The 57671-nt window shown below is 69.4% G+C and carries 46 protein-coding genes, 1 tRNA gene and 2 pseudogenes (2 of these 49 running past the window's edge); 23 read left to right on the forward strand and 26 right to left on the reverse strand.

Annotated features, from left to right (window positions below; genetic code table 11):
* The 7 genes from L1O03_RS08790 to L1O03_RS08820 form a co-directional block, all read right to left on the reverse strand.
* Positions 1–724, reverse strand: partial view of an FUSC family protein gene (locus L1O03_RS08790; RefSeq protein ID WP_236119409.1) — the 5' portion only. Its footprint begins 458 nt before the window's first position; 724 of the gene's 1182 nt are visible here — the first part of the coding sequence; its start codon is at positions 722–724; its stop codon lies beyond the left edge, outside the window.
* 23 nt (positions 725–747) lie between these two features.
* Entirely contained in the window at positions 748–1782 is a 1035-nt protein-coding gene (gene fbaA / locus L1O03_RS08795; protein ID WP_236119410.1) for a class II fructose-bisphosphate aldolase, read from the reverse strand.
* A 180-nt stretch (positions 1783–1962) separates the two neighbouring features.
* Positions 1963–3165, reverse strand: a complete 1203-nt coding sequence (locus tag L1O03_RS08800; RefSeq protein WP_236119411.1) for a glycoside hydrolase family 76 protein — start codon at positions 3163–3165, stop codon at positions 1963–1965.
* Positions 3166–3246: 81 nt separating this feature from the next.
* Positions 3247–3963, reverse strand: coding sequence for a TrmH family RNA methyltransferase (locus tag L1O03_RS08805; RefSeq protein WP_420830324.1), 717 nt, complete (start codon positions 3961–3963; stop codon positions 3247–3249).
* On the reverse strand, positions 3908–4447 hold the full coding sequence (gene pyrE / locus L1O03_RS08810; protein ID WP_236119413.1) for an orotate phosphoribosyltransferase: 540 nt from the start codon (positions 4445–4447) through the stop codon (positions 3908–3910). The genes L1O03_RS08805 and pyrE overlap by 56 nt, the downstream gene beginning before the upstream one ends.
* 5 nt (positions 4448–4452) lie before the next feature.
* A complete protein-coding gene (locus L1O03_RS08815; protein WP_236119414.1) occupies positions 4453–5712 on the reverse strand; it encodes a hypothetical protein in 1260 nt (419 codons plus the stop codon).
* Positions 5709–6557, reverse strand: coding sequence for a sulfurtransferase (locus tag L1O03_RS08820; RefSeq protein ID WP_236119415.1), 849 nt, complete (start codon positions 6555–6557; stop codon positions 5709–5711). The genes L1O03_RS08815 and L1O03_RS08820 overlap by 4 nt, the downstream gene beginning before the upstream one ends.
* A gap of 182 nt (positions 6558–6739) precedes the next feature.
* On the opposite strand from L1O03_RS08820, the gene L1O03_RS08825 reads away from it, so the two are divergent.
* Positions 6740–7189, forward strand: a complete 450-nt coding sequence (locus L1O03_RS08825; RefSeq protein ID WP_236119416.1) for a DoxX family protein — start codon at positions 6740–6742, stop codon at positions 7187–7189.
* 75 nt (positions 7190–7264) lie between these two features.
* Here the strand turns inward: L1O03_RS08825 and clpB are convergent, their stop codons facing one another.
* From clpB to L1O03_RS08840, 3 genes are all read right to left on the reverse strand, one after another.
* Positions 7265–9835 (reverse strand): ATP-dependent chaperone ClpB, encoded by a 2571-nt coding sequence (gene clpB / locus L1O03_RS08830; protein ID WP_236119417.1) that lies wholly within the window; start codon positions 9833–9835, stop codon positions 7265–7267.
* Between the two features lie 160 nt (positions 9836–9995).
* Complete coding sequence (locus tag L1O03_RS08835) at positions 9996–11942, reverse strand: solute carrier family 23 protein (RefSeq protein WP_420830325.1); 1947 nt, start codon at positions 11940–11942, stop codon at positions 9996–9998.
* Between the two features lie 44 nt (positions 11943–11986).
* Positions 11987–13327 carry a sodium/glutamate symporter gene (locus L1O03_RS08840; RefSeq protein ID WP_236119419.1) on the reverse strand — a complete coding sequence of 447 codons (1341 nt, stop codon included), beginning with the start codon at positions 13325–13327 and terminating at the stop codon, positions 11987–11989.
* A 108-nt stretch (positions 13328–13435) separates the two neighbouring features.
* On the opposite strand from L1O03_RS08840, the gene L1O03_RS08845 reads away from it, so the two are divergent.
* Positions 13436–14692: a hypothetical protein gene (locus L1O03_RS08845; RefSeq protein WP_236119420.1), complete on the forward strand. Its 1257-nt coding sequence runs from the start codon at positions 13436–13438 to the stop codon at positions 14690–14692.
* Here L1O03_RS08845 and L1O03_RS08850 read toward each other — a convergent pair.
* Positions 14673–15497 (reverse strand): carbon-nitrogen hydrolase family protein, encoded by an 825-nt coding sequence (locus L1O03_RS08850; RefSeq protein ID WP_236119421.1) that lies wholly within the window; start codon positions 15495–15497, stop codon positions 14673–14675. The genes L1O03_RS08845 and L1O03_RS08850 overlap by 20 nt on opposite strands.
* 92 nt (positions 15498–15589) lie before the next feature.
* On the opposite strand from L1O03_RS08850, the gene L1O03_RS08855 reads away from it, so the two are divergent.
* Positions 15590–15880, forward strand: a complete 291-nt coding sequence (locus L1O03_RS08855; RefSeq protein WP_236119422.1) for a hypothetical protein — start codon at positions 15590–15592, stop codon at positions 15878–15880.
* Positions 15877–17052 (forward strand): alpha/beta hydrolase, encoded by a 1176-nt coding sequence (locus tag L1O03_RS08860; RefSeq protein ID WP_236119423.1) that lies wholly within the window; start codon positions 15877–15879, stop codon positions 17050–17052. Before L1O03_RS08855 ends, L1O03_RS08860 begins: the two co-directional genes overlap by 4 nt.
* A gap of 27 nt (positions 17053–17079) precedes the next feature.
* On the opposite strand, the gene exaC is transcribed toward L1O03_RS08860, so the two are convergent.
* The 5 genes from exaC to dnaK form a co-directional block, all read right to left on the reverse strand.
* On the reverse strand, positions 17080–18600 hold the full coding sequence (exaC, locus tag L1O03_RS08865) for an acetaldehyde dehydrogenase ExaC (protein WP_236119424.1): 1521 nt from the start codon (positions 18598–18600) through the stop codon (positions 17080–17082).
* Positions 18601–18674: 74 nt separating this feature from the next.
* A complete protein-coding gene (locus L1O03_RS08870) occupies positions 18675–19109 on the reverse strand; it encodes a heat shock protein transcriptional repressor HspR (protein WP_236119425.1) in 435 nt (144 codons plus the stop codon).
* 64 nt (positions 19110–19173) lie between these two features.
* Positions 19174–20373: a molecular chaperone DnaJ gene (dnaJ, locus tag L1O03_RS08875; protein WP_236119426.1), complete on the reverse strand. Its 1200-nt coding sequence runs from the start codon at positions 20371–20373 to the stop codon at positions 19174–19176.
* A 91-nt stretch (positions 20374–20464) separates the two neighbouring features.
* Positions 20465–21112: a nucleotide exchange factor GrpE gene (grpE, locus tag L1O03_RS08880; protein WP_236119427.1), complete on the reverse strand. Its 648-nt coding sequence runs from the start codon at positions 21110–21112 to the stop codon at positions 20465–20467.
* Entirely contained in the window at positions 21109–22947 is a 1839-nt protein-coding gene (gene dnaK, locus L1O03_RS08885; RefSeq protein WP_236119428.1) for a molecular chaperone DnaK, read from the reverse strand. The genes grpE and dnaK overlap by 4 nt, the downstream gene beginning before the upstream one ends.
* Before the next feature lie 252 nt (positions 22948–23199).
* Between dnaK and L1O03_RS08890 the strand changes: the two genes are divergently transcribed.
* A complete protein-coding gene (locus L1O03_RS08890; RefSeq protein ID WP_236119429.1) occupies positions 23200–24087 on the forward strand; it encodes a fructose bisphosphate aldolase in 888 nt (295 codons plus the stop codon).
* A 94-nt stretch (positions 24088–24181) separates the two neighbouring features.
* Here L1O03_RS08890 and L1O03_RS08895 read toward each other — a convergent pair whose 3' ends face one another.
* The 4 genes from L1O03_RS08895 to L1O03_RS08910 all read right to left on the reverse strand — a co-directional run bounded on the left by L1O03_RS08895 (position 24182) and on the right by L1O03_RS08910 (position 28525).
* Positions 24182–25144 carry a lactate/malate family dehydrogenase gene (locus L1O03_RS08895; RefSeq protein WP_236119430.1) on the reverse strand — a complete coding sequence of 321 codons (963 nt, stop codon included), beginning with the start codon at positions 25142–25144 and terminating at the stop codon, positions 24182–24184.
* Between the two features lie 122 nt (positions 25145–25266).
* A complete protein-coding gene (locus tag L1O03_RS08900; RefSeq protein WP_236119431.1) occupies positions 25267–26892 on the reverse strand; it encodes a thiamine pyrophosphate-binding protein in 1626 nt (541 codons plus the stop codon).
* Entirely contained in the window at positions 26885–27883 is a 999-nt protein-coding gene (speB, locus tag L1O03_RS08905; protein WP_236119432.1) for an agmatinase, read from the reverse strand. The genes L1O03_RS08900 and speB overlap by 8 nt, the downstream gene beginning before the upstream one ends.
* A 30-nt stretch (positions 27884–27913) precedes the next feature.
* Positions 27914–28525 (reverse strand): helix-turn-helix domain-containing protein, encoded by a 612-nt coding sequence (locus L1O03_RS08910; protein WP_236119433.1) that lies wholly within the window; start codon positions 28523–28525, stop codon positions 27914–27916.
* A gap of 95 nt (positions 28526–28620) precedes the next feature.
* Between L1O03_RS08910 and L1O03_RS08915 the strand changes: the two genes are divergently transcribed.
* The 7 genes from L1O03_RS08915 (at position 28621) to L1O03_RS08950 (ending at position 41348) form a co-directional block, all read left to right on the forward strand.
* Positions 28621–30144, forward strand: a complete 1524-nt coding sequence (locus L1O03_RS08915; RefSeq protein ID WP_236119434.1) for a sodium:solute symporter family transporter — start codon at positions 28621–28623, stop codon at positions 30142–30144.
* A 211-nt stretch (positions 30145–30355) separates the two neighbouring features.
* Positions 30356–33811, forward strand: a complete 3456-nt coding sequence (locus tag L1O03_RS08920) for a proline dehydrogenase family protein (protein WP_236119435.1) — start codon at positions 30356–30358, stop codon at positions 33809–33811.
* Positions 33812–33816: 5 nt separating this feature from the next.
* Entirely contained in the window at positions 33817–35139 is a 1323-nt protein-coding gene (locus L1O03_RS08925; RefSeq protein ID WP_236119436.1) for an AI-2E family transporter, read from the forward strand.
* A 173-nt stretch (positions 35140–35312) separates the two neighbouring features.
* On the forward strand, positions 35313–38141 hold the full coding sequence (locus L1O03_RS08930; RefSeq protein ID WP_236119437.1) for a heterodisulfide reductase-related iron-sulfur binding cluster: 2829 nt from the start codon (positions 35313–35315) through the stop codon (positions 38139–38141).
* A gap of 31 nt (positions 38142–38172) precedes the next feature.
* Positions 38173–38802, forward strand: coding sequence for a DUF1707 SHOCT-like domain-containing protein (locus L1O03_RS11545; protein ID WP_268914229.1), 630 nt, complete (start codon positions 38173–38175; stop codon positions 38800–38802).
* A 105-nt stretch (positions 38803–38907) separates the two neighbouring features.
* Positions 38908–40098 (forward strand): pyridoxal phosphate-dependent aminotransferase, encoded by a 1191-nt coding sequence (locus tag L1O03_RS08945; protein WP_236119540.1) that lies wholly within the window; start codon positions 38908–38910, stop codon positions 40096–40098.
* A complete protein-coding gene (locus L1O03_RS08950) occupies positions 40098–41348 on the forward strand; it encodes a YibE/F family protein (RefSeq protein ID WP_236119438.1) in 1251 nt (416 codons plus the stop codon). The genes L1O03_RS08945 and L1O03_RS08950 overlap by 1 nt, the downstream gene beginning before the upstream one ends.
* On the opposite strand, the gene L1O03_RS08955 is transcribed toward L1O03_RS08950, so the two are convergent.
* Both L1O03_RS08955 and dcd read right to left on the reverse strand, forming a co-directional pair.
* On the reverse strand, positions 41272–42555 hold the full coding sequence (locus tag L1O03_RS08955; protein ID WP_236119439.1) for a UDP-glucose dehydrogenase family protein: 1284 nt from the start codon (positions 42553–42555) through the stop codon (positions 41272–41274). The two genes, L1O03_RS08950 and L1O03_RS08955, sit on opposite strands and share 77 nt — an antisense overlap.
* A gap of 46 nt (positions 42556–42601) precedes the next feature.
* Complete coding sequence (gene dcd / locus L1O03_RS08960) at positions 42602–43168, reverse strand: dCTP deaminase (protein ID WP_236119440.1); 567 nt, start codon at positions 43166–43168, stop codon at positions 42602–42604.
* A 109-nt stretch (positions 43169–43277) separates the two neighbouring features.
* On the opposite strand from dcd, the gene L1O03_RS08965 reads away from it, so the two are divergent.
* Both L1O03_RS08965 and L1O03_RS08970 read left to right on the forward strand, forming a co-directional pair.
* A tRNA-Gly gene (locus L1O03_RS08965) sits at positions 43278–43351 on the forward strand.
* A gap of 121 nt (positions 43352–43472) precedes the next feature.
* The gene (locus L1O03_RS08970; protein WP_236119441.1) at positions 43473–43832 is read left to right on the forward strand and encodes a DCC1-like thiol-disulfide oxidoreductase family protein; all 360 of its coding nucleotides are present in this window, start codon (positions 43473–43475) and stop codon (positions 43830–43832) included.
* On the opposite strand, the gene L1O03_RS08975 is transcribed toward L1O03_RS08970, so the two are convergent.
* Positions 43829–44431 (reverse strand): DJ-1/PfpI family protein, encoded by a 603-nt coding sequence (locus L1O03_RS08975; protein WP_236119442.1) that lies wholly within the window; start codon positions 44429–44431, stop codon positions 43829–43831. The two genes, L1O03_RS08970 and L1O03_RS08975, sit on opposite strands and share 4 nt — an antisense overlap.
* A gap of 157 nt (positions 44432–44588) precedes the next feature.
* Between L1O03_RS08975 and L1O03_RS08980 the strand changes: the two genes are divergently transcribed.
* From L1O03_RS08980 to L1O03_RS11565, 6 genes and pseudogenes are all read left to right on the forward strand, one after another.
* The gene (locus L1O03_RS08980; RefSeq protein WP_236119443.1) at positions 44589–44912 is read left to right on the forward strand and encodes a LacI family DNA-binding transcriptional regulator; all 324 of its coding nucleotides are present in this window, start codon (positions 44589–44591) and stop codon (positions 44910–44912) included.
* Positions 44909–45697, forward strand: a complete 789-nt coding sequence (locus L1O03_RS08985; protein WP_236119444.1) for a substrate-binding domain-containing protein — start codon at positions 44909–44911, stop codon at positions 45695–45697. Before L1O03_RS08980 ends, L1O03_RS08985 begins: the two co-directional genes overlap by 4 nt.
* Positions 45694–47241, forward strand: a complete 1548-nt coding sequence (locus L1O03_RS08990; protein ID WP_236119445.1) for a sugar ABC transporter ATP-binding protein — start codon at positions 45694–45696, stop codon at positions 47239–47241. Before L1O03_RS08985 ends, L1O03_RS08990 begins: the two co-directional genes overlap by 4 nt.
* Positions 47238–48200: an ABC transporter permease gene (locus L1O03_RS08995; protein ID WP_236119446.1), complete on the forward strand. Its 963-nt coding sequence runs from the start codon at positions 47238–47240 to the stop codon at positions 48198–48200. Before L1O03_RS08990 ends, L1O03_RS08995 begins: the two co-directional genes overlap by 4 nt.
* A gap of 24 nt (positions 48201–48224) precedes the next feature.
* Positions 48225–49160 carry a substrate-binding domain-containing protein gene (locus tag L1O03_RS09000; RefSeq protein ID WP_236119447.1) on the forward strand — a complete coding sequence of 312 codons (936 nt, stop codon included), beginning with the start codon at positions 48225–48227 and terminating at the stop codon, positions 49158–49160.
* 1057 nt (positions 49161–50217) lie between these two features.
* Positions 50218–50355: pseudogene (locus L1O03_RS11565) on the forward strand (HNH endonuclease signature motif containing protein); the annotation flags it as partial.
* A gap of 14 nt (positions 50356–50369) precedes the next feature.
* Here the strand turns inward: L1O03_RS11565 and L1O03_RS09010 are convergent.
* The gene (locus tag L1O03_RS09010; RefSeq protein ID WP_338026147.1) at positions 50370–51551 is read right to left on the reverse strand and encodes an acyltransferase family protein; all 1182 of its coding nucleotides are present in this window, start codon (positions 51549–51551) and stop codon (positions 50370–50372) included.
* Between the two features lie 80 nt (positions 51552–51631).
* On the opposite strand from L1O03_RS09010, the gene L1O03_RS09015 reads away from it, so the two are divergent.
* Both L1O03_RS09015 and L1O03_RS11680 read left to right on the forward strand, forming a co-directional pair.
* Positions 51632–52774: a porin PorA family protein gene (locus L1O03_RS09015; protein ID WP_236119449.1), complete on the forward strand. Its 1143-nt coding sequence runs from the start codon at positions 51632–51634 to the stop codon at positions 52772–52774.
* A pseudogene (locus L1O03_RS11680) lies at positions 52771–54084 on the forward strand (MmpA family trehalose lipid delivery protein); the annotation flags it as partial. The gene L1O03_RS09015 and the pseudogene L1O03_RS11680, both read left to right, overlap by 4 nt.
* A 46-nt stretch (positions 54085–54130) precedes the next feature.
* On the opposite strand, the gene L1O03_RS09020 reads toward L1O03_RS11680, so the two are convergent.
* Positions 54131–55258, reverse strand: a complete 1128-nt coding sequence (locus L1O03_RS09020; RefSeq protein ID WP_236119450.1) for a glycosyltransferase family 4 protein — start codon at positions 55256–55258, stop codon at positions 54131–54133.
* 27 nt (positions 55259–55285) lie between these two features.
* On the opposite strand from L1O03_RS09020, the gene L1O03_RS09025 reads away from it, so the two are divergent.
* Complete coding sequence (locus L1O03_RS09025; RefSeq protein WP_236119451.1) at positions 55286–56026, forward strand: class I SAM-dependent methyltransferase; 741 nt, start codon at positions 55286–55288, stop codon at positions 56024–56026.
* Positions 56027–56060: 34 nt separating this feature from the next.
* Here the strand turns inward: L1O03_RS09025 and L1O03_RS09030 are convergent, their stop codons facing one another.
* Positions 56061–57671, reverse strand: partial view of a glycoside hydrolase family 13 protein gene (locus L1O03_RS09030; RefSeq protein ID WP_236119452.1) — the 3' portion only. 165 nt of this gene lie beyond the right edge of the window; the window shows 1611 of its 1776 coding nt (coding positions 166–1776); its start codon lies off the right edge, out of view; its stop codon occupies positions 56061–56063.

Raw genomic sequence — 57671 nt, forward strand, 5'->3', positions numbered from 1 at the left:
GCGTCGTGTTCTCGCGGGCGGTCTTCGCGGCGTCGAGGAGGGCGTTGATGTTGCCTTGGGTGCCGCGCACGGCCTTGAGGGCGCTATCCAGGGCCTGGTAGTCGGACTTCGGGAGGGCCACCGCGACGTCGTGGAGGACGGAGGAGGCGATGCTGAGGATCGTCGTCACCTCCTGGCGGCCGTTGCTCAAGGGGGAGGCGGGGATGATCGCGAAGACGAGGATGGCCACCACCCCGCCGATAATCGCGTCCACGGGGCGCTCGTAGCCGGCCGCGGTGCCGGGCGGCATGATCGTTGAGATGAGGATCGAACCGATGGCGATTTGGTTGGTGACCAGCGGTGATTTCGAGATGAACGACGCCGCCAGCAGCGAGGCCCCCACGGCGACGGTGATCTGCCAGGATCCGGGCCCAATCTGGGCGATGATGACGTCACCAATGGCCACGCCCGCCGAGCACCCGATGGACATCTCCACCGCCCGGCGCAGGCGCCCCGCCCCGCCGGCCAGGCCGAGAATGATGATCGAGGCGATCGGCGCGAAGAAGGCCTGCTCGTGGCCGAAGAGGTGGGTGGCTACCCAGTAGCTGCCCCCGGCGGCGATCGTCGCCTGCACGATCGCCCACAGACGGGAGCGCACCCGCAGAGCCCTGGATTTCAGCGAGGAATCGAGGGCGCGGATGCGCTCAATAGTGCCGACGCGACGCCGGCGGTGCTGGTCATCCATAGGGACCAGCCTAATGCCTCTGTCTACTTGGACAGGGTGGTTCCCACGGAGTGGAGATCCTGGCAGGCCTCGACGATACGATCCGCCATGCCCTGCTCAGCGGCCTTAAGGTAGGAGCGGGGATCGTAGAACTTCTTGTTGCCGACCTCCCCGTCGATCTTCAGCACGCCGTCGTAGTTGCTGAACATGTGGCTGACGATCGGGCGGGTGAAGGCGTACTGGGTGTCCGTGTCGACGTTCATCTTCACGACGCCATAGCCCAGCGCCTCCTCAATCTTCTCCTTCTCGGAGCCGGAGCCGCCGTGGAAGACGAAGTCGAAGAACTTCTCCTCCGCGCCCAGGCCGAGCTTCTCGCGGGCAACATCCTGGCCCTGCTTGAGGACCTCGGGGCGCAGCTTCACGTTGCCGGGCTTGTACACGCCGTGGACGTTGCCGAAGGTGGCGGCCAGCAGGTAGCGGCCCTTCTCCCCGGTGCCGAGGGCGTCGATGGTCTTCGCGAAGTCCTCCGGGCTGGTGTAGAGGTTGGCGCCGGCCTTCGCCTGGACACCGTCCTCCTCGCCACCGACGACGCCGATCTCCACCTCGAGGATGATGTTCGCGGCCTTCGCCTTGGCGAGCAGCTCCTGGGCGATCTCCAGGTTCTCGTCGATCGGGATGGCGGAGCCGTCCCACATGTGGGACTGGAAGAGGGGGAGCTCGCCGCGGTCGACGCGCTCCTGGGAGATGGCGATGAGCGGGCGCACGTACTCGTCGAGGACGTGCTTCTGGCAGTGGTCGGTGTGCAGAGCCACGTTGATCCCGTAGTGCTTGGCAGCCTCGTGAGCGAAGGCGGCGAGGGCGCAGGCGCCGGCAACCTTGTTCTTCACGGAGAGGCCGGAGCCGAACTCGGCGCCGCCGGTGGAGAACTGGATGATGCCGTCGGATTCTGCCTCAGCGAAGCCACGGAGAGCGGCGTTGATGGTCTCCGAGGAGGTGCAGTTGATCGCGGGGTAGGCGAAGCCTTCCTTCTTCGCGCGATCGAGCATCTCGCCATAGACTTCGGGGGTTGCAATCGGCATGGGTTGGTCCTCTCTGACACAGGACGATGAACTTGTCCCCCTTATTATGCTCCCCCATAGTGCATATTTCCCCTGGCTAGGGACGAAAAAGAGGGCCGAGGCCGCCGCGGCGACCGGCCCTCTCCCGCTGACCTGCGGATTTCCGGTTATTTCCGATAATTTTTGCCTGTGTGAGATTCGCTACGTGTCCTTGTTGGAATCCACATAGTCGGCCACGCGGGCCGCCGCCTCCAAGAGCATCCACCCGGAGAGCTGGACCGAGAGGTCCCGCTCCGCCACCCGGATGACGCCCAGGGACTCCGGCAGACTCGAGCGCCCGAGCCCATAGTTGTGGGGCAGGCGGGCATCCTCCGTCCAGTTCGTCGCGAAGATGGGCAGCCCATCCACCTCCAGGCGGTGGTTCCACGCGCTCTCCGCGGAGGCAAGCACGAGGCGGGCGGCGATCTTCTTCACCGCCCGGTTCGTCGGGTTGTCCGAGGGCAGGCGCACCGCGATGTCCGCCAGGTAGCGGGCGAGGATCCCCTTGAAGAGGCCGCCGTCGCCGTCGCCGGTGGGGGTGTTGAGCACGCCCTGCGGGGTGGCGAGGTGGATGTTCACCGCCTCGATGAGGGAGCGGATCCGCGAGATGTAGACCATCGCCTCCTCCATCTTCTCGGCGTCCGCGACGTCGCGGATCTCATCCGCCTCCGCGAAGCCCGCCCGCGCCCGCAGGTGGAGGGCGATTTCCAGGCAGGCCCCCAGGGTCACGCCCTGGCAGTAGGGGTGGATGGCCTCGACGATCTCCGGGCCGTGCATCCGCATCCGCAGGCCGTCCATGATGAGGCCGTCCTCGTTGACGAGGTGGTCATAGATCCAATCGGTGAGCTCGATCGCCTTATCCAGGCGCCCCGTGCGCGCCATCATGATCGCCGAGGGGCCGTTGGTTGGGGTGTTGTAGAAGGTCTCCCCGCGCCGCCACGGCAGGACCCCCGTGAGGCTATCGATGCCCGAGATGATGTCGAACTCCAGCTGGGCGAGCTGCTTCGGCGCCTTGATCCCGCGGATCTCCCCGGCGCGGGCCATCGCCAGCGCGAGCCACGCCTTGTCATCGTAGTAGCGGTTCTTGCTCAGCTTGCCGAGGTTGCGCATCTGAATGCCGCGGAGGGTGCGGCGGATGCGGCGGCGCCGCTGCTGGGTTTCGCGGCGGAGGGCGGCGTCGACAAGGCAGTCAAGATAATGGGCCTGCCACCAGTAGTGCCAGTGGACGTGCAGCTTTTCCTTCGTGGTGGGCGGCCAGGCCACCACGGCGATGTTCGTATTGGGCAGGCCCCACAGCTTCGAGCCGTGGCGATCATTCAAAGCATTCTCCGCGAGATCCGCGCGGTGTGCCCACTTTTCTTGCACGGTAGTTTCGTCCCTCACCTAGTCGTTCACGCTGAGAGTAGCACGCGCGGCGCGAGGCTCACGCGCAACCCGGGCCGAGCCTCACCACGCCTGCCGGAGATCGGCGTGTTGTCTCACCCAACTATGCATGGCAATGCCCGCCGCTACCCCCGCATTGATGGAGCGCGTCGAGCCAAACTGCGCAATCGAGCAGGTCATGGCAGCCCTGCCCTGCGCCTCAGGGGTGACCCCCGGGCCCTCCTGCCCGAAAAGGAGGAGGCAGCGCCGCGGGAGTTCGGTGGTCTCCAGGGGCACGGATCCCGGGGTGTTGTCGATGGCGACGACGTCCAGCCCCTCCCCCGCCGCCCAGTCGAAGAGTGCGGCCGTGTCCAGGTGGTGGCGGAGGTGTTGATAGCGGTCGGTCACCATGGCGCCCCGCCGGTTCCACCGCCGCCGGCCCACGATGTGCACGGTGTCCACCGCGAAGGCGTTGGCCGTGCGCACCACGGTCCCGATGTTCGCGTCATTCTCGAAGTTCTCGATCGCGATGTGTAGCGGGTGGCGCCGCGTATCAATGTCCTCGATGATCGCCGGGCGGGACCAATAGCGATAGGCGTCCACGACGTTGCGCCGGTCCCCCTCCGCGAGGAGCTCCGGGTCCAGCCGGGGATCCTCCGGGCGCGGCACCCCGGGGTGCTCCTCCTCCCAGGGGCCCACCCCGTGCCGCCCCTCGCCCCACTCGGTGGGGCCGGGCTGGTGGGGGTCACGCAAGGTCGAGGTCCTCCAGGCCCAGGAGGTAGCGGTACTCGAGCCCAGCATCCGCGATGGCCTCTGCCGCGCCGGTGTTGCGGTCCACCACCGTGGCCACGCCGACGACGATAGCCCCCGCCTCGCGGAGCGCCTCCACCGCGGTGAGCGGGGAGTTGCCGGTGGTCGTCGTGTCCTCCACGACGAGGACGCGCTTCCCCTCGACGTCGGGCCCCTCGATGCGGCGCTGCATGCCGTGCTTCTTCTGCTCCTTGCGGACGACGAAGGCGTCGATGTCGCGCCCCTCGGCGTGCATGATCGATGTGGCGACGGGATCCGCCCCGAGGGTCAGGCCGCCGACGTGGTCGAAGTCCCAGTCCGCCGTGAGCTCCCGGAGGAGGGAGCCGATGAGGCGGGAGGCCCGGTGGTGAAGGGTGGCGCGGCGAAGATCGACGTAGTAGTCCGCTTCCTTCCCCGAGGAGAGCGTCACCCGCCCGTGCACCACGGCAAGCTCTTTGACCAGTTCAGCTAGCTCTGCGCGCTTCTTGGTATCCATGATTCCTAAGAGTAGTCGTCCTCCTCGCGGGCCCGATCGGAGAGGGGATCCGTGCCGAGCTCCTCGGCCAAGTCATCGAAGATCGTCGAGCCGCTGCTTAAGTCCCGGAGGATGCGCGCGGCATCGGGGTTCGGCGCCGGGCGCGGCGAGCCCTCCCCCGCGATGGCCTCCACCTCATCCCCGCCGAGGGGGCGCGGCTCGACCACCCCGCGGCTCTCCGGCTGGGAGCGGCTCGGCATGTCCGCCGGCTCCTCCGGGCGGATGACCAGCGGCGTTGCGGTGATGTCCGGCTCCGCCGGGTTGAACTCCTCCTCCGGGGTGGGCGGCGGGGGCATGAGCCGGGAGGGGTGCTCCGGCGGGTAGACCGGCGGGGTGCCGGCCGGCCCGCGCGGCGGCAGCATCCGCGAGGCGTCCGCGATGAGCCCCAGCGGCCCGGCCACCGCCTCCCAGGTGTCCTGGTGGCTGCCGCGCTCAAGCTCGGCGATCGCCCAATCGGACTCCAGCCACACGGCGGTGACCGTCGGGGGCAGCGCGTGGAGGGCCCGGCGCACCCGCGGATCCACCATCCGCTCCGCCGGCCCCACATCCGTGGCGAGGACATCAAATCCCGCCACGTTCCCCGCCGGCAGGAGGTCCTCCGAGCTCTGAGCCACCATCCCGGGGCGTCGCATGTCGACGACGACCTCCGAGGCCTCACCCCGGCGCAGCGCCATGACCGGCGTGCCGCCCAGGCTGGCGAGGTACATCTCATAGCCGCCGATCATGCCCCGGACCACGTCCTTCGGCGCCGCACCGCTCGCCGCGGCGCCGCGCGTCCACTCATCGTCGAGGTAGGGGTCCTGGCGGGCGAAGTCCCAGCCGTGGGCCTCCGCCCAGGTGCGGCGCTCGCGGCGCTGCGTCACGGGCAGGCCGAAGGCGCCGGTGCCCGGCGAGGGGGACTCGGCCGGCGCGGGAGCCGGGGTGGGCTCAGCGGCGGGCGCGGCCTGCTCCTCAGCCGGTGCCGCCGGCGCCGCCCAGTCCTCCGACGGCTCCTCGGGCTCCCGCTCGGCGGCGGAGGCGGGGGCGGGATCTGTCGCGGCGGGGTGGGCGTCGGCCCACTCCTGCTCTGGTTCCTCGCGGCCGAAGAGCTCGTCCATGTCCGGCTCGGCTTCGGGGGCGGGGCTCTGCGCCGGGCCGGGGGTCCGGCGGCGGCGAGCGTCGAGAACAAAGAGGAGGATCCCGATGAGGGCCGCGACCCCGGCGAGGGGGAAAATCAGTGTGCTCATTGGCGTCCGCGTTCTACCGGCAGGGCCGGGGTTGCGCACCATTGGGACCAGCCGCCGACGAAGTGGCGCGGCAGCTGGAAGCCGGCTTCCTCCATCGCGGCGATGACCTGTGCGGAGTGGTTGCCCGAGCCGGAGTAGATGATCATGTTCTCGCTCGGGGTGTCGGGGGTGATGCCCTCGCGGGCGAGGCGCTCGCGGATCTCCTCGGGGCTGCGGAAGGTGCAGTCCTCGTTGAGGAGGTCGCGGTTAGGGAGGTTGATCGCGCCCGGGATGTGGCCGGCCTTGAGGTCGAGGACCTCCCGCTCCCCCGCGTAGCGGCTGGGTTCGCGGGTGTCGATGAGGATGACGTCCGGGCCGGCGTCGACCACCTCCTCCAAGGTGGCGACGGGCATCTGGCCCGGGTTCACCCGGACGGTGCAGGCGTGGGCAAGGTTGCCCGGGCCGCCGAGCACCCGATAGTCCTTGTTCAGCCAGGTGGCCAGGCCGCCGTCGAGGATCTTCACGTCGCGCAGCCCGGCCCAGCGCAGCACCCACCACGCGCGGGCGGCGTAGAGGCCGCGGCCCTCGTCGTAGACGGTGACGGGGCGGTCAATGCGCACGCCCCAGCGCTCCCACCAGCGGGAGAGAATGTCCGGGTCGGGGAGGGGGTTGCGGCCGTCGGCGGGTCCGGGGACGCCGGCAAGCGCAGTCTGAGGGTCACAGTAGTGGGCGGTAGGAATGTGCTCAGAGGTGAATTTCTGCCGCCCCTCGTGCTCCTTCGGACGCCAGTAGCACCCGATGAGCGTCCCCCCACGTCCGTGGTAGACGGCGTCCGCTAAGTCCGTGGCTGACACGAGATTACCCATGCGCACGAGCATAAAGGCCAGGGCGACTCTCCGCCAGGACAGCCGGAACACGCTGGGGAAGGGCGCCCTCCCTCCTCCTTTGTTGACACGTCATATAAACCTGTGGCACACTCTCCCCCGTTCCCGTTTCCCCACTTTCTCAGGATGTTCCTATACTTCGTCTTCCCCCCGTTGTCCAGAATGTGCTGCTTCTCCTCGCCCGCGTGGGCCTCGGCGTGGTCCTCACCGCGCACGGGTGCCAGAAGTTCTTCGAGTGGGGGATGGCCGGCACCACCGAGAGCTTCGGCCAGATGGGCGCCCCGCTGCCGGGTCTGAGCGCCTGGATTGCCGCGATCATCGAATTCTTCGGCGGGATCCTCCTCATCGCCGGGGCGTTCACCTCCGTGGTGGGGATCCTCGTGGCTCTCAACATGCTGGGCGCCTGGCTCATCGCGCACGTGAGCGCCGGCACGATCTTCGTGGCCAAGGGCGGCCCCGAGCTCGTCATCGCCCTCGGCTGCGGCGGCCTGCTCCTCGCGGCGGCCGGTGCCGGCCAGTGGAGCGTCGATGCTCTCCTCGCCCGTCGCCAGCGCGCCCCGGGGACGGCGGGGGCGGCGGGGGCGACGGGGGCGGCGACGCCCACCGCGGCCTAAGCTCACCCCCTTCCGAATCGCAGGAGAAAGGGCCGGCAGCGCGATGCTGCCGGCCCTTGTGCTCTGCCTGAGCGCTTAGTCGGCCGGGTGCTGGGCCTTCACGTCGAGGCGCTCACCACCCTCGGCGACGTCCACGAGGACCGTATCCCCGTCGGACACGGCGCCGGCGAGCAGCTCGCGGGCCAGCGTGTCGCCGATCGCCTGCTGGATGAGGCGGCGCAGCGGACGGGCACCATAGGCCGGGTCGTAGCCGCGCTCGCCCAGCCAGGAACGGGCCGCGTCGGAGACGCTGAGCGTAAGGCGGCGGGCGGCGAGGCGCCGGGCCAGCTGACCCACTTGGATGTCCACGATGTGCGTGAGCTGCTCGTGGCTGAGGGCGTCGAAGGTGACGACGTCATCGAGACGGTTGATGAACTCCGGCTTGAAGGCCTTCTTCACCGCCTCCATGATCTGCTCCTTCGTGCCACCCGCACCGAGGTTCGAGGTGAGGATGAGCAGCGTGTTGCGGAAGTCCACCGTGCGGCCCTGGCCGTCGGTGAGGCGGCCGTCGTCGAGAACCTGGAGGAGGACGTCGAAGATGTCCGGGTGGGCCTTCTCCACCTCGTCGAAGAGGACGACGGTGTAGGGGCGACGCCGCACCGCCTCGGTGAGCTGGCCGCCGGCGTCGTAGCCGACGTATCCGGGGGGCGCGCCGACGAGCCGCGCCACGGAGTGCTTCTCCGAGTACTCGGACATGTCGATGCGGACCATGGCGCGCTCATCGTCGAAGAGGAACTCGGCGAGGGCCTTGGCCAGCTCCGTCTTGCCCACGCCCGTCGGGCCGAGGAAGAGGAAGGAGCCGGTGGGCCGGTTCGGGTCGGCCACCCCGGCGCGGGCGCGGCGCACCGCGTCAGAGACAGCCTTCACCGCGTCCTCCTGCCCGACCACCCGGTGGGCGAGCTCCTCCTCCATGTGGAGGAGCTTCTCCGTCTCACCCTGGAGCATCTTGCCGGCGGGGATGCCGGTCCACGCGGAGACGACCTCCGCGATGGTGTCCGGGGTGACCTCCTCGGAGAGCATCGCGTTGTTCTGGCCCGCCTGGACCTCGCTCTCTGCGGCGGCGACCTCCTTCTCCAGCTCGGGGATGCGGCCGTAGCGCAGCTCGGCGACCTTGCCATAGTCACCGTCGCGCTCCGCGATCTCGGACTCCTGGCGAAGCTTCTCCAACTGCTCCTTGGCCTCGCGGACGCGGTCGATGGCCTCCTTCTCATTGGACCAGCGGGCCTTCAGCTCGGCGAGCTTCTCCCGCTCATCGGCGAGCTCCCCGCGGAGCTTCTCCAGCCGCTCCTTCGAGGCGGCGTCGGTCTCCTTCTCCAGGGCGACCTCCTCGATCTCGAGGCGCCGCACGATGCGCTCGAGCTCGTCGATCTCCTGCGGGGAGGAGTCAATCTCCATGCGCAGGCGGCTCGCGGCCTCGTCGACGAGGTCAATCGCCTTGTCCGGCAGGAATCGGCTGGTGATGTAGCGGTCCGAGAGCGTGGCCGCCGCAACGAGCGCCGAGTCCTGGATCCGCACACCGTGGTGCACCTCGTAGCGCTCCTTGAGCCCACGAAGGATGCCGACGGCATCTTCCACGCTCGGCTCGCCGACGTACACCTGCTGGAATCGACGCTCCAGCGCCGCATCCTTCTCGATGTACTTGCGGTACTCGTCGAGGGTGGTCGCGCCCACGAGCCGCAGCTCACCGCGCGCGAGCAGCGGCTTGATCATGTTGCCCGCGTCCATCGCCGAGTCCCCGGTCGCGCCGGCGCCGACGATGGTGTGCAGCTCATCGATGAAGGTGATGATCTGCCCGTTGGCGTTCTTGATCTCGTCGAGCACAGCCTTGAGCCGTTCCTCGAACTCACCGCGGTACTTCGCGCCCGCGACCATCGAGCCGAGGTCCAGCGAGATGAGCGTCTTCCCCCGCAGCGACTCCGGCACGTCACCGGCCACGATCCGGCGCGCCAGGCCCTCGACGATGGCGGTCTTCCCGACGCCCGGCTCACCGATGAGAACCGGGTTGTTCTTCGTCCGCCGGCTCAGCACCTGCACCACCCGGCGGATCTCCGTGTCTCTGCCGATCACCGGGTCAATGTCCCCGTTGCGCGCTCGCTGGGTGAGGTCCGTCGAGTACTTCTCCAGCGCCTGGAACTGGCCCTCCGGGTCCTGGGTGGTCACCTTCTGGTTGCCGCGCACCGAGGGGAACGCCCCGGTGATGGCCTCGTAGCTCGCGCCGTAGCGGCCGAGCATCTCCGCGGCGTCCGAGGAGCCGCGGGCGATCCCGGCGAGCAGCACCTCGGTGGACACGTATTCATCGCCGAGCTCCCCGGCGAGCTCCTGGGCGGCCGTCAGCGCATTGAGGGCGTCGCGGTTGAACTGGGGGTTCGCCATGTTCGAGTCCTCGGCGGAGGGGTAGGACTCGACGAGCTTCCGGGCCTCCGCGAGGATGGTCGAGGGCTCCGTCCCGGTGGCCTTGAGCACCGGCGCGGCCACACCATCCGGCTGATCAAGAATAGCGACGAGCAGATGGGCCGGGCGGATGTCCGGGTTCCCCGCTGCGCTCGCCGCCTGGAGGGCCGCCTGGAGGGCTTCCTGGGTCTTCGTGGTGGGGTTAAAAGAGCTCATGACGTGGTCCTTTCTGGGGTCTTTTTTGTCAATCACTCTCTATAACGCGCCGGAAGTTGAGTGTGTTCCACTCAAGGCCAACTTTTTTGAGTCGAGGGGGCTCAAGGTTGGGGTGGGGTGGGCGGCCGGCTCGCGCGCCCGCGCCCACGCCCCGCGCCCGCTAGTCGAACTCGCTGAACTTCTGCGCCCAGGCGGTGCGCACCGGGTCGGCGTCGGCGAGGAGGAGGTCGAAGCGATCATTCGCGATGCTGACGATCTCCGTGAGGGCCACGCGATGCTCCTGCTCATCGGAGTTTGCGAGGCGGCGCACGCCCTCCTCGATGACGCGGTCGGCGGTGTCGTCCGTGGCGAGGTAGGCGACGAAGGGCATGCCGAAGCGCTCGCGGTAGGCGGAGCTGATGCCGAGGAGGCGCTCGCGCTGGACGTCGTCGAGCTCCCCGATGCCGAGGGAGCCGCGCGCGTGACCGAGGGCGGGGTCGGAGTTTTCGTCCGCGAGGATGAGGGTGGCCATGTCGGGGTAGTCGTGGATGAGCTGCTCGCGCTCCTCGTGGCCGGCGGTGAGCACGGCCACCTGCACGGCCTCGCGCAGCTCGCTGACGTCCTCGAAGGGGCGCATCTCCCAGGCGCGCTCGAGCGGCCAGGTGTGCTCGTTGAAGAGGCTGCGCAGCGTCTTCGTGAAGGTCTCCCGGTCCATGCGGTTGATGGCGTCGATCGTCACCGCCCGGCCTCGATTCGCGGCCACCGCCTGCTCGCCACCGCGGCGGCCGATGTGGTGGAAGAGGAGGTTGAGGATGATCGCGGTGATCGCGCCCGTCGACATGCCCGAGGAGACGAAGATGCGCGCCCAAGAGGGCAGCACCTCCGCGATCTCCGGCTTGAAGGTGACGAGCATCGCGAGGCTCAGCGCCGTCGTCACGATGACGGCGTTCCGGTTATCCGTCATGTCCGCCTTCGCGATCGTCTGGAGGCCCACCCACGCCACGTTCGCGAACAGCATGAGCGAGGCCGCGCCCAGCACCGGCGCCGGGATAGAGGCGACGACGGCCCCCGCCTTCGGCAGCAAGCCCAGCACAATCATGAAGCCCGCCGCGGCCGCCGCCACCCAGCGGGACTTCACCCCGGTGATCCGCACGAGGCCCACGTTCTGCGCGAAGCAGGTGTACGGGAAGGAGTTCATCACGCCGCCGAGCACCGTCGAGACCCCATCCGCGCGAAGCGCGCGGGCCACATCATCCTTGCGGATCCGGCGCTTGACGATCTCGCCGGTAGCGAAGACGTCACCCGTGGTCTCCACCATGGTGATCGCCATGACGATGATGAGCGAGACGCACGCTGCGACATTGAACTGCGGGATGCCGAAGTAGAAGGGGGTGGTGATGCCAATCGGGGCGGCCGTGGCGACCTCGCTGAGGTTCGCGTCCCCCAAGGCGAGCGCCACCGCCGTGCCCGCCACCAGGCCGATGAGCACCGCGAGCGTCCCCAGGAAGCCCGTGAAGAAACGCTGCACCAGCACAATGACGACGAGCGTGAACGCCGCATAGGCGATGTCCCGCACCGCGGGCGTCCCCTCCGCGTAGTTGACCACGTCATTCGCCGAGACCGCGAGCAGCGAGGTCCCCATGACCAGCAGCACCGAGCCCGTCACCACCGGAGGGAAGAACTCCAGCAGCTTCGTGAACACCGGGGTGGCGAAGAAGGTGAAAAGCCCCGAAACGATGACCGCCCCGTAGATCGTCGGGAGGGCCTTGACGCCCCCGGCGCCGTTCGTCACCCCCAAGCCCACCGCGATGATGGGGGCCACCGCGGTCGTCGTCACGCCCTGCACGATGGGCAGCCGCACCCCCACGTGGCGCCCGATGCCGACGGACTGGATGATCGTCGCCAACCCGCAGGTGAGGAGGTCGGCGTTGATGAGGTGGATCGTCGTCGCCGAATCCAGCTTCAGCGAGGACGCGATGAGCAGCGGGACAATGACCGCGCCCGCGTAGAAGGCGAGCACGTGCTGGAGGCCCAGGGCGGCGAGCTTCGGGGCGGCGGGCACTCGGTCCACCGGGTGCCGAACATCGATGGCAGCAGGAGTGGTAGTCACCCCGCTAGTGTCCCACATCCGCCCCTCACCCTGGGACGATGCCCCAACCCCGGGGTAGGGCGCTAACTCGCCTGGCGCGAACCATCCCTCGAGGGAAGCCACTTGAACACCACCGGGGCGAGCAGCACGAGGGCCGCGACGACCGTCGAGACAATACCCAAGCCCAGCACCGCGTGCGTGGTCACCGCGATGGGCGCGATGACCGTCATCCCGATCTCGAAGGGGGCGTAGGCCACGTAGGCCACGCCGTACTCGTTGAGCGTGCCCGACTTCATCTTCGGGTCCACGATCTTCAGCAGCGCGATGCCCGTCGCGACGGCGGCCGTGGCCCAGCCCCAGCCGAAGATCGCGCGCTCCAGCCACTGCGGGGCGAAGAAGCGCGGCGCGATGAGGAAGAAAAAGATCACGCAGTACACGGTGCCCGCGATGAAGAGGATGAGCAGCGGCACCCAGTAGCTCGCCACCGCGGCCGGGACGATGGAGGCGATACCGAAGGCGATGAGATAGTCCGTCGCCGCGCCCGAGACCGAGTTGATCGTGTCCGCGTCCAGGTACTTGGGCTTCCCCACGATCCGCAGCGCCAGCTTGCCCAGCAGGCCCACCACGAAGGACATCGCGAAGAGCGGGATGGACACCGTGGGGAACAGGTGCGAAATGCCCTTGTTCACCAGGTAGGCCACCATCACCGTGAAGGCGATGACGCCCACGTGGAGCGCCACCGGCTCGAGGGCCGAGGGGTTCGTCGTGGCGCGGCCGATGCTCGGGCGCTGCTGGACGTCGTCAATATATCCGCTGCGCAGCTCCCAGGGGAGCTTCTCCGGCATGGCTGCCGCGCGCTTGGTGCGGATGCCCCAGTTGGCGAAGATGATGCCGCCGACGACCGCGGCGAGCGTGCCCACCGTCGCGGAGGTGAAGCCGAGCGAGCTCGCGGCGTCGGCCCCCGCGGCCTCCACCGAGGAGCCCACGGCCGCCGCCGTTCCGAAGCCGCCGACGAACCCGACCGGCAGCATCATGCCGAACCAGTCCTCCACGCCCCAGATCGGCTTGAACACGAAAATGCCCAACAGGATGAACACGCCCCACTGGCCGACGAACATACCCGTCGAATAGGACCACATCGTCTTCGCACCCGTGCGCACCGAGGGGGTGAGGTTCATGGAATACGCCATCGATGCGAACACCACCGCGATGAGCAGCGAGGTGTACGTCCCAATGTGGTCCGAGAAGCCGATGAGCCCCAGGACCTCCGGGCCCAGGACCAGGCCCAAGAGCCCGGCCGTAATCGGCGAGGGGATGAGCAGCGTCTGGAAGAACGGGATCCTCCGGCGCAGCACATTGCCCACCACCATGAGAAGGGAAATCCAGCCCACATCGATCAACAGCGAATATGGCGTATAGTCCATGCCACCTCCTAGTAGTCCTCAGCACACCCTGTGCGACCAATGTGCCGTATATTACCCCTCCCTGAGGTCATTCTTAGTATCCACCGGGGCTGACTAGGGTAGACAGTCATGAGCCCGCAGCACCCGGAGGAGGATTCTCCCGCGCCCCTCGCCGACGTCGCCGGCCTCCTGCGCACCCGCGCCGAGGCCTTCCGCGCCGCTGCCCATGAGGCCTTCTTCCCCCGAGTACCGCAGGCCCGGATGCTCTTCCCCCGCTCCGGGCGCGGCCACGCGGGGCTGGTGCCCCTCCTCGCCGACGTCCTCGAGCGCTCCTCCACCCACATCCCCCCGCACGTGCGCGCCTACCTCGCCGAACACGGGCGCCGGCACCGTCGGCACGGCTTTCCGCCTGAGGCCTACGAGGACTTCGGCCAGGCCCTCGCCCACGCCCTCTCCCGCGTGGGGGTCGACGCCCACCTGCCGCCCGAACGCCTCGCCCTCGGGGCCGACATCCTCCGCGAGGCCTGCGCCGTCATGGCGGAATCCGCCGCCCGCGCGGACCTCGACGGCATCCCCGCCGCCTGGGCGGCCACCGTTGTGGACGTCGAGCACCGCAGCCGGCGGGTGAGCGTGCTGCGCCTCGACACCGGGATGCCACTCCCCTACCTGCCCGGGCAGGCCCTCCCCGTGAGCACCGATTACCTCGGCGGGGTGTGGATTCCCCTCTGCCCCGCCGTGCCGGCCACCCCCAGCGGGCAGGTGGAGTTCCACGTCTTCGCGCCCGGGCGGGCGAGGCCGGCGGACCTCCTGGCCCAGGCGCGGCCCGGGGACCTGTGGACGCTCGGGGCCGCCGAGGGCTCGCTCCAGCTCCCGGGTGCGGGCGTCGCGAGTGCCGGCGCGGGTGCCGCGGGCGCCGGCGCGGATGCCGCCCACCCCGCCCCGCGCGACCTTCTCCTCCTCGCCGAGGGCACCGGCATCGCCCCGCTGCGCGCGATGCTGCTTGAGCTCCTCGAGCACCCCGCCCCGCCCCGGGTGGACCTCCTTCACGTCGCACAGTACCCCGGGGAGCTCTATGACCAGGTGATTCTGGAAAACCTCGCCCGAGCCCTACCCTGGTTCCGCTACCGGCTAGCCAGCCGCGAGCCCGAGGACCCGTGGTGGCTGCGCCCCGCCTCGCTCCCCCGTGGATTCCGCCGCTGCGCCGGGGATATTCCCTGCGTGGGGGAGGAGAACCTCGGCGCCCTCGCCCTCCAGGGCGGGGAGGACGGGGACTATGCCGGGCGAGACGTGCTCCTCGCCGGGCCCGCCCGCGCCACCTATGCCGCCGCCACCGCGCTCTACCGCAGCGGCACCCCCTTCCACGACATCAGCTATTCCGCGTGGTGAACTCCCGCGGGCCGTCGAGCACCGGGATCGCCTCCCGCGCGGCGGCGACCTCCGCCACGTCGATCTCCGCGTAGAGGATCTCCTCCCCGTACCCGGCCTCGTGGAGCCGGATACCCGTCGGCCCCACAACGCAGGAGTGCCCGATCCCCGTGGGGCCGGAATCCTCGCCAGCCTTCGCCTCCCCGCCCGGGCGCGCCTGCCCGGCGGCGACGACAAAACTCGTGGAATCCAGCGCCCGCGCCGCCGTGAGCAGCCGCCACTGTTCGAGCTTCCCCGGGCCGTCCGCCCAGCTCGTCGGCACGCAGATGATTTGCGCCCCGGCGCGCGCGAGCGCCCGGAACTGCTCGGGGAAGCGAATGTCGAAGCAGATCGCGAACCCCAGGCGCATGCCGTCGACGTCGACGGTGAGCAGCTCCTCCCCCGGCTTCACGGTGTCCGACTCCCGGTAGGAGAAGGCGTCATAGGTGTGGATCTTCCGGTAGCCGGTGTGCACGCCCCGGCCCGTGACCAGCGCGGTGTTGTACACCCGGTTGATGCTGCCCACCGTGTCCGCCGGGCAGAACATCCCGCCCACCACGAGCACCCCCGCGCGCTCCGCCGCCTCTCGCAGCGACTGGGCGAAGGGGCCGTCGAGCGGCTCCGCCTGCGTGTCAAGCCGCCCCGAGTCAAAGGACTGGCTAAGCGCCTCCGGGAACACCACCACCTGGGCGCCGTGGGAGGCGGCCTCCTCGATGGCCGCGAGCGCCCGCTCGAGGTTCTCCGCCGCCTTAGCACACGTTTGGATCTGAATCACCGCAATTTTCATGTGAGCCACCCTACCTGTGGAGAACTCGAGTTATCCACAGCACGATGAGTCCGCTTCTCGACAGACGCCCCCTCCTCCGCTGTACTCAGCCCATGACTTCCATCACGTACTCCCTCGCCTCACGAGGGCTCCTCGCCCACATCCCGGACCTCGGCCCGCAGCTGCGCGAGGCCGTCGACACGAGCCCGCCGCTCGGGCGCTTCACCCAGACCAGCGCGGCTCTGCGCCAGCTCCTCGCCCAGCGCGCCGCACAGCTCGAGGCCCACAACCAGGCACTTCGCTCGCACCGCGCACAGGTCCTCTCTGTCCTCGACGACGTCCACCGCATCGACGATCACCTCTCCCACTCCCTCCACCAGCAGCACCCCGGGGAGCGGCCATGAGCAGCGCCGACCTGCACGCCGCCGGCGCCTCCCTCCGCAGCACCATCGACGACGTCGGCCGCCAACTCGACACCATCCGCCGCCACTGGGACGAGTCACTCCACGGAGCCGGCACCCGGGGCGATGCCCCCGACGCCGCCCTCCGGCACGCCGCCACCATTCTCGCGCTCACGCACAATGAGCTCCTCCCCCTCGCCGACGCCGTCCGCATCCTCCACCTCGCCGCCGAGCTTGAGGCCCCGCTGGAAAGCGCCCGCCGATTCATCATGCTGGCCTGGGGCCACACGACCCTCGGCCAGACGATGCTCCTCACCCTCCGCGCGATGAGCGAGAGCCTCGACGCCGCCTGCGCCGCGCAGCTCGCCGCCCTCTGCACCGCCGAGGCCGCGCCCGTGGCCCGGCCTTTCGAGGAATCCACCGAGCTCAGCGCCGAGGAGATCCACCGGCGCGCCCTCGCCCAGGCCCCGCCGGAGGTGCGTGAACTCCTCGCCACGAACCCGGACGCCACACTCCTGGAGGTCGGGCCCGACACGCTGGTCCTCGCGCTGGGGGATATTGACACCGCCGACTCGGTCACCACTCTGGTGGCCGGGGTCGGATCCTCCGCCCCGGAGAACTGGCCACGGCAGGTGGAGCGCCTCCGCGGCATCCACCCCGGCGCGGGCAGCGCGAGCGTCCTGTGGCTCGGCTACCAGGCCCCGAGCAGCATCCCGGCTGGGCTCGGCGGGGCGGCGGCACAGCGCGCGGCCCCCGAACTGCGCTCCTTCCAGCGGGAACTCGCCCGGCGTCGGCCGCAGCAGCGTCGCGTCCTCATGGGCTATAGCTACGGGTCTGTCGTCGCGGGGAGCGCCGCCGCCGGAGGGAAGGAGGGGGATCGGCTCGAGGCCGACGCCCTCATCCTCGTGGGAAGCCCCGGCGTCCCGGCGCGCCACGCCCAGGACCTTCACGTCCCGGAGGTCTACGCCGTCACCGGGGAGGCCGACCCCATCATGCTCAGCGCCGGCCCTGTGACCGGCGCCCACGGGGCCAACCCGGTGGGCCCGGACTTCGGGGCGCGGGTGTGGCCCTCGGGTTCTGCCCACTCCTCCTACTTCGAGGACCCCGACTTCCAGCGCCGGGTGAAGGAGGTGATCCGGGGGACGGCGGGGGCGGGCGCGGCGGGGAGCCGCTAGCGCGGGGCCCCGGGCGGCCGCGGGGGCCTAGAAGAGGCCGGTGGGATTCTCGTCGTAGGAGACGAGCATGTTCTTCACCTCTTGGTAGTGGCTGAGCATCATGAGGTGGGTCTCCCGGCCGATGCCCGACTCCTTGTAGCCGCCGAAGGCCGCGTGAGCGGGGTAGTTATGGTACTGGTTCACCCAGACGCGGCCGGCGTGGATCTCCCGGGCCGCGCGGTAGGCGGTGTTGCCGTGGCGGGACCACACGCCGGCGCCGAGGCCGTAGTTCGTGTCATTCGCAATGGCGATGGCCTCCTCGAAGCTGGAGAAGGTCGCCACGGAGAGAACGGGCCCGAAGATCTCCTCCCGGAAGATCCGCATGTCATTGGTGCCCTTGAACACGGTGGGCTCGATGTAGAAGCCGTTCTCCAGGCCGTCGATGTGGTTGACGTGGCCGCCGGTGAGCGTCGTGGCGCCCTCCTCCGGGCCGATGCGCAGGTAGGAGGAGATCTTGTCCATCTGCTCCTGGGAGGCCTGGGCGCCCATCATGGTCTCGGTGTCCAGGGGGTGGCCGATCTTAATGCGCCGGACCCGCTCGATGCCGAGCTCGAGGAACTCGTCGGCAATGGACTCGTGGACGAGGGCGCGGGAGGGGCACGTGCAGACCTCGCCCTGGTTGAGGGCGAACATGGTGAAGCCCTCGATGGCTTTCTCCCGGTAGGCGTCGTCGAATTCCATGACGTCGGGGAAGAAGATCGAGGGCGACTTGCCGCCCAGCTCCAGGGTGACGGGGATGATCTTATCGGAGGCCGCGCGGTTGATGATCTTGCCGACGTCGGTGGAGCCGGTGAAGGCGATCTTCGCGAGGCGGTCGGAGCTGGAGAGGGCGGCGCCGGCCTCCTCGCCGAGGCCGTTAACGATGTTGAGCACGCCGTCGGGCAGGAGATCCCCGATGAGGTTGACGAGGTAGAGGATCGAGGCGGGCGTCTGCTCCGCCGGCTTGAGGACGATGGTGTCCCCCGCGGCGAGGGCCGGCGCGATCTTCCACGCCGCCATGAGGATGGGGAAGTTCCACGGAATAATCTGGCCGACCACGCCGAGCGGCTCATAGAAGTGGTAGGCGACGGTGTTGTGGTCGATCTGCGACATCCGCCCCTCCTGGGTGCGGACGGCGCCAGCGAAGTAGCGGAAGTGGTCGATGGCGAGGGGGATGTCGGCGGCGAGGGTCTCACGGACCGCCTTGCCGTTTTCCCAGGTCTCGGCGACGGCCAGCTCCTCCAGGTGCTCCTCCATGCGGTCCGCAATGCGGTGGAGGATGAGGGCGCGCTCGGCGGCGGCGAGGCGACCCCAGGCGGGGGCGGCTTTCTCAGCGGCGTCGATGGCGAGGGTGACGTCCGCGGCTGTCGAGCGGGCGACTTGGCAGAATACCTCGCCGGTCACGGGGGTGACGTTGTCCATGTAGCGCCCCTCGACCGGCGGCACCCACTGGCCCCCGATGTAGTTGTCATAGCGCTTCTCGTAGGTGACGAGGGAGCCGTCGGTTCCGGGGTTCGCGTACAGAGTCATGGGAGGACCTCCATCCATCCGAATCATTGTGGGAGTGACGCGGCCCACAATACAGATGGATGGAGATCCTCGCTTCAGCGGCGTTCCGCCGAGTGGCGGCGACGCCCACCGGGCTCCCACATGACGATGGCCGTCGAGCGCGGGACGTGCACGATCTCCCCGCGGGGTCGGGCGTGCGGCTGGGATTTGAGCTCAGCGATGTCTTCCCGGAGCCGCTCGTTTTCCTTGCGGAGGCGGTCGTTTTTCTCTGCAAGCTCGATGATCGCCTTGATGCCGGCGAGGTTGACGCCGTCCTCTTGGCTCAGCCGCTGGATCTTGCGGAGCATGTCGACGTCCCGCCGGGAGTAGCGGCGGCCGCCCCCGGAGGTGCGCTGCGGGGTGACGAGCCCCAGCCGGTCATAGGTGCGCAGGGTCTGGGCGTGCATGCCGGCGAGTTCGGCGGCAACGGAGATGACGAAGACCTCGCCGAGGTCCTCCGTGTGCGTGGCGCGTGGGGTTTTCTTTGCCATGGTCTGTGTTCACCTCCTCTCGGGGTGCGTGCGGTGGTGCGGGACGGGCGGGGCGGGCGGCCGCTTAGGCGCGGCCCGCCCAGCCAGCCCGCGGGTCGAAGCCGGAATCGCGTTCGGCCTGGGCGTAGGTGCGCAGGGCGCTCGTCGCCCGGACGTCGAGATTCTTCGGAACAGTGACGCGGACGGTGACGAGGAGATCACCGGCCCCGCCGCCGCGGCGCTGGATGCCGCGCCCGCGGACGCGGAGGGTCCGGCCGTCCGGGGTGCCGGCGGGCACCTTGACGCGGACCGGGGCGTCGAGGGTGGGCACCGTGATGGTGTCCCCCAGCGCGAGCTCCGCGAAGGAGACGGGCACCGTCACCTCGAGGTCATCCCCGTGGCGGGTGAAGACGTCATCGTGCGTGACGTGCACGGTGACGAAGAGGTCTCCGGCGGGCTTGCCGTTGGGCCCGGCCTCGCCCTTCCCGGCGAGGCGCACCTTCTGGCCATCTACCACACCCGGGGGGATGCGCACGGTGATGCTCCGCGTGCGGTTCACCGTGCCGGTCCCGGAGCAGTGGGTGCAGGGATCGGTGATGATCTGCCCCGTCCCCTGGCACTTCTGGCAGGGGGCCGAGAACCCGAAGGCGCCCCGGTTCTCCGAGGTGAAGCCGGTGCCCTGACAGTCGCCGCAGGTGCCGGGGTTCCCGGAGATGGAGCCCGAGCCGTGGCACTGGTTGCAGGGGGCGTCGCCGGTGATCTGCAGGGTGATCGTCGAGCCCTTTGCCGCCTCGCGGAAGTTGAGGGTTATTTCCGTCTCGACGTCGGCCCCCCGCGATGGCCTCGCCGAGTGGCGAGTAGTACCGCCGCCGTTAAAGAGGCCGCCGAAGATATCCCCAAGGCCGCCATCGCGAGAATATCCTCCGTCTTGGCGTGCTTGCGCCGCTTGGCCGAAGAGGTCGTCCATCGAGAAGCCTTCGCTCGAGCTGCGAAACCCGCCCGGAAATCCGGAACCACCTCCCCGGCCGAATCCCGCGAAGCCGCCGGAGCGGAGCATCGCCTTGAGCTCGTCGTATTCCTTGCGCTTCTTCTTGTCGCCGATGACGTCATAGGCCTCGGCGGCCTTCTTGAAGCGCTCCTCGGCGGCCTTGTCGCCGGGGTTGGCGTCGGGGTGATTCGCCCGAGCGATCTTCCGGTAGGCCTTCTTGATTTCTTCTTCACTCGCGGACGAGGAGACCCCCAGGTCCGCGTAGTAGTCCTTATCTGCCCATTCTTGCTGCGTCACTGGGCATCTCCTCCTCCCTGTGATTCGAAAAGGGGCGCCGACGCTTCCCGGTGGTGCCCGGGGAGGCCGACGCCGCGCTGGTCATTGCTGGTTACTCTTCCTCTTCGGTGGTGTCCACCGGGTCCGCGATGATGACCATCGCGCTGCGGACCATCTGGTCCCCGACCCGGTAGCCCTTGCGCAGCACTGTGCCGAGGGCTTTGTCATCGCCGGAGGAGAGGTCCTGGACGGCCTCGTGGATCTCCGGGTCAAACTCGTCGCCTTCTGCGCCGAAGGGTTCCAGCTTCTCCGCGGCGAGCACTCCGCGGAACTTGTCGGCGAAGGCCTTGAGCGGGCCTTCTTCGAGGTCACCGTGCTGCTCAGCGAGGTCCAGGTCATCCATGATGGTGAGGAACTTCGCGATGAGCCCCGCCCGGGCGCCCTCAGCGATGCTGGTGCGCTCCCGGTCGGTCCGGCGGCGGTAGTTCGCGTATTCCGCGGACACCCGCTTGAGGTCGTCGGTCCGCTCGTCGAGTTGGGCCTGGAGGTCAGCGGCCAGCGCCGCCTCCGTGTCCGCTGCGGCTTCGGCCTCGGCCTGGGCGTCCACCGGCTCGACGCCGTCGAGCTCCGGTTCGGGCTCGACGACCTCCGCGTCCTCGATCACCTCAGCCGACGTGGTGTCCTCCTCACCGGGGATGACCTCGGGGTCCGTCACCTCGGGGTCACCCGGGTTGTCGGGCATCTCGTGGGGCTGGGTCACTTCTTCTCACCGTCCTCATCGTCGACGACCTCCGCGTCCACGACATCGTCGTCCTGCTGCCCGGCGGAGTCCGCCTGCGTGGCGCCGCTGTTGGCCTGGGCCTCGTACAGCGCGGTGCCCATGGCCTGGGCTTCCTTGTTGAGCTTCTCGACGGCCGACTTGATGGCCTCGAGGTCATCGCCCTTGAGCGCCTCGTCGACGCCCTTCGCGGCCTCTTCCACCTTGGTGCGGATGTCCTCGGAGATCTTGTCGGAGTTGTCCTCGGCCACCTTGCGGGTGTTGTACACGGCCTGCTCGGCGGCGTTGCGGGTCTCCTGCTCCTCGCGGCGCTTCTTGTCCTCTTCCGCGTGGGCCTCGGCGTCCTTGATCATGCGATCAATCTCCTCCTGGGACAGGCCGGAGCCGTCCTGGATCTTGATCGTGTTCTCCTTGCCGGTGCCCTTGTCCTTCGCGGTGACGTGGACGATGCCGTTGGCGTCGATGTCGAAGGTCACCTCGATCTGCGGGACGCCGCGCGGCGCCGGGGCGATGCCACCGAGCTCGAAGGAGCCCAGGAGCTTGTTGGCGGAGGCCATCTCGCGCTCGCCCTGGAAGACCTGGATCTGCACGGAGGGCTGGTTGTCCTCGGCGGTGGTGAAGGTCTCGGAGCGCTTCGTCGGGATGGTGGTGTTCCGCTCGATGAGCTTGGTCATCACGCCACCCTTGGTCTCAATACCGAGGGACAGCGGGGTGACGTCGAGAAGGAGCACGTCCTTGACGTCGCCGCGGAGAACGCCGGCCTGCAGGGCGGCACCCATGGCCACGACCTCATCCGGGTTGACGCCCTTGTTGGGCTCGCGGCCGCCGGTGAGCTCCTTGACGAGCTCGGTCACGGCCGGCATACGGGTGGAACCACCGACGAGCACGACGTGGTCGATGTCGGAGATCGAGAGGTCCGCGTCCTTGATGACCCGGTTGAAGGGCTCCTTGGTGCGGTCGAGGAGGTCCTGGGTGATCCGCTGGAACTCGGTGCGGCTCAGCGTCTCATCGAGGAAGAGCGGGTTCTTGTCCTGGTCCACCGTGATGTACGGCAGGTTGATGGTGGCCTGCTGGGAGCTGGACAGCTCAATCTTGGCCTTCTCTGCCGCCTCGCGGAGACGCTGGAGCGCCATCTTGTCCTTCGTGAGGTCAATGCCGTGGGCGCTCTTGAACTTCTCGACGAGCCAGTCGACAATCCGCTGGTCCCAGTCATCGCCACCGAGCTGGTTATCACCGGCCGTCGCCATGACCTCGACGACGCCATCGCCGATCTCCAGCAGGGAGACGTCGAAGGTACCGCCACCAAGGTCGAAGACCAGGATGGTCTGCTCCTTGTCGCCCTTCTCCAGGCCGTAGGCGAGGGCGGCGGCCGTCGGCTCGTTGACAATACGGAGAACGTTGAGGCCCGCGATCTGGCCGGCCTCCTTGGTGGCCTGGCGCTGGGCGTCCTCGAAGTAGGCCGGGACGGTAATAACGGCGTCCGTGACGTCCTCGCCGAGGTAGGCCTCCGCGTCCCTCTTCAGCTTCATGAGGGTACGGGCGGAAATCTCCTGCGGGGTGTACTCCTTGTCATCGATGCTGACCTTCCAGTCCGTACCGATGTGGCGCTTCACGGAACGCACGGTGCGGTCGACGTTCGTCACCGCCTGGTTCTTCGCGGACTGACCGACGAGCACCTCGCCGTTCTTCGCGAAAGCAACAATCGACGGGGTCGTGCGGGACCCCTCCGAGTTTGCAATAACCTTGGCCTCCCCGCCCTCGAGGGCAGAGACGACCGAGTTCGTCGTACCAAGATCAATTCCGACTGCACGTCCCATGATGAGCTCCTTTTCTGTGGTCTTTCTTGAACGCTGGGGACTACTCTAACATCCCCTTGAGTCTGCGTCACTCAACCTGACACTTCCTGCAACGGACGACCCAGCAAACTTGTTCCCACTTCGCTCAACTTTTTTCGTTTCCCCTGGTCAGCGCCTCGAAATAGAGCGTCGAACATCACTCATCTGAAGGATGAAAAAGAATTGCCTACCCTGGGGGACGTACCTCATCACAGGCTGCAAAGGAGAGAACATATGAACACTGAGCAGGCGCAGATCATGCGCGAGGGCAAGGGCTTCATCGCGGCTCTGGATCAGTCCGGCGGATCCACGCCGAAGGCCCTCCGCCTCTACGGTATCCCGGAAGACCAGTACTCCACCGACGAGGAGATGTTTAACCTCGTCCACGAGATGCGCACCCGCATCATCACCTCCCCCTCCTTCACCTCCGAGCACATTATCGCGGCCATCCTCTTCGAGGCCACGATGGACCGGGAGATCGAGGGCCTTCCCACCGCCCAGTACCTGTGGGAGAAGAAGGGCGTCGTGCCGCTCCTCAAGACCGACAAGGGCCTTGCCGACGCCGAGAACGGCGTCCAGGTCATGAAGCCGAACCCCGGCCTCGACGACCTCTGCGAGCGCGCGGTGAAGAAGGGCATCTTCGGCACCAAGATGCGTTCCTTCATCGCTGAGGCGAACCCGGAGGGCATCAAGGCCGTCGTGGCCCAACAGTTCGAGGTCGGCCGCCAGATCCTCGGCCACGGCCTCGTCCCGATCATCGAGCCGGAGGTCTCCATCGACTGCCCCGACAAGGTCGAGGCCGAGCGCATCCTCCACGACGAGATCGCCGCCGAGCTGGACAAGCTCCCCGAGGACCAGCAGGTCATGCTCAAGGTCACCATCCCCACCGAGGATGGCTTCTACACGCCGCTCATCGAGCACCCGCGGGTCATGCGCGTCGTGGCCCTCTCCGGTGGCTACGAGCGCGACGACGCCAACGAGCGCCTCTCCCGCAACCCGGGCCTCATCGCGTCCTTCTCCCGCGCACTGACCGAGGGCCTCTCCGCCCAGCAGTCCGCCGAGGAGTTCGACGCCACCCTCGCGGCCTCCACGAAGAGCATCTACGAGGCCTCGATCGCCTAGCGGCCGACGCCCCGTCAGCGCTCCGCTGAACACAGAAGAACCCCGGGCCTGGCCCGGGGTTCGTGCGTGTCTGGCCGCGCGCGGCCGCGCCTGGCTATTTCTCACTCACCGAGGCGATGAGCGCCGTGAGCGCGTCGACGGACTCCGCCATGCGCGCGCTCTCCCACTCGTCGAGCGGGACCTCGATCCGCCGCTCCACGCCGCGGCCCCCGATGATGCACGGGGTGGAGAGCGAGACGTCGCCGTCGTGGCCATATTCGCCGCGCAGGAGCGTCGAGACGGGGACGACGATCTTCGAGTTCAGCATCACCGAGCGGGCGAGGGTGATCGCGCTGGCGGCGACGCCGGCGGAGGTCCAGCCCTTCGCCTCGAGGACATCCATGCCGGCCTTGTTGGTCCGGTGCATGAGTTCCTCGCGCGGGAGGAGTTCGGAGACGCCGAAGACCTCCGGGAACTGCTCGTAGGGCACGCCCGCGACGGAGATCCCCGACATGTAGGGGAAGCCGGTGGCGCCGTGCTCGCCGAGCATGGCGGCGTGGACGTAGTCGGGGTCCACGTCGAGGATGTCCGCGACGAGCCGGCAGAGCCTCGCGGAGTCGAGCAGCAGGCCGGTGCCCATGATCTTCTCCACCGGATAGTCGAACTCCGTGGATGCGATGTGGACGAGGAGGTCCACGGGGTTGGAGACCATGATGATCACGGCGTCGCGGGTGCGCTGGACGATCTCGCCCATCGCCTGGCGAACGATCGCGGCATTGCGCGTGGCGAGGAGGTTGCGGGCGTCGAGGGCCGAGTCCTCCGGGCGGATCGAGGGGCCCGCGGTGTAGATGATGATGTCGGCGTCGGCGCAGGCGTCATAGTCCGCGACGTGCACGTAGACGTTGCCCACCCCGGGCAGGGCGGTGGCCTGGTGCTGGTCGAGCGCCTGCCCCTCGGCCATCGTGGTGTTCGCGTCGATGAGCGCGATCTCGCTGAACAGCCCCGAGGACATCGCGTGGGCGAGGACGGCGTCGCCGACATGCCCCACACCGATCAAAACGAGCTTGTGGCCTGGCACGACTTTCTCCTTTTTCTCTCTGCGCTTCCAGTACAGGCTCATAGTATTGCGAGCCATTGCGGAGCGCGAGCGGCGCGCGGGCGCGCGGCGCGCGGGGCGCGCCTGCCTCCCGCTCCTCCCCGCTAACTCGGCGCGAACATCCGCAGCGAGGTCTCGCAGACCACCACCCGCGGCCCGGTCCCCTCGCTCGCGGTCGCGATGGCCTCGACGAGCTCCTCGGCGGCCCCCGGCGCGGCGGCGTCCTCGATGCGGCAGCGCGTCGCGGGCACCCCGAAGGCCTCGGCCACGCGGAGGAAGTCGGGCCGGGCGAGTTCCGTGCCCACCGCGCGCCCGAAGGTGTCGTTCATGTACTCGCGGAGGATGCCGTAGCCGCCGTCGTCGATGATGATCCACGTCACCGGCAGCTTGTGCTGCACGGCCACGGCGAGCTCCGCGAGGGAGTACATGGCGGAGCCATCCCCCGCGATGGCGTAGGTGCGCTCGCCGCGGGCCACCGCCCCGCCGATCGCCGCCGGGAAGCCGTAGCCCAGCCCGCCGGCCCCCTGCGCGGTGGCGCTAAGGCCCTCGCGCGGGTCCCACAGGTTCCACGCCCAATACGCGGCGATGGTCATATCCCAGTACGTCGCGGCCCCCGACGGGATGGCGCGGCGCAGCGCGGCCATGAACGCGCGCTCGTGGGCGAGGTCCTGCCCGTCGAGCCGCCGCAGGATCGCCTCGCGCACGCGGGCGGCCCGCTCCTCCCCCGCGCGCGCGGAGAGCCCGGCGGGAAGCCCGGCGCCCAGGCGGCGGAGGAACTCGCCGGCGTCGGCGCAGACCCCAAGGACGTCGTGGTTGGAGCCCAGCACCGCGGGGTTGGCGTCCACCTGGATGACCGTGCCGCGCGGGCGGAGGCTGAAGTAGTTCGAGGTCACCTCCCCCATCGAGGTGCCCAGCGCGAGCAGCACGTCTGCCTCCGCCAGGAGGTCGGTGACCGCCCGGTCCTCCACCCAAGAGCCCACGCTCAGCGGGTGGTCCAGCGGGAGGGCGCCGACGGCCGCCCCCGTGCACGCCACCGGGGCGCCCAGCCGCTCGGCCACGGCGCGGAGGGCCGAGTCCGCGCCCGCGCTCCGCGCCACCCCGCCCCCGGCGAGGATCACCGGCTTCTCCGCGCGCGCGAGGAGCCCGGCCGCCTGCTCCGCGCAGCCGGGCGCGGCGGCGTCCGGCTCCCGGGGATCGATGTGTTGCTCGGTGAGGGTCTCCGCGAGGAGCACGTCCTGCGGGACCTCCACCCAGACGGGGCCCTGCGGGGCGCTGAGGGCCGCGTGGTGGGCGTCGGCAAGGACCTGCGGGAGGGCCGAGCCGTGGCGCACGGTGTACTGCGCTTTTGTCACTTGGGCGGCGGCGCTGGCCTGGGAGACGAGTTGGTGGAGGAAGCCCTTGCGCGCGCCGCCAAGGCCGGCCGCCGGAATCTGGGCGCACACGACGAGGACGGGCACGCCGCTCGCGTAGGCCTCCTGGAGGCCGGCGAGGGAGGTGAGCGCCCCGGGCCCCGTCGAGAGGAAGAGGGCGGCCGGGCGGCCGGTGGCGCGGGCGTAGCCGTCGGCGGCGAAGGCGGCGTTGTTCTCCACGCGCGCGGAGGTGTAGCGGAGGGAGGAGCCCTCGAGGGCGTCGAAGAGCGCGAGGGCGTGCTGCCCGGGGATTCCGAAGACGTCGGTGATGCCGAGGTCCTCGAGGGTCTCGACGATCACCTGCCCACCTGTCCTAGGCATGGGTCTCCTTCCCGGCGCGCAGGTCCGCCATGAGGGTGATGAGGTCATAGGCGACGTGGGAGGCCGCGATGCCGGTGAGCTCGGCGTGGTCATAGGCAGGGGCGACCTCGACGACGTCCGCCCCGACGATGTTGAGCCCGCGCAGGCCGCGGAGGATCTCGAGGATTTCGCGGCTCGTCATGCCGCCGGCCTCCGGGGTGCCGGTGCCGGGCGCGTGGGCGGGGTCGAGGACGTCGATGTCGACGGAGATGTAGAGGGGGCGGCGGCCGACGCGCTGGCGGAGGCGGTCGACGACCTCGTCGACGCCCTGGCGGAAGACATCCGAGCTGGTGATGATGCCGAAGCCGAAGCGGCGGTCATCCTCGAGGTCCTTCTTCCCGTAGAGGGGGCCGCGGGTGCCGACGTGGCAGATCGCCTCCGTGTCGATGACCCCCTCCTCCACGGCGCGGCGGAAGGGGGTGCCGTGGGTGTAGTCGGCGCCGAAGTAGGTGTCCCAGGTGTCGAGGTGGGCGTCGAAGTGGAGGAAGGCGACGGGCTGGCCGGCGCGGGCCGTCGCGGCGCGCAGCAGCGGCAGCGCGATGGTGTGGTCCCCGCCGATGGTGAGGAGGGAGGAGCCGTCGGCGGTGAGCTCAAGGGCGTCGTGCTCGATGCTCTCGATGGCCTCGTTGATGTTGAAGGGGTTGACGGCCATGTCGCCGGCGTCCACCACCTGGGCCTGGGCGAAGGGGGAGGTGTCCGTCGCGGGGTTGTAGGGGCGCAGGAGGCGGGAGGACTGGCGCACGTGCTGGCAGCCGAAGCGCGCCCCCGGCCGGTAGGACACGCCCGCGTCGAAGGGGATGCCCACGACCTTGATGTCGGGGTGGTGCCCCTCGGGGAGGTCCCGCAGGCGCGGGAGCAGGGCGTAGGTGGCCTCGCCGCTGAAGCGGGGGACGAGGGCCGAGTTCACCGGCCCGATGTTCCCGCCGTCGACGATCCGCGGGGTCTGAAGCATGAGAGCACTCCTTTCAACTGGTATCTGGCGTCAGTGCGCCGGGTAGCGCGTGAGGATCCACAGCACCTCGCACGGGAGATCCGCGCGCGGGTTGAACCACGTGTGAGCCTCCGCGCCCGGGAAGGTCACGGTGTCACCGCGGTGGAGGTGATACTCCTTCTTCACGGTGACCAGCACGAACTCCCCCGACACGACGTGCAGGGCCTCCGTGGCGCAGTCCATCGTGTAGAGCTCCTCCTCGCCCTGGCCGCCGGGGGCGATCTCCGCGTGGATGATCTGCAGCCCCCGCTGGTGCGGCGGCGTGAGAAGGCGTTCCGTGATCCCCTCCCCGCCGAGGTCCACCACCGGGGCGTCCGCGAAGAGCACCTGGTGGCTGGCGGGGGCGTCGAGCACCTCCCCCGCGCTGATCCCCAGCGCCTGGCACATCTTCACGAGGGTGGAGACGGAGGGGCTCGTGAGGTCCCGCTCGACGCGGGAGATGAATCCCTTGGAGAGCCCGGTGGCCTGGCTGATCTGGTCGAGGGTGAGGCGACGCTGCTCGCGGAGGGCGCGCAGGCGGTGGCCGAGGGCGAGCTCCGAGGCGGCCTCGCCCTCCTTCGCGCGCGCGGAGAGCCCAGGGGGCTGGAGGGGGAGAGATTTCATGGTTGGTCCAATCGTGCAGGATGGTTGCCTATGAGACAACTACAGTTTATTCTAGGGTTACTTCCTGTGATCTGCAATACAGTGAGGAGCGCGCCATGAATTGGCTCAACGCACTCGTCATCATTCTGTACCTCTGCGCCATGCTGCTTTTTGGCATCTGGGGACGGAAGAAAACCGCCGACGCCTCGGACTACCTCGTCGCCGGCAGGCGGCTCGGCGGGCTCATGTACACCGGCACGATGTCGGCCGTCGTCCTCGGCGGGGCGGCCGCCGTCGGCGGGGTGGGGCTCGGCTATACATACGGGCTCTCGGGGGCGTGGCTGGTCACCGCCATCGGCCTGGGGGTGCTGCTGCTCTCCGCGATCTTCGCCCCCATCATCCAGAGGCTGAAGATCTACACGGTGACCCAGATGCTCACCCTGCGCTACGGCACGGAGTCCACCCAGGCGGCGTCGATCATCATGCTCGCCTACACGCTCATGCTCGCGGCGACGTCCACGGGCGCCTATGCGTCGATCTTCGTCGTGCTGTTCGGGTGGGAGCGCTGGGTGTCGGTGCTGGTCGGTGGGAGCGTCGTGCTCATCTACGCCGTGGTGGGCGGCATGTGGTCCATCACGCTCGCCGACATGGCGCAGTTCCTCCTCATGACGCTCGGGACCTTTGGGCTCATGCTGCCCATCGCGCTGCACCGCGCGGGCGGGTGGGGCGGCCTCCACGCGCGCCTCGACGCCGAGTTCTTCTCCTTCACGGGGATCGGCGCGCAGTCGATCATCACGTACTTCGTGGTGTACACGCTGGGGCTGCTCATCGGGCAGGACATCTGGCAGCGCGTCTTCACCGCGCGCACGCCGGGGGTGGCGCGCTGGGGCGGGACCGCCTCCGGCCTCTACTGCATCGTGTTTGGCGTGGTGGGCGCGATCATTGGGATGGCGACGCGCGTCGTGATCCCCGGCATCGAGTCCAAGGATGATGTCTTCGCGCGCGTGGCGAGCGACCTCCTGCCCGTGGGGCTCGGCGGCGTGGCGCTCGCGGCGGGGGTGGCCGCGATGATGTCGACGGCCTCCGGTGGGCTCATCGCCGCGGCGACCGTCGCCCGCGCCGACGTGCTCCCCCTCCTGCAGAAGATGCTCCGCCAGCGCCACCCCCACCGGCTCAGCGCCTACGAGGCAGCGAGCCAGGCCGACTCCGCCGTCTCCGCCGCGCACAACGCCGAGGAGGACGTCCACTCCCACCGCGGCTGGGTGCTGGGCTTGGGCGTCGTCGTCCTCCTGCTCTCGCTCGCGGTGCCGGATGTGGTGGCGGCGCTGACCATTGCGTACGACATCCTCGTCGGCGGGCTCTTCGTCGCGATCATCGGCGGGCTCGTGTGGCAGCGGGCGACGGGCACGGCGGCGCTGTGGTCGATGATCGTGGGCAGCGTCGGCACGCTGGCCACGATGGCGGTGCTCGAGGCGCAGGCGAGCGAGCGCTTCGCCGGCATCTACGCCAACGAGCCGATCTACGTGGGGCTCGTGGCCTCGGCGGTGGTGTTCGTGGTGGTGTCCCTCGCCAGCGCGCCCACCGACCCGGAGGTTCTCCGCGCGTGGAAGGAGCGATCTCACACTCCGGCCGCCCCTTGACGTATCCCACCCTTAGGGGAGACACTAGTCACACCATATTCCGAGTGTGAAAGGACTCCCGTGCCTGAGGTTCTGGATCGACGGCGCCGGGTGGCCGATCGGCCGCCCGTCTCCCTCACCGCGCGCGTTCGCTGACGACGCCCACCCCGCAGCACCCCATTCCCACCCCCGGCAGCACACCCGCTGCCGCCTCAGCACAAGGACACCAACCATGACCCTCGATTTTTCGCCGCCCGCCAACAGCACCGACCTCGATGAGGTGGCGGAGACCGCCATCCGCCGCGCCGAGCGCTGGCTCGCCGAGACCGACACCGCCGCCACGGGATCCGAGGCCCGGGCCACCGAGCAGCTCGCCGACCTCGTCCGCGACCCCCAGGGCGTCCGCTTCACCATGGACTTCGTCGACCGCGTCGCCCGACCTGAGGACAACGAGGTAGCCGCGAAGGAGCTGGCCAAACTCCAGAACGCGCCGGACTTCCTCGGCCGCTTCAACAAGGGGATGCTGGGCCTCGGGGCCCTGGCGGGGAAGGCCCTGCCGGGCGTCGTGATGCCCGTGGCACGCAAGCGGCTGCGCCAGATGGTGGGGCACCTCGTGCTCGACGCCGGCTCCAAGGCCCTCGACGCCCGCCTCAGCGCCGCCGCCGAGGAGAACGTGCAGCTCAACCTCAACCTGCTCGGCGAGGCCGTCCTCGGCGAGGACGAAGCCCGCCACCGCACCGAGCGCACCATCGCGCTCATCCGCAACCCCCGCGTCACCTACGTCTCCGTCAAGGCGTCGAGCCTCTGCGCGCAGCTCAACCACTGGGATATCGATGGCTCGACGGCGCGCCTCAAGGACCGCCTGCGGCCCGTCTACCGGGAGGCCCTCGCGCAGTCCCCGCAGGTGTTCGTCAACCTCGACATGGAGGAATACCACGACCTCCACCTCACCATCCGACTGTTCACCGAGCTCCTCAGCGAACCCGAGTTCCTCCCCCTGCGCGCGGGGATCGTCCTCCAGGCCTACCTGCCGGACACCCTCGAGGCCCTCCAGGAGCTCACCGCCTTCGCCCACGAGCGCCGCGCCCAGGGCGGCGCGCCCATCAAGATCCGCCTGGTCAAGGGCGCGAACCTCTCGATGGAGCGCGTCCAGGCGGAAAGCCACGGCTGGGTGCAGGCCCCCTATTCCTCGAAGCACGAGGTCGACGCCAACTACCTCCGACTCCTCGACTACATCCTCCAGCCCGAGCACGCCGACGCGGTGCACGTCGGCGTCGCCAGCCACAACCTCTACACCATGGCGCTCGCCTGGGAGCTGGCCGTCCGTCGCGGCGTCACCCAGCAGATGGAAGCCGAGATGCTCCAGGGCATGGCGCCCGCCCAGTCGCGCGCGGTGCACCGCGTGGTGGGGAAGATGATCCTCTACACGCCCGTCGTCCACGCGGAGGACTTTGACGTGGCCATCAGCTACCTCGTGCGGCGGCTCGAGGAGAACAGCGAGAAGCAGAACTTCCTCCACGCGCTCTTCGCCCCGGAGATCGACGGCGCGGAGATCACGCCGCTCGAGGACCAGAAGCGCCGCTTCCTCGACGCCGTGCGCGCCCGGTGGGAGGTGCCCGTCGGCGCGCGGCGACCCCAGAACCGCCTCGAGGAGCAGGGGAGCCAGGCCCCCGGCGGCCGCTTCCACAACGAGCCCGACACCGACCCCGCCCTCCCCGCCAACCGGGAATGGGCGCGCCGGATCCTCGCCAGCGACCCGGGTGCGGTGGAGCACCCGGAGGTGAGCGATCCGGGCGTCGTCGACGCCGCCGTCGCCCAGGCCGCCGCCCTCCACCCCGAGTGGGCCGCCCGCAGCGGGGCGGAGCGGGCGGAGGTGCTCGACGTCATCGCGGACGAGCTCGCCTCCGCGCGCGGAGAACTCATCGCGGCGATGGTGCACGAGGCGGGGAAGACAATCGGGCAGTCCGACCCCGAGGTCTCCGAGGCCATCGACTTCACGCACTACTACGCCCAGTGCGCCCGGGCGCTCGACACCGCGCGCAGTGAGTTCACGCCGCACCGCGTCGTGGCCGTGGTGCCGCCGTGGAACTTCCCGGTGGCGATCCCGGTCGGCGGGATGATGTCCGCACTGGCGGCGGGGGCGGCCGTGCTCATCAAGCCGGCGCCGCAGGTGGTGCGGTGCGCCGAGGTGGCCGTCGCGGCCATCCACCGCGGCCTGGAGAAGGCCGGGCTCAGCGCGGACCTCGTGCAGCTCATCAACGCCGATGAGGGGGAGGCCGGGCGGCGGCTCGTCACCCATGAGGGCGTCGACGCCGTCACCTTCACTGGCTCCTCCGAGACGGCGAAGCTCTTCCGCAGCTGGCGGCCCGACATGGTCATCAACGCGGAGACCTCCGGGAAGAACGCGCTCATTGTGACGCCGGCGGCGGACCCGGACCTCGCCGTCGCGGACCTGTATCAGTCGGCTTTCGGCCACGCGGGGCAGAAGTGCTCCGCGGCGAGCCTCGTCATTCTTGTTGGCAGCCAGGGAGAGTCCGAGCGATTTATGAACCAGCTGCTCGACGCCGTCCGCACCATCGAGGTCGGCTACGGCCGCAATATCGCCACCGAGATGAACGCCCTCATCGAAGCGCCCGGGGAGAAGCTGCGCCGCGGTCTCACCACGCTCGACCCCGGCGAGCAGTGGCTCATCACCCCCAAGCCGCTCAACCCGGAAGAAACCCTCTGGTCCCCCGGCGTGCGCGATAACGTCCAGCCTGGCAGCTGGTACCACACCCACGAGTGCTTCGGCCCGGTGCTCGGCATCATGCGCGCGAAGAACCTCGAGGAGGCCGTGCGCTGGCAAAACTCCACCGGCTACGGGCTGACCGGCGGCATCCACTCCCTCGACGACGACGAAATCCGCTACTGGATGGAGCACGTCGAGGTCGGCAACGGCTACATCAACCGGGGCATCACCGGGGCCATCGTCCAGCGCCAGCCCTTCGGCGGCTGGAAGGCGTCGAGCCTCGGGGCCGGCGCGAAGGCCGGCGGGCCGAACTACGTGGCACAGCTCGGCACATGGGCCGACGCCGACCTCACCCCCGCCCAGCCCGGCGCGAACATCCGGCCCAGCGTGGCCCGCATCATCCGCGAGAACAGCCACCTCCTCGACCGCGAGGACGAATCCTGGCTCTGGCGCGCCGCCGACCTCGACCAGCGCGCGTGGGACAGCGAGTTCAGCGTCGAGCACGACCCGAGCGCCCTGGTCAGCGAGGCCAACATCTTCCGCTACCGCCCGCTGGACGCCCCGCTGCGGGTCCGCGCCGGCGAGGGCGCCACCCCGCGGGAGCTTCTCCGCCTGCGGATGGCCGGGGAGATCACCGGGGTGGGCGTCGACATCAGCGCCACCCCCGAGCGGGCGAGCGAACTCGCCCGCCACGGCGTGGATGTCCGCTCCGCGACGGACAGCGCCTTCGCCCGGGAGGTGGCCGAGTCGGAGAGCATCCGCGTGCGCGCGGTGGGGGCCGTGGCCGACTCCCTGCGCGACGCGGCCGTTGTCTCGGGCTCGACGGTGCTCGACGCGCCGGTGCTCGCGGACGGCCGTCGGGAGCTTCTCCCCTTCCTCCTTGAGCAAGCGATCTCCGTCACTATGCATCGATTCGGTGTAATCCGAGAGATGGGAGGCATGCGCCGTATGGCATATTAAGGGGCGTGTTTGAGTCTCAGGAGAAAACTAGTGGTGGGTTCGGTCTCGAGGACAACGACCGCGCGGTCATCCTCGGCCGCGACGGGCGCTGGCTAGCGGGCTGGGCCCTCCGCTTCATCATCGTGGCGGCTGCGGCGTGGCTGCTCTGGCAAGGACTGGGCTACATCTGGACCGGCCTCCTGCCGATCCTCCTCGCCATCCTTGTCTCCACGGTCCTCTGGCCCCCGGTGAAGTGGCTGCGTCATCACAAGGTTCCCTCCGTGCTCGCGACGGTGATCACCATGCTCGGTGCGTTCGCGATCTTCGGTGGGATCCTTGCGCTCATCGCGCCGAGCGTGGTGCAGCAGTCGAAGGACCTCTTCGCGCAGGCGGAGAAGGCGGTCCACCAGATCATCGACCAGCTCCAGGGGGAGCCGTTCAACCTCGACATGGCGGCCGTCGAGAGCTCCGCGAACGCGGCCATCAACTGGGTGAAGGGGCAGTCGAGCAACATCGCGACGGGCGTGTTCACGGGGATCTCCGCGGCGTCCTCCATCGCGGTGACGTTCGCGATCATGCTCGTGCTCACCTTCTTCTTCCTCAAGGACGGCACGAAGTTCCTGCCGTGGCTGCGCAGCATCACGGGCAAGACCGCCGGCTGGCACCTCACTGAGGTCCTCACCCGCACGTGGAACACGCTCGCGGGCTTCATCCGCGCGCAGGCGCTGGTCTCCTTCATCGACGCGATCTTCATCGGCCTGGGCCTGGTCATCCTCCAGGTGCCGCTGGCCCTGGCGCTCGCGGTCATCACGTTCTTCGCGGGCTTCATCCCGATCGTCGGCGCGATCACAGCCGGCGCCCTCGCGGTGGCGATCGCCCTCGTCTCCAACGGCGTGACCAGCGCGATCCTCGTGCTCTGCCTCATCCTCATCGTCCAGCAGCTCGAGGGCAACGTCCTCTCCCCGATCATTCAGTCCAAGGCGATGAACCTCCACGCGGCGATCGTCCTCCTCGCGGTGACCGTCGGCTCGACGCTCTTCGGCATCGTCGGCGCGTTCCTCGCCGTGCCGGTGGCCGCGACCCTCGCGGTGTGGTTCCGCTACCACCACGAGCTGGTGGCTCTCCGCGCGGGCGAGATCACCATCGACGACATCGAGATCGCCACCGCCAACGGCGAGCAGATGAGCGGCTCCGAGGCCTTCGCCGCCGTCCGCGACCGGATGGCCGCGATTGGCCGCCGCACCCCCGAGAGCGTCGAGGACCCCTCGCGCAGCTCCACCTCCCTCAGCGCGCTGCGCTCGGAGCGCCAGCGCAAGCGCGTCGACGCCGAACCCGGCCTCACATCCTAGCCGGCGGGGGCGCGGGGCGGGCGCGGGGCGCGGGGCGCCCGCCCCATCCGTCCCACCCGCCCCTCCCGGTTCTCCGCGCGCGGGGAGACGATAAAGTCAAGAGCATGAGTCTTGCGCAATCCCGCTCGTCGGAGACCCCCTCGGCCTGTCTGGCGGAAGGGCGTCGTTAGCTGATGCCTACGACAACGGCACTGGGGCTCATCGGGGTATTTCTTTCTCTGCCCGCGTGGGCGGTGTTCCTCCGCGGGGTGGTGCGGGTGTACCGCCACGTGTCCGCGGGGCAGGATCTCCCCGGACGCGCGAAGCACCCCGGCCACCGGCTGTGGCGGATGCTGCGCGAGGTGTTCGGCCACGCCACGATGCTCAATAAACCGTGGGTGGGGGCCGCACACTGGCTAGTGATGCTGGGCTTCCTCTTCGGCTCCCTCGTGTGGTTCGAGGGGTACATCCAAAGTTTCCATCCCGCGGGCGGGTGGCCGCTGCTCCACGACTGGGCGGTGTACCGCTTTGTGGAGGAGGTGCTGGCGATCGGGACGGTCGTGGGCATCGTGTTCCTCATCGGGGTGCGGCTGTCGTTGGGGCACCGGCGGCGGGAGTCGCGGTTCTTTGGGTCGCAGGCGGGGGCGGCGCGCCTCATTGAGGTGATCGTCCTCGTCGAGGGGCTCGGCATGCTTGCTGTAAAAAGTGCAGCCCTTGCTTCTTTTCCAGCATCGGACATCCACCCGATCGCGGATTTCCTCTCCCGGCACATCGCCGCCCTGCTGCCGTCGAGCCCTGTCCTGGTCTCGGTGTTCGCGCTCGTGAAGCTGCTGATGGGCATGCTTTTCCTCGTCACGGTGGGCCTGAATCTCACGTGGGGTGTCGCGTGGCACCGCTTCCTCGCGTTCTTCACGATCTTCTTCCGCCGCCACCCCGACGGCCGCAAGACCCTAGGCGGCCTCAACCCGATGGTCTCCCGCGGCAAGGAGCTGACGGTCGACTCCATCACGGAGGAGGACGTGCCGGGCGTGGGGCGCCTCGGCGACGCCAGCTGGAAGATGCTTCTCGACGCCTCCACGTGCACGGAGTGCGGGCGCTGCCAGGAGCTCTGCCCGGCGTGGAACACGGGCAAGCCGCTGAGCCCGAAGCTGCTCATGACGGACATCCGCAACGCGTCGTTCCTGCTGAACCCGGAGGACGAGCTGGGCATCGACCCGGATGTGCTGTGGAGCTGCACCAACTGCGGCGCGTGCGTGGACCAGTGCCCGGTGGACATTGAGCACATCGATCACGTCGCGGACCTGCGGCGCTTCAGCGTCCTCCAAGAGGCCGAGTTCCCCAGCGAGCTCGGCGACATGTTCCGCAACCTCGAGACCAAATCCAACCCGTGGGGGCGGAACAACCGGGAGCGCCGCTCGTGGATCGACGAGGCCCGGCGCGACGGCCTCGAGGTGCCCATCTTCGGCGAGGATGTGACCGACTTCTCCGACACGGAGTTCCTCTTCTGGGTCGGCTGCGCGGGCGCGTTCGACGAAGCCGGCCGGCGCACCACGCGCGCGGTCGTCGAGCTCTTGCACACCGCGGGCGTGAAGTTCGCGGTCCTGGCGTCGGGAGAAAGCTGCACGGGCGACCCGGCGCGGCGCGCGGGCAACGAGATCCTCTTCCAAATGCTCGCGGACGAGGCCATCACCACCCTCAACGGCGTGTTCGAGGGCGTGCCGGAGCACCAGCGGACGATCATCACGACGTGCCCGCACTGCCTCAACACCCTCATGAACGAGTACCCCGACTTCGGCGGGCACTACCACGTCCTGCACCACACGCAGCTGCTCAACCGCCTCGTGCGCGATGGGCGGCTCACCCCCGTGCCGCGCGGGCCGGAGAACCGCCGGCCGATCACCTACCACGACCCGTGCTTCCTCGGCCGGCACAACAAAATCTTCGACCCGCCGCGAGAGCTCCTCGGCGTGACGGGACTCGAGCTGCGCGAAATGGACCGCACCCGCAACGAAGCCTTCTGCTGCGGCGCGGGCGGGGCCCGCATGTTCATGGAGGAGAAGATCGGGACGCGCATCAACGAATTCCGCACCGAGCAGGCCCTCGCCACGGGCGCGGAGGAGATCGCGGTGGGCTGCCCCTTCTGCAACGTCATGATGACCAACGGCGCACATGGCCGCGCCCCCGTCCGCGACGTCGCCCTCATGCTGCGCGACGCCATCAGTGACGACGACGGCAACCTCCCGCACCCCCACGAACCCTCCTTCCTCGAGCCGCCGGTCCGCCGGGAGCTGCCCCTGCACCCCGCCCCCGCGCGCGGGGAGCGCGGGGGCCGTGGGGGCCGTGGGGCACAGCACCACGCGCCGGCGCAGACGCCGAGCGGAGCACCAGCACCAGGAGGAGCGGTACCCCCTGGGGCGGCGACCCCGCCTGCGCCGGGCGGGTCTGCGCCCACACCTCCGGGGGCGGCGACTCCCCCTGGGGCGGCCACTCCGCCTGGGGCAGCAACGCCCCCGGCTCCTGGAGCGCCCACTCTCCCTGGGGCAGCAACGCCTCCGGCCCCTGGTTCAGCGACCCCGCCTGCGCCGGGCGGCTCCGCCCCCATGCCTCCGGCCCCCGGCACGGCGGCACCTTCCGCGCCTGGAGCGCCGACGCCACCCGGATCGGCCACGCCCCCCGCACCCGGGTCTTCGGCACCCACGCCCCCAGGAGCAGCCACCCCTCCTGCCCCGGGTATAGCTACCCCACCCGCACCTGGAGCCTCTGTCCCCACGCCTCCGGGTTCAGCGACCCCTCCGGCCCCTGGTTCCTCCGCACCTATCCCTCCCGGAGGTGCCACCCCTCCGGGGGCAGCGACACCCCCTGCTCCTGGCGGTTCTGCACCCACCCCGCCTGCTCCCGGTACGGCAACTCCGCCCGCCCCAGGCACGGCAACGCCCCCCGCCCCCGGCACAGCAACCCCTCCAACCCCTCCAACCCCTCCTGCCCCTCCTGCCCCGCCCCCTTCTCCGCGCGCGGAGGACTAGCCTTTTCAGCTCGTCCCAGTATGCTGGCACCATGAGCGATTCTCCTTCTCCTCGTCAGCGCATTGGTGATGATGACCGTCAGGCGGCTTTCGACGCTCTGGGGGTGGCGTTCCGTGAGGGCCGTCTGGATGTGGTGGAGTATGACCAGCGGTGTCGGGAGATTGTGGAGTCGGTGTATGAGGAGGATTTGGCGGAGGTCTTCATTGATATCCCGCGTCGGGTAGAGAAGAGCCCCGGCTCGCCCGGCTCGCCCGCCTCGCCCGGCTCTCCCGCCTCGGTCTCTTCTTCGCGCGCGCCGGAGCGGGTGTATACGGAGTCGGAGGTGCAGCGCGCGCATGTGTCGGGGGCGCGGAAGCGTTTTGGCACGATGTGTCTCATTTCGCTCGCCTCGGTGTTGCTGGTGCTTCTGTCGGAAGAGCCGCTGTTTTTGGCGGCCATCCCGGCGGCGCTGGTGGGCTTGTATGTGTTGCGGTGGGGGCCACAGAGTTGGAATGTGATGTCGGCGCGGGAGGTGGAGCGTCGGGAGCGTCGGGAGTTGAAGGCGGCGGAGCGACGGCAGGCGTTGGAGCGTCGGGTGGCGCGTCGTGAGGTGCGGGCGGAGATTACGGACTCGGCGATGCGCTGGGCGAGCGGGGCGTTGAATCGGAAGAATCAACCGTAGGCTGCGGTTGATGGCTGTTTCTGCGGGACTCGGCGGGGCGTCTGTGGCACACTGAGCACCGTGAGTGACAAAATTCCGCCCCGCATTCTGGACCAGTCCGACAAGATGAAGGACGTGCTCTACGAGATTCGTGGGCCCGTGGCCGCCGAGGCCGAGGCCATGGAGCGCGATGGCCATCGGATCCTCAAGCTGAACACCGGCAACCCCGCGATTTTCGGTTTCGACGCGCCCGACGTCATCATGCGCGACATGATTGCCGCGCTGCCGTCCTCGCAGGGGTACTCGACGTCGAAGGGGATCATCTCGGCGCGGCGGGCCATCGTCACGCGCTATGAGCTCATCGATGACTTCCCGCGCTTCGACGTCGACGATGTTTTCCTCGGCAACGGCGTTTCCGAGCTCATCACGATGACCACCCAGGCGCTGCTCAACAACGGCGACGAGGTGCTCATCCCCTACCCGGACTACCCGCTGTGGACGGCCGCGACCTCGCTGGCCGGCGGCACCCCGGTGCACTACCGCTGCGACGAGGAGAACGAGTGGAACCCGGACATCGAGGACATCCGCTCGAAGATCACGCAGCGCACCAAGGCGATCGTCATCATCAACCCCAACAACCCGACGGGCGCCGTCTACTCGCGTGAGGTGCTGCAGCAGATCGTCGACATCGCCCGCGAGTTCCAGCTGCTCATCCTCGCCGACGAAATCTACGACCGCATCCTCTACGACGGCGCGCAGCACATCAGCATCGCGGAGCTGGCCCCGGACCTCCTGTGCATCACGTACAACGGCCTGTCGAAGGCCTACCGCGTGGCCGGGTACCGCGCCGGCTGGATGGTGGTGACCGGCCCGAAGACGCACGCCCGCGGCTTCATCGAGGGCCTCGAGCTGCTCGCCGGCACGCGCCTGTGCCCGAACGTGCCGGGCCAGCACGCCATCCAGGTGGCGCTCGGGGGCCGGCAGTCGATCTACGAGCTCACCGCGTCGACGGGGCGCCTCCACCAGCAGCGCGACATCGCCTACGAGAAGCTCAACGCCATCCCCGGCGTGAGCTGCGTGAAGCCGCGCGGCGCCCTCTACGCGTTCCCGCGCCTCGACCCCAACGTCCATGAGATTCACGACGACGGCCAGTTCATGCTCGACCTCCTGCGCGCGGAGAAGATCCTCCTCGTGCAGGGCACGGGCTTCAATTGGCCGGAGCCGGACCACTTCCGGGTGGTGACCCTCCCGTGGCCGTCCGTCCTGGCGGAGGCCCTGGACCGCCTGGGCAACTTCCTCGCGAGCTACAAGCAGTAATGGGCAAGCATCACAGCGCAGCACCAGCTCAACGCCATTGGCCCCGCCTCCTCCTCACCGGGTTCCTCATCATCGTGGGGGTCCTGACGATCATCGGGGTGGCGCGGGAATGGCCGTCGTCGGACCCCGTCAACGTGGCCCCCGAATTCACCCGCACCTTCAGCCTCAACCAGGAGCAGGTGCGCGGCCACGTTGACCTCGTCGAGGACGGCACGTGCTCCTCCCCCTCCGTGGGGCAGGCATTCGACGACGGCCCCGTCGACCCCCTCGAGACGGGCGGCGACACCTGTCAGCGGGCGATCGTCGCCATCGAGGAGGGCCCCGACGCCGGCAAACACACCCTGCTCATCAGCAGCGGCATGCCCGGGGACCCCGAGTTCCACGAGGGCAGCGACATCATGATGAGCACCTCGGGCGGCAGCTACGCGTTCAGCGACGACCACCGCAGCACCTCCCTCGCCGTGTGGCTCATCATCATCGCGGCGGCGATCATCGCGTTCGCCGCGTGGCGCGGCGTGCGGGCGCTGCTGGGCCTGGTTCTCACGCTGGTGATCGTCGTCGTCTTCCTCCTGCCGGCTCTCTTGCGCGGGGGGAACGGCCTGTCGCTCGCGCTGGTGGGCGGCTCGCTCATCCTCTACGCGGTGCTGTTCCTCGTGCACGGGGTGAGCTGGAAGACGGCGTCAGCGCTGGGCGGGACGCTCGTGGCGCTGGGGCTGTCCGGGCTGCTCGCGCACTGGATGATCCACTCGACGGCCGTGCGCGGCCTCGGCTCCGAGGACAACCTCAAGATCCTCCTCTATCTTCCCGACGTCTCCGTGCGCGGGCTCATGCTCTGCGGCTTCATCATCGGCGCGCTCGGCGTACTCAACGACGTCACCATCGCACAGTCCTCCACCGTGAACGAGCTCGCAGCCCTGAACCCGGACAGCGGGCCGCTGAGGCTCTTCGTCGGCGCGATGCGTGTCGGCCGCGACCACATCGCGTCCATGATCTACACCCTCGTCCTCTCCTACACGGGCGCCACCCTCCCCCTCCTGCTGCTCATCCGGCTCTCCGACCGACCCCTCGGCCAGATCCTCAGCAGCGACATCGTCGCCACCGAGATCCTCCGCTCCGGGATCGGCGCCCTCGCGCTCACCCTCGCGGTGCCCCTCACGACGGCCATCGCCGCGCTCACCGTCCCAGCGCACGCACCTGCCAGCCCTCGCGCCGCCACTCCTCCGCGCACAGAACGTTCCGCGCGTCAATGATCCGCCGCGCCGCGGTGAGCCGGCCGGTGAGCCGCGGGTCGAGCGTGCGGAAGCACTCCCACTCCGTCGCGAGGATGAGCAACTCCGCCCCCTCGAGCGCCCCCTCCAGCGAGGGGGCGGTGCCGACGCGCACCTCGGGGTCGTACACCGTCACCCGCGCCCCGCGCGCGCGGAGAGCCTCCGCGACCGCGAGCGCCGGCGAGTCACGCGTGTCATCCGAGTGCGGCTTGAACGCGGCCCCGAGAACCGTCACCCGACGCCCCTCAACGCCTCCCAGCATCTCCTCCGCGAGGCTCACCGCGCGCAGGCGGCGGCGCTGATTGATGGCGTCCACCTCGGAGAGGAACGCGAGGCTCTCCGGCACCCCGAGCTCCTCCGCGCGCGCGATGAACGCGCGGATGTCCTTCGGCAGGCAGCCGCCCCCGAAGCCGAGGCCCGCGTGGAGGAAGCGCGGGCCGATGCGGGAGTCCAGGCCGAGCGCCCGGGAGAGGTGGGAGATGTCCGCGCCGGCGGCCTCGCATACTTCTGCCATCGCGTTGATGAAGGAGATCTTCGTCGCGAGGAACGCGTTGGCCGCGGACTTCACGAGCTCCGCGGAAGCAAGGTCCATGCGCAGCAGCGGCGCCCCCGCCCCGATGGGCTCCGCGTACACCGAGGAAAGCGTGCGCGCGGCGGCGTCGGAGTTCACGCCGATCACGATCCGATCCGGCGCCAGCGTGTCCTCCACCCCGTGGCCCTCGCGGAGGAACTCGGGGTTCCACGCGATCTCCACGTCCACGCCCTCGGGCGCGCGCTCGCGCGCGCGGAGAGCCAACTCGGCCGCCGTGCCGACGGGCACCGTCGACTTGCCGACCACGAGGTGCTCCCCCGGCGGCAGGGCGGGGATGAGGGAGTCCACGGCGGCGTGGACTTGGGAGAGGTCCGCGGCGGGGCTCTCCGCGCGCTGGGGGGTGCCGACCGTCAGGAAGTGGACGGTGGCGTGGCGGGCGGCCTCCGCGGGGGAGGTGCTGAAGGTGAGGCGGTGGGCGTCGAGCCCTTGAGTGAGGAGAGGGCCGACGCCCGGCTCGTGGAAGGGGAGCGTGCCGCGGGAGAGGGCCTCCACGCGGGCGGGGTCGATGTCGATGCCGATGACCTCGTGGCCGAGGGAGGCCATGCACACCGCGTGCGTGACCCCCAGGTAGCCCAAACCAATGACAGATAACCTCATGGGGCCATTCCTATCGGGCGGAGGAGGCGGGCGGGTAACGCGGCGGTTAATCCCGGAAGTTCAGGTACGCGCGGGAGGGGGTGGGGCCGCGCTGCCCCTGGTACTTGGAGCCAAGCTGGCCGGAACCGTAGGGGGTTTCCGCGGGGGAGGACATGGCGAAGAGGGCCAGCTGGCCGACCTTCATGCCCGGCCACAGCACGATGGGCAGGTTGGCCGTGTTGGAGAGCTCGAGGGTGATGTGCCCGGAGAAGCCCGGGTCGATGAAGCCGGCCGTCGAGTGCGTGAGCAGGCCGAGGCGCCCCAGCGAGGACTTGCCCTCCAGGCGGCCGGCGAGGTGCGCCGGCAGGGTGAAGCGCTCGAGCGTCGCCGCGAGGACGAACTCCCCCGGGTGGAGGACGAAGCTGTCGCCTTCCTCGACCTCCACGAGGCTCGTGAGGTCCTCCTGCGGGAGCTTCGGATCAATGTGCGTGTACCGCGAGTTGTTGAAGACGCGGAAAAGCCGATCCATGCGGACGTCGACGCTCGACGGCTGGATCAACGCGGGATCGAAAGGATCAATGCCGAGGTCGCCGGTGTCGATGGCGGCGCGGATATCACGATCAGAAAGAAGCACGCCCCCAGTCTACGGCGTGGCGATTTGGCCCCACACCCAGCCCGCGGTACTATACCCCTCAGTGTCTCGACGCCCACCGCGCGCGCGGAGAGCCCACGCGACACACAGTGCCGATGTAGTTCAATGGCAGAACATCAGCTTCCCAAGCTGAATACGCGGGTTCGATTCCCGTCATCGGCTCCACGAGGAGAACGCCCACTCGGATACGCGGTATCTGGGTGGGCGTTTTCGCGTGCGAGGGGCGGGCGGCGGGCGCTGCTCTTGCTATCCTCACCCCAACGACAACCCCACACCGGAGAACCCGATGCCTGACTCCACTCCCCTCTTCGTCTACGACCAGGATTGCGCGTTCTGCCAGCGATTCGTCGACGCCGTGCGCCCCCACTGCGCGGGCGCGGTGGACTTTGTTGGCTCCCGCGACTACGAGGGGGCCGGCGCGGAGTGGACCGGGGCGTCGTCGGTTCTGGTCTTCCGCACTCCTCCGCGCGTGTGCGTGGAATCGGAGGGAATCGGCGAGCTTCTTCGACTCAGCGACTCCCGAGCGCTGCGCCTCCTCGGGCGCCTCATTCTCTCGCCTGGCTGCGCACGGGTCTCCCGAGTGGTGTACCGCTGGGTCGCGGGGCATCGCAGCTGTTCCCCGGAGGGGTGCGCGTATTCGCCCTAGGCAAAGTCGTCGACGGTGGGATCCCGCTGCACCGTGAGCTCGATGCGGCGGCAGACGTCGTCGGCGACCTGCTCCCCGTCGAGCCTCCGAACGAGCGCCGCCGTCATGTCCATGCCGGCGGCCACGCCCGACGACGTCCACCGATCCCGATCCTCGACCCACCGCGCGCGGTGAACCCACTCGACCTGCTCCCCGAACCCGGACGCCCATCCGAACGCCCGCTTATTCGAGGTGGCCCGGTACCCATCCAGCAGCCCGGCCGCCGCCAGCAGCGCCGACCCCGTGCACACCGACACGACCATCGGCGTCCGCCGCCCCCACTCCGCGAGCCGCCCGAGGAACTCCTCATCCTCGACGAGCGCCCGCGTCCCCGCCCCGCCCGGAACCAGCAGAATGTCCACCTCCCGCCCGAGAGGCTCTGGCGCGTCGACCCGCACGCCGACGGCCGACGCGACGGCGCCCGGGTTACTGGCATGAAACGACACCGCGTACCGATCCGGCAGACTCCCGAGAATCTCCACCGGCCCGAACACGTCCAGCGGCTCGAACCCCTCGAACAACACGACGCCCACACGGCGCGGCAAGCGGTCAGCGCCCATAGCTCCTCCTTCGCGCGATCACCGGGTGCAGTTGTTGAGCGATGCTACTCGCGCGCGGTGGGGGCGGGGAGGGGGCGGGGCGCCGTCGTCGTCCTCCGCGCGCGGAGAGCTACCCCCTCTACGGGGCGCTCTGTGCAACATACAGTCGCTTGCCATTGTGCACATCACACTCCCGAACTACGATGAGCGCTATGCAAACGTTTGCATTCGCGCCCCACCTGGCGCTTCGCGCCCGCTTCTCCGCGCGCGCGGGGCGGAGGGCCGCGTTATGGGCCTGACGCTCAAGCAGCTCGCGGAGATCGCCGGCGTCTCGACATCGACGGCCTCACGCGCCCTCCGCGATCAGCCCGGCATCTCGCCGGCCACTCGCGCGCGGATCCACTCGTTGGCTGCGGAGCTCGGCTACCGCCCTAACGCGCTCGGCCGGGCGTTGCAGCGGCAGAGCAGCGGCACGATCGGGTCATCGTCCCGAGCCTCGTGAACCACTACTTCTCTTCCCTTGCTACCGCGGTCCAGCGCGAGGCCCTCGCCGTCGGCCTCCACACGATCGTCCTCACGTCCAACGAGGACCCCGCCACGCTCGACGCGCTCGTGCGCGGGCTGAGCCAGCACAGCATCGATGGGCTTTTGTGCGTTCCGCTGGAGGAGTCTCGCGCGGCGGTGGAGGACGTGGCCTCGGCGATGCCGGTAGTGCTCATCGATCGGTCGCTGCCGGGGTCGGCGTTGCCGGCGGTCACGTCGGATCCGGTGCCCGGGGTGTCGGCGGCCGTGGAGCTCCTCGCGCGCAGAGAGCTCACGCCGATTGGTTATCTCTCGGGGCCGCTCGACACGTCGACGGGCCGGGAGCGCCTCGACGCGCTCACCGCCGCCGTGGCGGCCGTCGGCCTGCCGCCGCAGCACATTTATCACGGCGGTTATCAGGAGGAGCAGGGCGTGCAGGGGGCGGAGGCGCTGCTGCGGCAGGGGGTCCGCACGCTGTTCGCGGGGGATTCGATGATGACGGTCGGGGTTCTCCGCGCGTGCCACGGGCAGGGGCTGCGCATCCCGGAGGACATCGCGGTGGTGGGGTTTGACCCGCACCCGGCCTTCGAGTTGCAGCCGCGCCCGATCACGATCATCGACCAGCACGCCGACGCCATGGCCTCCCTGGCGTTCGGGCTCCTCCTCCAACTCATGGAGAAAGGGCCTCCGGGTGGGCGTCGGCACCTACGAACCACCACCACACTCATCGAACGCGAATCCACCGACACAGGAGGTGAAGTATGAGCGCATTGTTGGAGCTGAGACATGTCAGCAAGTCCTTTGGGCCGGTCACGGTCATCGAGGACGTGTCCCTCGCGGTCCATGCCGGCAAGGTGCAGGCGCTGCTCGGAGAGAACGGCGCGGGGAAATCCACGCTCATCAAGATGATGGCGGGCGTCCACCAGCCCGACTCCGGCCAGATCCTCATCGACGGGCACGAGACCCCTCTGCGCACGACGAAGGCCGCGGAGCAGCACGGCATCGCCACCATTTATCAGGAACTCAATTTGGTGCCGACGATGTCCGTCGCGGAAAACATCATGCTGGGCCGCACCCCCGCGCGCGGAGGACTCGTGGACTTCGCCGCCCTGCGCCGCAAGGCCCAGGAGGCGGTGGACTTCATCGGGCTGGAAGTGGACCTCGACGAGACGGTGGGCGCCTTGGGGATCGCGAAGCAGCAGCTCGTGGAGATCGCTAAGGCTCTCTCCATGGACGCGCGCATCCTCATTCTCGACGAGCCCACCGCCGCGCTGAGCACCACCGAAGTCGAGCAACTCTTCCGCGTAATGACCTCCCTCAAGGAGCGCGGCGTGGGCATGGTGTTCATCTCGCACCACCTCGAGGAGATCGCCCGCATCGCCGACTCCGTCAGCGTCCTCCGCGACGGCGGCCTCGTCGCGGAGGTGCCGCCCACCACCCCGGAGGCGGAGTTCGTGTCCCTCATGGTGGGCCGCGACATCGAGAACCAGTACCCGCGGGAGCGCGGGGTCCCGGGCCCGCCTCTCCTGCGCGTGGAGAACCTCTCGCGGGAGGGCGCGTTTTCGGACATTTCCCTCACCGTGCGCGCGGGGGAGGTCGTGGGCATCGCGGGCCTGGTGGGCGCCGGGCGCACGGAGCTCATCCGTGCCATCGCGGGGGCCGACAGCTACGACTCCGGCCAGGTCGTCGTGAAAGACACCCGACTGCCCCGCGGGGACGTCGCCGCCGCGATCGCGCAGGGGGTCGGCCACGTCCCGGAGGACCGCAAGACGCAAGGCCTCATCCTGGAGGCGTCCGTGGGGAGCAACATCGGGTTGGCGACGTTGCGGTCGTCGTCCCGGTGGGGCATGGCGGCTCTCCGCGCGCAGAGAGCCCGCGCGATGGAGGTCGCCGAGAAGCTGCGGATCCGGATGGCGGGCATCGACCAGGACGTCATCAACCTGTCGGGAGGTAACCAGCAGAAGGCGGTGTTTGGCCGGTGGGTGATGGCCGGCTCGGAGATCCTCCTCCTCGACGAGCCGACCCGCGGCGTCGACGTCGGCGCGAAGGTCGAGATCTACACCATCATCAACGCCATCACCGCGCGCGGGGGAGCCGTCCTCATGGTGTCCTCGGATCTCCCCGAGGTGCTCGGCATGTCTGACCGCATCCTCGTGATGTCCGGCGGGCGGATCGCCGGGGAGCTTCCTCCCACCGCCTCCCAGGACGACGTCATGGCTCTCGCCGTCGCGCACGCGGATCCCGCGACCACGACCTCTTCTTCCTCTCCCTCCCCCTCCGATTCCACCCCAAGGAGCCCCCAATCATGAGCACCCGCACCCGGACTAGAACAGTGAGCGTCAAAGAGTGGATGCTCAATAATGGCGCGCTTGTCGGCCTGATCGTTCTCATCATTGTGTTGGCCATCGCGTCGCCGTCCTTCCTGTCGTTCACGAACATCATCAACGTGGGCGTCCAGGCGGCGACGGTGGCGATCATCGCCTTTGGCATGACGTTCGTGATCGTCACGGGCGGCATCGACCTCTCCGTGGGCGCGGTGGCGGCGCTCGGCGGGATGGTAGCGGCCTACAGCTGGTCGGAGATGGGCCTCCCCGGGTGGCTGACGCTCATCGCGGGCTTCCTCACGGGGCTGCTCGCCGGCGTCATCGCGGGGCTGTCGATCGCGTACGGGAAGCTGCCGGCGTTCATCGCGACGCTGGCGCTCATGTCCATCGCGCGCGGGTTGACGCTCGTGATCTCGGAGGGCTCCCCCGCCGCGAGCCCCGAGTCCGTGAATTGGATGGGCACGGACCTGGGCCCCCTCCCGATGCCCATAATCATGATGCTCGTGGCCGGGCTCATCTGCTGGTTCGTGCTCTCGCGCACGGTGCTCGGCCGCTCGATGTACGCGATCGGCGGCAACCTCGACGCCGCCCGCCTGTCCGGCCTCCCCGTGCGCAGGATCCTCATCAGTGTGTACGCGCTCTCCGGCCTGTTCGCCGCGTGGGCGGGCCTCGTCATGACGGCGCGACTCTCCTCCGCCCAGCCCAACGCGGGCACCGGCTATGAGCTCGACGCCATCGCGGCGGTCGTCATCGGTGGGGCGTCGCTCTCTGGCGGCCGTGGTGGCGCGTGGGGCACATTCGTGGGAGCGCTGCTGTTGGCGGTGATCCGCAACGGGCTCAACCTGCTCAACGTGTCCTCCTTCTGGCAGCAGATCGTGATCGGCCTGGTCATCGCTGCCGCCGTGGGATTCGATGTCATCCGCAACAAGACCATCGCGCAGTAGGGGCGAGGAGAAGAACCCATGAACATGATGAACACTTCTCCGCGCGCGGGGGCGGCCGTGGTGATCGCGATCGCCGTGGCGGCGAACGCCGGGTGCCCCGTCGGGAATACGGACGCCCCCGGCCACGACGTCACCCTCGCGCTGTCGACGCAAACGAACCCCTTCTTTGTCCAGGTCCGGGATGGTGCCCGTGAGCGCGCGGGGGAGCTCGGGATCACGCTCAACGTGCAGGATGCCGGCGACGACGCCCTCAAGCAGGCCGATCAGCTCGGCAACGCGCTCACGACGAAGCCGGGGGTCATGCTGGTGAACCCCGTCGACTCGGACGCGGTGGGGAACTCGGTCGTCGCGCTCAACCAGGCGGACATCCCCGTGATCGCGCTCGACCGGGCGTCGAACGGCGGGCGGCTCACCTCGTACGTCGCGAGCGACAACATCTCCGGCGGCAAACAGGCCGCCGACGCGATGGCCGAGGCCATCGGTGGGAAGGGCAAGATCGTCATCGTGCAGGGCACGCCGGGCACCTCCGCCTCGCGCGACCGGGGCGCGGGCTTCCGCGAGAAGATCGCCACCTATCCGGGCATTGAGGTCGTCGCGCAACAGACCGCGGGCTTCGATCGCACGAAGGGCCTCGACGTCGCCACGAACCTCCTGCAGTCCAACCCGGACATCGTCGGCATCTTCGCGGAGAACGACGAGATGGCGCTCGGCGCGATCGAGGCCGCCGGCCCGCGCGCGGGGAAGGACATCGCGATCGTCGGGTTCGACGGCACCGCCGAGGGCTTAGCCGCCGTCAAGGCCGGCACGATGACGGCCACCATCGCCCAGCAGCCGCGCGCGCTGGGCGCGGAGGCCGTGTCGCAGGCGAAGCTCCTCCTGGAGGGGAAAAGCATCGCTGACGTCGTCCCCGTGCCCGTCGTGACGGTTGACCGGAGGAACATCTCGGAGTTCGCGGAGTAGGGCGAGCCGCCCTAGCACCTCCCCCTTCGCCCCGCAAGGAGGAGCCGCCCGGGGAGGCTCTTTCTGTGGATAACTCTCGTTATCCACAGAGGCTCTCCGCGCGCGGGTGCGGGCAGCGGCGCGCGCCCGTAGTTTTCCTCGCATGACGTTCTTGAATCGCTACGCGGAGTTGCTCTCCCACGGGATTGAGCTGGCTGAGGAGATTTACGAGCTCGTGCGCTCGAGCTCCGAGAAGGCCGCGGTCACGCAGCTTGCCGCCCTGCTGCCGATCACCCTCGCCGACGCAGGCCGCTTCGTCCGCACGGCGGTCGATCTCTTCGGCCCCACGGATCCGGCGGCCCGCGCCCTGCGCGAGGAGACCATCGAGGCGTGCCGCGAGCAGCGCGTCGACTTCACGCGGCTGGTCATCGTCGGCGTGATGGTGCGGAAGATCCCCCGGAAGTATCGGCGGCAGCGCGAGAAGCTGCGCTCGGAGCTCGTGTCGCACGCGATGAGCTCCACGCTGGCCGAGCTCAAGGCCCGCGGCGACCACCTCACGCGCGATCTCCGCCGTTCACTCCCCGACCAGCCCAAACCCCGGCCGGCCTACCACTGCTCGGCGACGGCCGGCGCCGACGGCTCCCGTCGCATCACCATCTCCGGCCCCGACGTGCGGATCTGCCGCATCGACGCCCGCGTCACCACCCTGGCCAAGAAGATCTGGAAGCGCGAGGAGGGGCAACGCTTCGAGGAAGCGAAGTTCATCGCGCTCGAGCAACTGATCAGCGGCTCTCTGCGCGCGCGGACGGACGGCGAGGAAACGCCGATGGAATCCATCGTCCACCAGCCGGCCGTCATCATCACCGTGCCCGAGCTCAACCGCGAACGCCTCATCGAGGACGACAAGGGGCGCAGCTGGTTCGCGACGACCGACGGCGCCATGCTCCCCCTCTCCGAGTACGTCTCCATGACCCTGGCCGACGAGGGCTGGGCGGTCGTCGTCGGCGGCGATCACCATGTCATGGATCTGCAGCGGATCGCGCGCCGGTTCAGCCCCGCGCAGAAGGCGGCGCAGGTGATGTCGCAGGTCGTCTGCGCGGCGCCGAACTGCTCCCGGTCGGCGCTCTCCGCCGAGGCCCACCACCTGCACGAATGGCACAAGGGCGGCACGACCTCCATGGACAACCTCGGGCTGCTGTGCTCCTCCTGCCACGCCAAGGTCGGGGACCTTCACGGAGTGCTCGAGCGCACCGAGGACGGCCGCTTCACCTGGCGCTCCCCCGACGGCTCCACGCACGTCAGCCGACTGCCCGTCGAGGACCTCAACGGCATCTCCCTGAGCCTCGCGACGACCGGCGACTCCACCACCACGTAACTCGTCGCCGCCAGCACGACGCTCACCACCGCGCACACCACTCCGACGAGGAGGAAGTCCGTCCACCGCGCGCGGAAGTACGGAACACCCAGCACCGGGAACACCACCATCAGCACCGCCACATGCCACAGGAAGATCCCGTAGCTCCACCGCCCGAGAGCCCGCATGAGCGGTGACTCCAACGCGCGCGAGGGCTCCCCCAGCGCGTACGGCACGAGGATGAGCACGGCAAACAGCGTGCCGGCGAGGACCCTCCTCGTGAACTCTGCCGGCGAGGGGTGCTCCAACCCCAGCGGGCCGAACCACTCCTGACCCGCCACCCACGCCACCGCGCCAGCCCCGAGCCACCACAGCCAGCGCCACCGCCGACTCAGCACAGGCCCGCGCAGCGCCGCCTCGGCCTCTGCCGCGAGCATCCCCACCGCGAACCACGGCAACCACGACGGCGGAAACAGCTGCGTGTTCACCCCCGCGCGCGAGAGATCCGGCAGCGGCACCCACGCCCAGGCCAGCCCCACCCCCGCGAGAACCAGGATCCCCAGCACTCGCCACCGCGGACGCCACCTCCCCAGGAGAGCGACGAAGAGGGGGAGAACCAGGTAAAAGGCCATTTCCACGCTGAGAGACCACGCGTGCGTGAGACCGGGGAGGAGGCTGTTGGGGAGGTAAATCTGCGTGAGCGTCAGAGTGGCGAGGGCCTTCCCCGCGGGCGCTCCCGTGCAGAGGAGCACGACGGCGCACAGGCACACGTACGCGGGGAGGATCCGCGCGAGGCGCTTGAGATAGTACTCCCAGGTATTCATGCCGCCGCGGTATCGGCGCCACAGCACGAAAGCGGAGAGAGCGAAGAAGACGGCGACGAAGAAGTCACACCGGGCCAGGACTGCCCCGGGCGCGGTGGCCGGGTCGATCCCCGTCTGGAACGCCACGTGCGTTGCCATGATCCCGAAAGCCGCTACCGCGCGCAGACCCTCCAACGTGGGTTTGAACCCCGTTGCGTAGGATGTTCCCGTGGGCAACGCAGGTCTCCCTTCCACTCGTTCTCTGTGCGCGCGGCGTTGCTCTGAGCCTACCTGGAGGTAAACCCGTGGCTGGAAGTACCGCTCAAGGTGCAAGTTTGCGGCGACGCATGTTCGGCAACCGCCGGATGCGGCGAACGCTTCTGAAATTGCTCGGGGTGATTGTGGCGCTCCTCCTCGTGGGATCTTTGCTTCCCCAGCTCATCATTTTCCTCATGCGCCCGCTCTCGACGTCCCTAGACGAAACGTTCACCACCACGCCCACCGATGCCATCGTGCTCGGCCAGTCGCACACCATCACGTCGACGACGCACCTGCAGACGTCGCCAGCCGACAAGCGCAAGCACGTACACCTCTCCGCGCGCAGGGAGGTCAGCCTGGACGAGCGCCCAGCGCTCATTTTCGATGACTCCATCGACCTCATCCGTCGCTCCGCCTTCCCCATCGCTGACCCCACCAGCACCGTCACCGCAGAGCTGCCCGGCATGGGCACGACCATCGCGAGCGACGCCTTCATCCGGGAAGGCCTTCAGTACTTCTTCCCCGCCGAGGCGGAGCGCCGCTCCTTCGACTACTTCGACCCCATCGCCCAACGCCCCACCCCGCTTGATTACGTCGACCGCGACGAGCACGCCGGCCTACGCACCTACCTTTTCCACCAACGCGTGAACCCCGTCAACCTCGTGGAGGCGGGCGTCCGCGCGCGGACGCAACCGGAGCAGGTGGGTGAGACTGTCACGGGGGATCGGCGGCATCGGCTATCAGAGCTCCCCGAGGACCAGCAGGAGGCCATCCTCCACCTCGAACGCACGCTGCCAGCCACACAGCTGTACACAGCGGAAGAACGCGCGCAGAGAGGGCTCTCCGCATCCGAGCCGGTGCGCGTCCACCCGTACTATTCCGTCGACCGCAAGGTGTGGGTGGAGCCCAAGTCGGGTGGGATCATCGACACCGTCGATAACGTCCTCATCGTGCTCGCAGCCTCCGACCAGGATGCCGCCGACGACGCCGCCGCCTGGCACGCCGGGAAGTCGCTCAACCCCGACCGCACGGTGCTCGCCACCACGCTGCGCTGGGACGACCAGACCGTCCAACAGCAACGCGACAACGCCGCCCACCAGCTCCACACCCTGCGCTTCTTCCAGTGGATCTCCGTCGTGTCGAACGCCGCGATCGCCGTCGTCGCAATTCTCATGGTGGTTGTCCGCGTGCGCGGACAGAGGGCACTCCGCCAACGATGAGTAGGTGGCGGGAGCTCCTCCTCGGCGCGTGGTGCGCGCTCCTCGTGGGAGTGCTGCTGTTCCCGCTCGCCCACCCCGGGCCGCTCCTTCTCCGCGACATGGTGGTGCTGCCCCATCCGGCGCTCACGCCATCGGCGCTTGGGGTGGGCGACGGCCCCGCGCGCACCGCGCCCCAGGATGGGGTGCTCGCGCTCATCGGGATGGTGATGGATGCGTCGTGGGCCGCGCGCGCGGTGATCCTCCTCGCCGCCGCGCTCGCGGCGTGGGCCGCCGTCGGGCTGGCCGAACGCCCACTGACCGGGGCGGCCGCCGCCACGGTGGCGGTGTGGAATCCCTTCGTTGTGGAGAGGCTCCTCCAGGGGCATTGGTCGCTGGTCGTGGGCGTGTGGCTTCTCATCCCGATGCTGTGGGTCGGCATGCGTGGTCATCCCCGCGCGCAACTGCTGTGCGCATGGGGGGCCTCCCTCACCCCGACGGGGGCGATCTTCGCCAGCATCGCCCTGCTCTGCATGCCCTCGCGCGCGTGGGTGAGGGCGGCGTCCGTCGTGTGCTGGGCCCCCTGGCTTGTGGGCTCTCTGGTGGCGTCCTCCGGAGGCGGCGCCCTCGTGCCGGCGGCGTCGGTGGAGGCCTTCGCCCCGCGCGCGGAGGGGCCCGCGGGGGTGGTCGGCGCGCTCCTCGGGCTCGGGGGGATATGGAACAGCGAGGCGGTGCCGGCGTCGAGGGAATCGGCATGGGCGTTGGCGGGGGTCGTGCTCGGGGTGGTGCTGCTCGTGGGGTTGAGGCGATGCCCTCCCGGGGTGCGCGTTCTCGTTGCGCTGGGGCTCGGGGGCGCGCTGCTCAGCCTCGTGATGCACGCGCCCCTCGGGTGGGCGGTGGAGCACCTCCCCGGCGCCGGGCTGCTCCGCGACTCCCACAAACTCCTCGGGCTCGCGCTGCCCGGGTACGTGATGGCCGCCGCCCGCGCGCGGAGAGCCGACGTCGCCGGCGCGTTCATCGGGCTGGCGCTCCTCCAAGTCCCCGACGCCCCGGCCGCGCTGCGCCCCCTCGCCCCGCCGGTCCGCTCCCTGCCCGTGAGCGACATCGGCGAGGGCCGCGAGGTCCTCATCCCGGGGGTCGGCAGCATCGCGGAGGTCGCCGGGCGGCCGGTGGCGCAGCCGTGGTCGAAGGCCACCGCGCTCGTCGAGCCCGGCGCGCTCGCCGTCGACGGGCGGGAGACGGACAGGCTGAATCCCCGCTATGGGCTCTCTGTGCGCGCGTGGGAGCGGGGCGACATGGCGGAGCTCGAGCGGCTGGGGGTCGGCGTCGTGGCGTCGGCCTCGGGGGAGGTCCTCGCGCGCACCGGGGCCGCGGCGCCGGCTAGGGGCGTCGGGCTCGGGGCCCTCGGGTTGTGGTGTGTTCTTCCAGCAGCTGCGCTATGGCCTCGCCGGTGGCGGCCCACGAATAGGCGCGTGCCCGCTCGCGGGCGGCCTCCCCGAGGCGGCGGCGCTCCGCGGGGTCGTCGTGGAGCCGCTGGATGAGGCGGGCGAACTCGGAGGGTGTGTCGGCAAGCAGCCCGGTTTCCCCGTCGACGATGGAGTCGCGCAGGCCGCCGGAGCTGCGGTAGCCGATCGTCGGCGTCCCGTGCTGCGCCGCCTCGACGACGGCCAACCCCCACCCCTCCTTGCGCGAGGGCATGAGGTGGATGTCGGCGCGGGCGAGGAGCGCGTGCTTGAAGGCCTCGCTGCACTGGCCGTGGAAGGTGATGCGCTCCCTCGCGCCGGACTTGTCCGCGCGCGCGGAGAGCTCCTCGGCCCACCAGCCGTCCCCCACAATGTCGAGGTGGGCGTCCGGCAGCCCCGCCACCACGTCGATCGCCTGCTCGATCTGCTTGTGCGGCACGAGTCGGGACAGCGTGATCATGTGGATGGGCGCCTCGCGGGGGAGCGTCGGCACGCGCGCGGGGACGGGGTCGACGCCGTTGCGGATGATGTGGATGTCCTCGGGGCGGACGCCGAGGGCGACGAGTTCCTCGGCGCTCGGCGTCGAGACGGTGATGTAGGGCGCCCCGCGGTAGATCGCGGGGGCGGCGCGGGATTCCAGGAACCAGCCGAGGCGGGCGATCACGGGGCCGGCCACCGGCCACTGCTCGCGGTGGCAGTGGTGAGTGAGGAGGATGGTGGGGCGTCGGCTCACCGCGCGCGCGAAGAAGGGGATGCCGTTTTGGGTGTCGATGATCGCGTCGACCCCCGCGAGCGGCCCGAGGCCCACGGCCGCGAGGAGTAATCGGCCCACCGCGCGCGGGTAGACGGTGAACTTGCCGCCGGCGCGGTGGTAGTGGACGCCGCGGCGCTCGCTGCGGCGGGGGGCGTCGGTGTGGCGGCTGGTGTGGTAGATCACCTCGTGGCCGTGGGCGGCGAGGTATTCGCCGACGCGCTCCAGGTAGCGCTCGCTGCCACCGCCCTGGGGGTGGGTGGTGTCGCGCCAGCAGAGGAGGAGGATCTTCACTGGGTCCACACTATCCTGGTGAACGCTATGGATACATTTCGGCGCTTTTCTTCGCTGGGGCGCTCGCTGCGGTTGCTCGCGTCGTTCCGCTTCGAGCAGACGGATCCCGCCCGCTTTTACGGGCCCCTCGCGGCCGACACCGCACAGCTCATCGAGATCCTCGCCGGGGGTGTGCGGGATAAGACCGTCGTCGACATCGGAGGGGGACCTGGGTATTTCCACCGTGAGTTCTCCGCGCGCGGGGCGCACTACGTGACGGTGGAGCCCGACGCCGGGGAGATGTCCGCCGCGGGCATCGAGGTGCCCGCCTCGGTGCGCGGCGACGGCATGGCCCTCCCCCTGCGGGACGGGTGCGCGGACGTCGTCTACTCGAGCAACGTGGCCGAGCACGTGCCCCGGCCGTGGGACATGGGGCGCGAGATGATCCGGGTCGCGCGGCCGGGCGGGCTCGTGGTGCTGAGCTACACGGTGTGGCTCGGGCCGTTCGGCGGGCACGAGACGGGGCTGTGGCCGCACTACGTGGGCGGCGCCTTCGCCCGGGACCGCTACACGCGCCGCCACGGGCACCCGCCGAAGAACGTGTTCGGCACATCGCTCTTCGACGTCTCGTGCGCGGAGGGCCTCCGGTGGGGCCGCGCCCAGCCGGACGCCGACCTCCTCCTCGCCTTCCCGCGCTACCACCCCTGGTGGGCGTGGTGGCTCGTGCGCGTCCCGCTGCTCCGAGAGTTCGCGGTGAGCAACCTCGTGCTCGTGCTGCGGCGCCACTAGCGCCGCGAGCCCGGCTAGCCCCCGCTAGCCCCCGCTACCCGGCGAGCCAGATGCGCGCCTCGTAGGGGCGAAGCGGCTGGTCGGGGGCCTCGGGGGCGGGGTCGACGTTGCTGTTCAGCAGCGTGAAGGGGCCCGACGCCTCCGGCACCGGGAAGGGCAGCGCCCGGTCCTCGTCGCTGACGTTGGCAGTGACCAGCAGCGTCTGCTCGCCCAGCCGGCGCACGTAGGAGAAGGTGTGCGGGTCCTCGGGGTCGAGGAGCTCGAAGTCGCCGGAGATGATGACCTCGTGGCGGTGGCGGAGCTCGATGAGGCGGCGATAGTGCTGGTAGACGCCGTGCGGGTCGGGGCGGTCGGCGGCCGCGTTGATGTCCGGGTAGTTGGGGTTGACGCGGAGCCACGGGGTGCCGCTGGTGAAGCCGGCGTTCTCGCTCGCATCCCACTGCATGGGGGTGCGGGCGTTGTCCCGCCCGCGGTGAGCGATGTAGCGCATCATCTGCTCGTGGGTGAAGATGCCGCCGTCGGTGACGTACTGGTGGTAGGCGTTGCGCTGCTCGATGTCGTCGTAGTCGGAGAGCTCGGGGAAGGCGACATTCGTCATCCCGATCTCCTCCCCCTGGTAGATGTACGGCGTCCCGCACAGCATGTGCAGCACCGTGCCGAGCATCGCCGCCGAACGCACCCGGTATTCCGGCCGGTCATCGCCAAATCGGGAGACGACGCGCGGCTGGTCGTGATTGTTCCAGTACAGCGAGTTCCACGCCCGCCCCTCGAGCCCCTTCTGCCAGTGCGCGAGGTTCTGCTTCAACGCCGGCAGCGAGACCCGGCCGTCCCACCACTTGCCATAGCCCTCCGGATTGCCGTCGAGCATCATGTGCTCGAAGGTGAAGACCATGTTGAGCTCTCCGCGCGCGAAGCCCGCGTACTTCAACCCGTCCTCGACGGTGGTGCCCGGCGTCTCCCCGACGGTGATCGTGTCGTAGTGGTCGAGCACCTCGCGCCGCATCTCCTGCAGGAACTCGTGGACCCGCGGCCCGTTCGCCACGAGGTAGAGCGAGGACTCCCGCCCGCCCGCGCTAACGCGCGGATCGTCGACGAACTCCTCGCCCTTACTGATCGCGTTGATGACATCCATCCGGAAGCCGCCCACCCCGCGGTCCAGCCAGAAACGCATGAGCGCATACACTTCTTCGCGCACGCGGGGGTTCTCCCAGTTGAGGTCCGGCTGCTTCGTCGAGAAGAAGTGCAGGTAGAACTGCCCGGTCGCCTCGTCCCACTCCCACGCCGACGGCGAGAAGCAGGACACCCAGTTGGTGGGCGGGATCGGGGTGCCGTCGTCGCGGAACCCGGCGGGGTCACGCCAGATGTAGTAGTCCCGGTAGGGGTTCTCGCGGGAGGAGCGGGACTGGCGGAACCACTCGTGCTCATCGGAGGTGTGGTTGACGACGAGGTCCATGATGATCCGCATCCCCCGCTCGCGGGCGGCCGCGACGAGCTCATCGAAGTCCTCCAGCGTCCCGAACTCCGGCATGATCGCGCGGTAGTCGGAGATGTCGTAGCCGTTGTCGTCGTTGGGGGAGGCGTACACCGGGGACAGCCAGATGTCCGTCACCCCGAGCCCCGCAATGTGGTCGAGGTGCTCCGTGAT

Source organism: Corynebacterium uropygiale (genome assembly GCF_021568315.1).
Lineage (GTDB): Bacteria > Actinomycetota > Actinomycetes > Mycobacteriales > Mycobacteriaceae > Corynebacterium > Corynebacterium uropygiale.

Coding starts and splice junctions, on each gene's coding strand:
- L1O03_RS11545 (WP_268914229.1), top strand. CDS start 38,173: ATGAGCGATTCTCCTTCTCCTCGTCAGCGCATTGGTGATGATGACCGT.
- L1O03_RS08970 (WP_236119441.1), top strand. CDS start 43,473: ATGCCTGACTCCACTCCCCTCTTCGTCTACGACCAGGATTGCGCGTTC.
- dnaK (WP_236119428.1), bottom strand. CDS start 22,947: ATGGGACGTGCAGTCGGAATTGATCTTGGTACGACGAACTCGGTCGTC.
- speB (WP_236119432.1), bottom strand. CDS start 27,883: ATGCTTCAGACCCCGCGGATCGTCGACGGCGGGAACATCGGGCCGGTG.
- L1O03_RS08845 (WP_236119420.1), top strand. CDS start 13,436: ATGAGCCCGCAGCACCCGGAGGAGGATTCTCCCGCGCCCCTCGCCGAC.
- L1O03_RS08850 (WP_236119421.1), bottom strand. CDS start 15,497: ATGAAAATTGCGGTGATTCAGATCCAAACGTGTGCTAAGGCGGCGGAG.
- L1O03_RS08955 (WP_236119439.1), bottom strand. CDS start 42,555: ATGAGGTTATCTGTCATTGGTTTGGGCTACCTGGGGGTCACGCACGCG.
- L1O03_RS08920 (WP_236119435.1), top strand. CDS start 30,356: ATGACCCTCGATTTTTCGCCGCCCGCCAACAGCACCGACCTCGATGAG.
- L1O03_RS08820 (WP_236119415.1), bottom strand. CDS start 6,557: ATGGGTAATCTCGTGTCAGCCACGGACTTAGCGGACGCCGTCTACCAC.
- L1O03_RS08945 (WP_236119540.1), top strand. CDS start 38,908: ATGAAGGACGTGCTCTACGAGATTCGTGGGCCCGTGGCCGCCGAGGCC.
- L1O03_RS08995 (WP_236119446.1), top strand. CDS start 47,238: ATGAGCACCCGCACCCGGACTAGAACAGTGAGCGTCAAAGAGTGGATG.
- L1O03_RS08890 (WP_236119429.1), top strand. CDS start 23,200: ATGAACACTGAGCAGGCGCAGATCATGCGCGAGGGCAAGGGCTTCATC.
- L1O03_RS08870 (WP_236119425.1), bottom strand. CDS start 19,109: ATGGCAAAGAAAACCCCACGCGCCACGCACACGGAGGACCTCGGCGAG.
- fbaA (WP_236119410.1), bottom strand. CDS start 1,782: ATGCCGATTGCAACCCCCGAAGTCTATGGCGAGATGCTCGATCGCGCG.
- L1O03_RS09025 (WP_236119451.1), top strand. CDS start 55,286: ATGGATACATTTCGGCGCTTTTCTTCGCTGGGGCGCTCGCTGCGGTTG.
- L1O03_RS08815 (WP_236119414.1), bottom strand. CDS start 5,712: ATGAGCACACTGATTTTCCCCCTCGCCGGGGTCGCGGCCCTCATCGGG.
- pyrE (WP_236119413.1), bottom strand. CDS start 4,447: ATGGATACCAAGAAGCGCGCAGAGCTAGCTGAACTGGTCAAAGAGCTT.
- L1O03_RS08950 (WP_236119438.1), top strand. CDS start 40,098: ATGGGCAAGCATCACAGCGCAGCACCAGCTCAACGCCATTGGCCCCGC.
- clpB (WP_236119417.1), bottom strand. CDS start 9,835: ATGAGCTCTTTTAACCCCACCACGAAGACCCAGGAAGCCCTCCAGGCG.
- L1O03_RS08860 (WP_236119423.1), top strand. CDS start 15,877: ATGAGCAGCGCCGACCTGCACGCCGCCGGCGCCTCCCTCCGCAGCACC.
- L1O03_RS08990 (WP_236119445.1), top strand. CDS start 45,694: ATGAGCGCATTGTTGGAGCTGAGACATGTCAGCAAGTCCTTTGGGCCG.
- L1O03_RS08930 (WP_236119437.1), top strand. CDS start 35,313: ATGCCTACGACAACGGCACTGGGGCTCATCGGGGTATTTCTTTCTCTG.
- L1O03_RS08855 (WP_236119422.1), top strand. CDS start 15,590: ATGACTTCCATCACGTACTCCCTCGCCTCACGAGGGCTCCTCGCCCAC.
- L1O03_RS08840 (WP_236119419.1), bottom strand. CDS start 13,327: ATGGACTATACGCCATATTCGCTGTTGATCGATGTGGGCTGGATTTCC.
- L1O03_RS08910 (WP_236119433.1), bottom strand. CDS start 28,525: ATGAAATCTCTCCCCCTCCAGCCCCCTGGGCTCTCCGCGCGCGCGAAG.
- L1O03_RS08900 (WP_236119431.1), bottom strand. CDS start 26,892: ATGCCTAGGACAGGTGGGCAGGTGATCGTCGAGACCCTCGAGGACCTC.
- L1O03_RS08805 (WP_420830324.1), bottom strand. CDS start 3,963: ATGCTGGGCTCGAGTACCGCTACCTCCTGGGCCTGGAGGACCTCGACC.
- L1O03_RS09000 (WP_236119447.1), top strand. CDS start 48,225: ATGATGAACACTTCTCCGCGCGCGGGGGCGGCCGTGGTGATCGCGATC.
- L1O03_RS08975 (WP_236119442.1), bottom strand. CDS start 44,431: ATGGGCGCTGACCGCTTGCCGCGCCGTGTGGGCGTCGTGTTGTTCGAG.
- L1O03_RS08835 (WP_420830325.1), bottom strand. CDS start 11,942: ATGTGGGACACTAGCGGGGTGACTACCACTCCTGCTGCCATCGATGTT.
- exaC (WP_236119424.1), bottom strand. CDS start 18,600: ATGACTCTGTACGCGAACCCCGGAACCGACGGCTCCCTCGTCACCTAC.
- L1O03_RS08915 (WP_236119434.1), top strand. CDS start 28,621: ATGAATTGGCTCAACGCACTCGTCATCATTCTGTACCTCTGCGCCATG.